The following is a 56,926-nucleotide window of genomic DNA, read 5'->3' as shown; positions in this document are numbered from 1 at the left end:
AGCCGCAGTCGCGGGACACCGAGGTCGACGAGGACGTCCCCGCCGCCCCGCCGGCTCCCGCGGAGGCCCAGGCGTCAGCCGCCACCCAGGGCGTCGACGATCTGCTCGATGAGATTGACGGTGTGCTGGAGTCCAACGCCGAGGAGTTCGTCCGGGCGTTTGTCCAAAAAGGCGGCCAGTAGCGCACCGCCCGGACCGCGGCGGCCCAGGGGGTTTGCGCCGGCACAGGGCCGGAAGTCGTTGATTCACTACGTTGAGGGAGTGCACCAGTGCAGGAAACCACCGCCAACCAGGTAGCAGCCAACGCCACGTCCTCCTTCACCGAACATCTGCAGCGCCAGCGCCCCGATTTACTGCCTTTCGGCCAACTGCCGTTCGGCCATCAGCCGTCCGGCCAGCAGTTCCCGGCGGGGAACGCCGCCACACCCCTGCAGGCGCCGCACGGGACCACCATTGTTGCGCTGACCTACGCCGGAGGGGTGCTGATGGCGGGCGACCGCCGCGCCACGATGGGCAACGTCATCGCCAGCCGGCACATCGAGAAGGTGTTCCCCGCGGACCAGTATTCCGTGCTCGGCATCGCCGGCACCGCCGGGATCGCCCTCGACATCACCCGGCTCTTCCAGGTCGAACTCGAACACTACGAGAAGATCGAAGGGACCCTCCTGAGCCTCGACGGCAAAGCCAACCGGCTCGGGGCGATGGTCCGCAGCAACCTGCCCATGGCGATGCAGGGCCTCGCCGTCGTCCCGCTGTTCGCCGGTTTCGACCGTCCCGCGGGCCTGGGCCGGCTCTTCTCCTATGACGTCACCGGCGGCCGGTACGAGGAGCAGGAACACCACAGCGTCGGTTCCGGCTCGATGTTCGCGCGCGGCGCGCTCAAGAAACTCTGGCGGCCCAACCTTCCCGAGCCGGACGCCGTCTCCGTCGCCGTCGAAGCGCTCTACGACGCCGCCGACGACGACTCCGCCACCGGCGGCCCCGACCCCGTCAGGCAGCTGTGGCCGGTGGTGTACGTCGTCAACCGAACGGGTGCCGTCCGGGTGCCGGATCGCGAGCTCGCGGCAATGGCCGGCGCCATCATCGAGTCCCGGGCCGTGGCCCAGCGGGAGGCCTGAGATGACCCAGCAGTTTTACGTATCGCCCGAACAACTGATGAAGGACCGCGCGGATTTCGCGCGGAAGGGCATCGCCCGCGGGCGCTCCGTGGTGGTCATCAGCTGCCGCGACGGGATTGCCCTCGTGGCCGAAAACCCCTCGCCGTCCCTGCATAAGATCGGCGAGATCTACGACAAGATCGCGTTCGCCGCCGTGGGCAAATACAACGAATTCGAGAGCCTCCGGCAGGCCGGAGTCCGGTACGCGGATGTCCGCGGCTACTCCTACGACCGGGAGGACGTCACGGCCCGGGGCCTGGCCAGCGTCTACGCGCAGAGTCTCGGGGCGGTGTTCACCGCGGAACAAAAACCCTTCGAAGTCGAACTGGCCGTGTCCGAGGTGGGGTCCTCCCCGGAAGAGGACCACCTCTACCGGCTGACCTTTGACGGGTCGATCGCCGACGAGAAGGGCTTCATCGTGATGGGCGGCCAGGCGGACAAGGTCTCCGAGGCCGTCGCAGCGGGCTGGCAGGGCGCACTGGACTTCGCCGGCGCCATCAGGCTTGCGCTGACCGGCCTCGTTTCGGACAAGGAAACCACCACGCTGCCGCCGTCGGCCGTGGAGGTGGCGGTGCTGGACCGCGGCTCGGAAAGCAGCCGCGGCACCCGCAGGGCGTTCCGCCGGCTTGAGGACGCAGATATCACGGCATTGCTGGCTGAGGAGAACTGAGATGGACAAGCGCATTTTCGGCATTGAGACCGAGTTCGGGATTTCCTATTCGAGCCCGGAGTCACGCCCGCTGGCCCCCGAAGAGGTGGCCCGCTACCTGTTCCGCAAGGTGGTCAGCTGGGGGAGGTCCTCCAATGTCTTCCTGACCAACGGCTCCAGGCTCTACCTCGACGTCGGGTCCCATCCGGAGTACGCCACCGCGGAATGCGACGACCTCGCCCAGCTGATCGCGCACGACCGGGCCGGGGAACTCATCCTGGACGACCTCGTGGACGAGGCGCAGGAACGCCTCGCGGCGGAAGGCTTCAACGGCACCGTGTACCTGTTCAAGAACAACACCGACTCCGCCGGGAACTCCTACGGCAGCCACGAAAACTACCTCATCCCGCGGCGCGGGGAATTCTCCCGGCTGGCCGAAATCCTGATTCCGTTCCTCGTGACCCGGCAGCTGATCGCGGGCGCCGGGAAGATCCTCAAGACCCCGCACGGTGCCACGTTCGCGTTCTCCCAGCGGGCCGACCACATCTGGGAGGGCGTCTCCTCCGCCACCACCAGGTCCCGCCCGATCATCAACACCCGCGATGAGCCGCACGCGGACGCCGAGTTCTACCGCCGGCTGCACGTGATCGTGGGCGACTCCAACATGTCCGAAACCACGGCGCTGCTCAAGGTCGGAACCGTGGACCTGATCCTGCGGATGATCGAAGCCGGGGTCATCATGCGGGACATGCGGATGGAGAACCCGATCCGCAGCATCCGGGAAATCTCCCATGACCTCAGCGGCCGCGCGCTGGTCCGGCTTGCCAACGGCCGGCAGCTCACCGCCCTGGAAATCCAGCGCGAATACCTGGGCAAGGTCACGGCCTTCGTCGCGGAACAGGGAGCCCATAACCCCCACGTACCGCTGATCCTGGACCTCTGGGAACGCACCCTCGATGCGATCGAGAGCGGCGACACCAGCAAGATCGACACGGAAGTGGACTGGGCGATCAAGAAGAAGCTCATGGACAGGTACCGCTCACGGCACAACCTGGGCCTGGACGCGCCCCGGATTGCGCAGCTGGACCTGACCTACCACGACATCTCCCGAACCCGCGGACTCTACTACCTGCTCCAGTCCCGCGGTGCCGTGCGCCGCGTGGTCGATGACACCGCGGTCAAGGACGCGGTGGACGCCCCGCCCCAGACCACCCGCGCCAAGCTCCGCGGCGACTTCGTCCGGCGGGCGCAGGAACTGGGCCGCGACTACACCGTGGACTGGGTGCACCTGAAACTCAACGACCGCGCCCACCAGACCCTGTTGTGCAAGGACCCGTTCCGCAGTGTGGACGAGCGGGTGGATGCCCTGCTGAACTCTATGGGCTGACACCCAGCTTTCCACGTTATTCTGGAGGGGTGCCGTTCGCGGCCAACGCTTGCTTTGCCGCTGGCACTTGCCCGGCGAGGCGTCCATCCTGCCCCGACGAAAGTTCTTAAGTGCACCGACTACTAGCAATTCTTCTTCCCGGACTGCTGCTGCTGACCGCCTGCGGCGGCGGCGAACCAGCCGCCCCGGAACCCACCAGCCAGTCCGCCGGCGAGACCGCCAAGCTGGACTCCCTCAAGCTGACGGAGAACGGCGACAAGAAGGCACCAGGTGTTGACTTCACCAAACCCCTTGAGGTCAAGGAACCCACCGTCAAGGTGGTCAAGGAAGGTGACGGCGACCGGGTCAAGGCCAACCAGGTCGCCTCAATCTCCATCGTTGCCCTGAGCGGCAAGGACGGCTCCACCCTGGAGGACACCTTCCCGGGGGAGCCGGAGGAACTCGAACTTACCGACGACCTCAAGACCGAAAGCCCTGTCATCTACAACGCCTTCGTGGGCGCTAAGATCGGCACCCACCTCGCCCTCGCCGTTCCCGGCGCGGCAGCCGCTGAAGGCGCTGAGGCGCAGCCCACCCAGCTCCTCGTCGTCAAGGTGCTCTCCACCAAGGACGCACCCAAGGTCCTGGACAAGCCCGAGGGCGAAACGGTCACCCCGCCGGCCGGCCTGCCGACCGTCAAGGACAATGACAAGGGCATCCCGGAGATCTCCGTCGAAGGCGTCGCCGCCCCGACCGCCCTCGTCTCCCAGGACCTCATCAAGGGCACCGGCCCCGAGGTCAAGGAAACCGACACCCTCACCGTGAACTACGTCGGCGCCAAGCTGACAGACGGAACGGTCTTCGACTCCAGCTTCGACCGCGGCGAGAAGGCCACCTTCCCGCTCACCGGCGTTATCAAGGGCTGGACCCAGGGCCTGTCCGGCAAGACGGTCGGCTCCCGTGTACTCCTGGTCATCCCCAAGGACCTCGCGTACCCCGAGGCCACTGCTGAAAGTGGCCAGCCTGAAGGCGACCTCGTCTTCGTCGTCGACATCCTCGGTGTCAAGTAACCACCACACCCGCACCACCACCCAAGCCACGCTAGAAGGAGCAACCATGTCATTTGGACAGCGCAACATTGACCGCCAGAAGCCGGAAATTGACTTCCCGGAGGGCGCCGTGCCGACCGAACTGGTCATCACCGACCTCATCGAGGGCGACGGCGCCGAAGCCAAGGCCGGCGACACCGTCTCCACCCACTACGTCGGCGTGGCCTGGTCCACCGGCGAAGAGTTCGACGCCTCCTGGGGCCGCGGCGCACCGCTCGACTTCCGCGTCGGCGTCGGCCAGGTCATCCAGGGCTGGGACCAGGGCCTGTTGGGCATGAAGGTCGGCGGCCGCCGCCGGCTCGAAATCCCCTCCGAGCTGGCCTACGGCCCGCGCGGCGCCGGCGGCGCGATCGGCCCGAACGAGGCCCTGATCTTCGTCGTCGACCTCGTCGCCGTCCGCTAGTCCCCACCGGCTCCCTGCCCTCGCAAGCTCGGGCCGGGGCCCTCGCCGGCGTGGGCCCACTCAGCGGAACCACCGGCGGCCGTCCTGACCGGACGCCGACCTGCTTCACGAAGCGCGGTAACAATCGGGAAAGTTCTTCCGGCTGTTGCCGCGCTTTTGTCAGTTTCGGGCGGGGACTTTAGTACCCTTGCGGGGTGTCAGCCTCCCGTACCGAACGCCTCCTGAACCTGCTCATCGCCCTGCTCAACACCACCTACGGCCTGCGCCGCAGTGAACTGCGCGACAAGGTCTACCACGACACCAGCAGCACCGACGTCGCCTTCGGCCGGATGTTCGAACGCGACAAGGGCGAGCTCCGGCGCTTCGGCTTCGACGTCGAGACCGTCACGGACAAGGGCTGGGGTTCGGATGATCCGGCCACCACCCGCTACCGGATCGGCAAGGACTCCAACCGGCTTCCGGACGTCAACCTCACCCCGGCAGAGTGCACCGTGCTCATGCTCGCGGCCCAGCTCTGGGAGCATGCCGCCCTGGGCTCCGCCGCGCTCAACGCGGTGCGCAAGCTGCAGGCCTCCGGCGGCCTGGTCGACGCCGAGCTCCCCGCCGGGGTCCAGCCGCGGATCCGACCCGCGGGACAGGCGTTCGAGGACCTCGTCGCGGCCATGCACGCCCAGCATCCCGTCAGCTTCCGCTACCTCGCCGGCAGCACCGGCAAGGAAGAGGAGCGGCTCGTGGAACCCTGGGGACTCGGCAGCCGCTTCGGCCAGTGGTACCTCGTAGCCCACGACAGGGCCCGGGGGGACAAGCGCTTCTTCCGCCTCTCCCGCGTCACGTCCGCCGTGACCGTCCTGGAGAAGGAAAGTTTCACCCCGCCGGCGGACTTCAACGTGCGCGCCGAACTGGCCGGGCTCGCGGAGCTTCCGGTCCGGACGGCCGAGGTCGATGTCCAGCCCGGCAGGGTGCACGGACTCCGCAAACGCGCCCTCCCCGGCCCCGTGGCCGACACCGGCGCCGGGTTGCCCGCCACGGGCCGGGACCGCCTCAGCATGCCGTTCCGGGACGTCGAGACGTTCGCCGAGGAACTCGCCTCCTACGGGCCCCTGGCGGTCGCGGTGTCCCCGCCCGAACTTGTCAGCTCTGTGCGGCGGCGCCTGGCCGCCGCGGCCGACTTCGCCGCGGCGCCCGTCCCGCCGATCGCTTTCCCGGCGGCCGCTCTCCCGTCAGACTCTTCCCTTGCGGCCGCTTTCGCTCCGGCAAAACCGCGCCACGGCCGCAAACGCACCTCCGAGGACCAACTGACCCGGATGCTCCAGCTGGTGCCGTTCCTGGTGCACAACCAGGGCCTGCACATCAGCGACGTGGCGCAGAAATTCGGGATCACCCGCAAGGAACTGGAAGCGGACCTGCGGATCCTGATCTGCTCCGGCCTGCCCGAGGGCTACCCGGACGACCTGCTGGACATCCAGTGGGACGACGACCACGTGACCATCTCCGAGCACCTCGACCTGAACCGGCCCGTCCGCTTCACCGTGGAGGAGGCCTGCGCCCTGCTGACGGGGCTGGAGACGCTCAACGGCCTGCCGGAGCTGGCCGAGGGCGGCGCCCTGGAATCCGTCACGCTCAAGCTCATGGCAGCGGCGGGGGAGGAAGGCCTCAAAGCGGCCGCCCTGTCCGGCCCGGAAGTGGGGCCCGAGAACTCCGCAGCGCTGGAAACGGCGCGCGAAGCCATCCGGACCGGCGCCCAGCTGCGGCTGCGCTATTTCTCGCCGCTGCGGGACACGGTTTCTGAACGCAACATCGATCCGCTGCGGCTCTACTCGCTGGATAACACCTGGTACCTCGAGGCGTACTGCCATTCCGCGCAGGGGCTGCGCAACTTCCGGCTGGACCGGATCGAAGCCCTGGAAAGCACCGGCCTGCCCGTCTCGGAGACGGCAGCCCCGGGCAGCAGTTTCCCCGTCAAACTCTTCACCCCGAACGACGACGACACGGTGGTGGTGGTTGAACTGACCCGCCGCGGCATCGGCCTGGCCGATGAGTACTACGCGGAGCGGACGGCGGAACTTCCCGGCGGCGGGCTGCTCGCCGAAATCCGCTTCGGCAGCACCGGCTGGTTGCCGATGTTCGTGGCCCAGCACGGCGGGACGGCCCGGATCCTCCAGCCCGAAGATCTGGCGGAGGCGTCCCGGGAGTGGCTGGCCGCCGGCCTGGCCAATTATGAAGACTAACCGGTGCGGCGGCTAGACTACTCAGCATGCCTTGGTGGTCCTGGATCGTAATCTGGATAGCGCTCGTCGCGCTGTCACTGTTGTTCTTTGTTGTGCTCGGCGCCCGGTTGTTCCGGAAGTTCATGGTCACGGCCAAGGAACTCGGCGATGCGGGGGAGCGGTTCTCCACCTTCCCGGCCGCGGCCGCCCCGTCCCTCGACGGTGCCGGCGCCGGCGGCCCGGGCGCGGCCAGCCAAAGCGCGGAACCGCTGATCGAACCCGGATCCGCCGTTTTCGCCTCCCCCATACAGCTGGGGCATGACTACCGGGCGGACAAGATGGCCCGCCAGGAAGCCCGCCGCCGGCGCCGCGTCCAGCGCAGGCGGGACCGCGGGCAGCCCCAGCGGCTGCACGACATCGAATTGACTTAGACGTAGGATGTATTCAAACGAAAGGACTTCCTGTCATGAGGCTTGAAGGCTGGCATCTCATCATCATAATCGTTCTGGCACTGGTGCTTTTCGCTGCGCCCAAGCTGCCCGGCATGGCCCGGAGCCTTGGCCAGTCGATGCGCATCTTCAAGTCGGAAGTCCGGGAGATGAAGAAGGACGGCGCCACGGACACCACAGACGGCTCTGAGCCCGTCGAAGGCCGGGTCGTGAACCACCCGAAGTCCGCCGGCACGGAAACCCGCACCGGAGACGGAACCGACGTTCCGCCGCCGAACCGCGCCTAACACCGCGTGGCAGTAACCATGGGCCGCCGGTCGAACCCCGAGGGGAGGATGGCCCTCCTCGATCACCTGAAAGAACTGCGGAACCGACTCTTCAAGTCCGCGATCGCCGTCGTCCTGGGGACCGTCGTCGGGTTCCTCGTCTACCAGCCCATGCTTGCGGCGCTGATCAAACCGATCGCCGATCTCAATGAACACGAGGGCCGGCAGGCGACGCTGAACTTTGACGGCGTGGCCAGCTCGTTTGACCTCATGATCCAGGTCTCCGTCTTCCTGGGCCTGATCGTCGCGAGCCCGGTCTGGCTGTACCAGCTGTGGGCATTCATCGTCCCCGGCCTGCACAAGAAGGAACGCAGGATGGCGCTGTCCTTCGTGGCGGCCGCCGTACCGCTGTTTGTGGGCGGCGTCCTGCTGGCCTGGCTGGTGCTTCCGAACGCGGTCCGGGTACTGACCGACTTCACCCCCTCCGGCGGCTCCAACTTCATCAGCGCCCAGGTGTACCTGGCGTTTGTGCTGCGGCTCCTGCTCGCCTTCGGCATCGCGTTCCTGCTCCCGGTGGTCCTCGTCGGGCTGAACCTGGCAGGAATCATCAAGGGCAAGCAGCTCGTCAAGAGCTGGCGCATCACCGTGTTCCTGGTCTGCCTCTTCGCCGCCATGGCCGCGCCCGGAGCCGACGCAATGAGCATGTTCTACCTTGCCGGGCCGATGCTGCTCCTGTTCTTCGCTGCCATCGGACTGTGCCTGCTCAACGACCGCCGGCGGGAACGGCGCGCCGTCAAACGGGCTGAGGAGACAGAGGCCACCGCGGACCGGGCGACTCCCAGTTCCGAGCTGGAAAATCTCTAGCCCTTGGCGCACTAGGCTGGAACCATGTCTTCAATACCCGGGCCGGACTCGCCGTCTGAACGCTACCGTGCCAGCGTCGAGCGGGCCGCAGAAGCGAAAACCTATCTGGGTGGCTTCATCCGTTCGCTTGCCTTCGACCTCGACGACTTCCAGCGCGAAGCGTGCCTGTCCCTGCAGGCCGGCCGCGGGGTCCTGGTGGCCGCCCCCACGGGTGCCGGCAAGACGATCGTGGGGGAGTTCGCCATCTACCTGGCGCTCCGGCGCGGGCTCAAGGCCTTCTACACCACCCCGATCAAGGCCCTGTCCAACCAGAAGTACTCGGAGCTGGCGGACAAATACGGTGCCGACCGGGTGGGGCTGCTGACCGGCGACACCAGCATCAACGGCGACGCCCCGGTGGTGGTGATGACCACCGAGGTGCTCCGCAACATGCTCTACGCCGACTCCAGCACCCTGGCCGACCTAGGCTATGTCGTGATGGACGAGGTGCACTACCTCGCGGACCGCTTCCGCGGCGCGGTCTGGGAAGAGGTCATCATCCACCTGCCCAGCGAAGTCCAGGTCGCCTCGCTCAGCGCCACCGTCTCCAACGCCGAGGAGTTCGGGGCCTGGCTGGACACGGTGCGCGGCCAGACCGACGTCATCGTATCCGAGCATCGGCCGGTACCGCTGTGGCAGCACGTGATGGTGGGCCGGAAGATCGTGGACCTCTTCGCCGGCGACACCAGCTTCGATGAGATCGCCCCGGCCGGCGAGGCCGCCGTGTCCGCTGTATCCGCCACCGCGGAAACCGCCGACCTGAGCGCCCGCCCCGGCTTCGAGGTCAACCCCGAGCTGCTTTCCATGGCCCGCGCCGAGAGCCAGATGAACTTCCGCGGACGCTTCGGCCAGGGCGGCCGCAACGTCCGGCGCCAGCGGAACCAGCGTGACGACGCACCGCAGGGCGGCCCGCGCAGCCCGGTCCGGAAGGCCAGCCGCCCCCAGGTCATCGCCAGCCTGGACCGGCAGGACCTGTTGCCGGCCATCACCTTCATCTTTTCCCGCGCAGGCTGCGACGCCGCGGTGGCACAGTGCGTCGCTGCCGGGCTGTGGCTGACCACCGAGCAGGAACAGCTCATCATTGCCCGGCGCGTCGACGAGGCCGCACAGGACATCCCCTCCGACGACCTGGACGTGCTCGGCTTCTGGAGCTGGCGCGACGGGCTGCTCCGCGGCCTCGCGGCCCACCACGCCGGCATGCTGCCCACCTTCAAGGAAGTCGTCGAGAAACTCTTCGTCGACGGGCTCGTCAAGGCCGTGTTCGCGACCGAAACCCTGGCGCTCGGCGTCAACATGCCGGCACGCTCCGTGGTACTGGAGAAGCTCGACAAGTTCAACGGGGAAGCGCACGTCAACATCACGGCGGGGGAGTACACCCAGCTGACCGGGCGCGCCGGCCGCCGCGGGATCGACGTCGAGGGCCACGCCGTCGTGCTGTGGCAGCCCGGCACGGATCCGGCGTCCGTCGCCGGCCTCGCCTCGCGGCGCACCTACCCGCTGAACTCCAGCTTCCGGCCGACGTACAACATGTCGATCAACCTGCTGGCGCAGTTCGGCCGGCCCCGGGCCCGGGAGATCCTCGAGTCCTCCTTCGCCCAGTTCCAGGCAGACCGCTCCGTCGTCGGGCTGGCCAAACAGGTCCGCAGCCGCGAGGAATCCCTGGCCGGCTTCAGCAAGGCGATGAGCTGCCACCTCGGCGACTTCACCGACTACTCCCGGATCCGGCGGGCGCTCTCCGACGCCGAGAAGAACGCCTCCCAGACCAGCTCCCGGGCGAGGAAATCCGTGACCGAGGATTCCCTGAGCAGGCTGCTCCCCGGGGACGTGGTGGACGTGCCCACCGGCCGGGCGCCCGGACTCGCCGTCGTCCTCAGCTCCGACCACCACTCCCGCGAGCCGCGGCCCGCCGTGATGACTCTGGACAACCAGCTGCGGCGGATCGGCACCCAGGACGTGGAAGGGCCGCTGGCTCCCATCACCCGGGTCCGGATCCCGAAATCCTTCAACGCCAAGGTGCCCAAGTCACGGCGAGACCTGGCGTCCTCGGTCCGGAACGCCCTCCGGGAAAACCGGCCCCCCGCGCCGCCGAGCCGGAACGACGACTTTGGCCGCGCCGCCGCCCTTCCGGACCAGGAAAGGAAGATCGCCGAGCTGCGCCGCGAACTCCGCGCACACCCGTGCCATGGCTGCAGCGAACGCGAGGACCACGCGCGCTGGTCCGAGCGCTATTGGAAGCTGCGCCAGGAAACCGACGGGCTGGTGCGCCAGATCCAGGGCCGCACCAACACCATCGCCAAGACCTTCGACCGGGTCTGCGGCGTCCTGTCCAGCTACGGCTACCTGGAAACTTCCGACGCCGGGGTGCTCACCATCAGCGCCGACGGGCAGCGGCTGCGCCGGATCTACGGCGAGAAGGACCTGCTGATTTCGCAGTCCCTGCGGCTGGGCGCCTTCAGCGACCTGGACGCCGCCGAGGTCGCCGCCGTCGCCAGCGTCCTGGTCTACCAGGCCAAGCGTGAGGACCGCGGGCTCCGGCCCAAGATGCCGAGCGTGTCATTGGAATCCGCCGTCGACATTGTGGTGCGTGAATGGTCCGCCCTGGAGGACGTCGAGGAAGCCAGTAAGCTTCCCCTGACCGGTGAACCCGAGCTCGGCCTGGTCTGGCCGATTTTCAAGTGGGCCAAGGGCCGGCACCTGCAGGACGTCCTCAGCGGCACCGACCTGGCCGCGGGCGACTTCGTCCGCTGGGTCAAGCAGGTCATCGACCTGCTGGACCAGATCGCAAAGATCCCGTCGCTGGACCCCAGGGTCTCGCGGCTGTGCGGGGACGCGATCAAACTCATCAAGCGCGGCGTCGTCGCGTATTCCTCCGTGGCCTGACCGCCGCGGCCGGCCCACCGGCCGGAACATCCGCCGTCGAACACGTCCGGCCCGCGCCGGCCACCAGCAACAAGGAGTCCCCGACCCATGACCGATTCACCGGCCGCCCCCGCGCCGCACAAGGTAACGCTGTACCGCAACGGCTCCGTGTACACCGCCGCCGATCCCTTTGCGACGGCGATGCTGGTCGACGGCGACACCGTCGCCTGGGTCGGCTCCGAGCAGGCGGCCACCTCGATTGAGGACGCCTCGATGGAGGTCATCGACCTGCACGGCGCGCTCCTCGCCCCCGGCTTCGTCGATTCCCACATCCATCTCACGGAAACGGGAATCGCCCTGGACTCGCTGCAGCTCGGCGGGGTCCGCTCGGCCCGGGAACTGCTCGACGCCGTTGCCGGCTTCAGCATGTCCGCGGCCGGCGCGGGCGGCACCGTGCTGGGCCATGGCTGGGACGAGACCCAGTGGGCTGACTCCGCCCTGCCCACGCGCGAGGAACTGGAACGCGCTGCCGGCGGGCGGCAGGTCTACCTCTCCCGTGTCGACGTGCACTCGGCGCTCGTGTCCACCTCCCTGGCGGCAGCCGCCGGCCTCACCGGCACCAACGGCTCCGGCACCAACGGCTCCGGTACCAACGGCCCCGGCACGGGCGGCCAGGTCAAGCAGTCCGCGCACACGGCCGCCCGGCTCGCGGCGCGCCAGCTGCCGTCCGCGGCGCTCCGCGGCTATCAGCAGCGTGCCCTCGCCGAGGCAGCAGCCAACGGTTACGTGGCCCTGGCGGAAATGGCTGCCCCGCACATCGGCAGCATCGAGGACCTCCGGCTTGCCGCGGCCTGGAACACCGGCCCGGACGCGGTTCCGGAGATCCTGCCGTACTGGGGCGAGCTGGCCGGCTCCGCGGACCATGCCGGGTCCATCCTGGACAGCCTGGGCGTGCCCGTCCTCGGGCTCGCGGGGGACCTGAACATCGACGGCTCAATCGGTTCGCGGACCGCGGCCCTGCGGCAGGACTACAGCGACGCCGCGGGGGAGCGCGGCAGCCTGTACCTCTCGTCCGCGGAGGCCGCGGCCCACCTGGCAGCGTGCTCGCTGCTCGGGATCCAGGCAGGCTTCCACGTCATCGGCGACGCCGGCCTCGACGCCGCGCTGGACGCGCTGGACCGGGCGGCGGCCGAAGTCGGAGAGCAGAAGGTCCGCGCCGCGGGCCACCGCCTGGAACATGTCGAGCTCGCCGATGCGGATGCCATCCGCCGGCTGGCCAACTACTCCGTGACGGTCAGCGCGCAGCCCGGCTTTGATGCTGCCTGGGGCGCGGAGGACGGCCTTTACCAGCAGCGCCTGGGATCCCGGCGCAGCGGCATGAATCCCTTTGCTTCCCTCTACGCCGCCGGCGTCCCGATCTGCTTCGGCAGTGACAGCCCGGTCACGCCGTTGCGGCCCTGGTCCAGCGTCCGGGCCTGCCTGCAGCACAACAACCCGGCCGAACGGATCTCGGCCCGCGCCGCGTTCCTCGGTCACACCCGCGCCGGCTGGCGGGCCGCCCGGTACCGGAACCCGATGGCCGGCCAGCTGGTACCCGGCGCCCCCGCCAGCTTCGCCGTGTGGGAAGTCGAGGAACTCATGGTCCAGGTGGCCGACGGCCGGGTCCAGTCCTGGAGCACGGACCCCCGCGCGCGGACGCCGCTGCTGCCGGCACTGGACGCCGGTTCCGAGCCGGTGTGCCTGCAGACCGTCAGGGACGGCCGGGAACTGTTCGCCAGCGGCTCGCTGAGGAGCTGACGGCCGGCCCGGAAACGCCGGGCCGGCCCGAAACTTCGCCGGCCACAAGGCGGCCCTGACCTGCGATGACGGACGAAACGGCAGGTCACGGAGCGGTTGACAGATCGGGGCCGCCCCGTAGCATTGAGGGGCACGGAGGGTTGTGTACGCCGCAGACTCCGGACGTCCCCCGGTCAGTTCCAGGTTGCCGCCAGCGCGGCAGCTTCTTCGGGCATGGCCATGGGTACTCCCAGGGGGCGGGTCCACTTCGCAGCAGAAAACGGTTCCGGCGGCGCTTTTCGCGCCCTGCCGCAACTGGCCCGAGGCGGGTGGACCTGCCCGGGACGTGCCCGGGGGACCGGCATCGGCCTCAGCGGCCGCGGCGACTCCCTATAATGGAGAGTTGCGCCTGGTGTCAGCTAAGCCCTGACCGCCCGGCTCTCGACCGCTCCCTTCAAGGAAAGGCCCCGCTGTGCGTGTCCTCACGATCATCCCGACCTACAACGAGCTGGAATCGTTGCCCAAGACCCTCGGGCGGCTGCGCACGGCGGTGCCAGGCTCCGACGTCCTGGTTGTCGACGACAACAGCCCCGACGGCACCGGGCAGCTGGCGGACCGCTTCGCCGCTGAGGACAGCCAGGTCCACGTCCTGCACCGCGCCGGGAAGGCCGGACTCGGAGCGGCCTATATCGCCGGATTCAAATGGGGACTCGACGCCGGCTACGACGTCCTCGTGGAGATGGACGCCGACGGCTCGCACCAGCCGGAGCAACTTCCCCAGCTGCTCGAGGCCGTGGAGCAGGGTGCCGACCTGGCCATGGGTTCCCGCTGGGTGCCCGGCGGCAGTGTCGTCAACTGGCCGCTGTACCGGCAGGCGATCTCCCGCGTGGGCAGCACCTATGCCCGGATCATGCTGGGCATCAGGATCAAGGACGTCACCGGCGGGTTCCGTGCGTTCCGCCGGAGCACGCTGGAGAAACTTGACCTGAACACCGTCGACTCGGTCGGCTACGGCTTCCAGGTGGACCTGGCCTGGCGCGTCGCAAAGCTCGGCCTGGTGATCGTCGAACGCCCCATCACTTTCGTCGAGCGCGAGCTGGGCGACTCGAAGATGAGCGGCAATATCGTGGTCGAAGCCATGATCAATGTCACCAGGTGGGGCCTCACCGCCCGGTGGAACACGCTCGCCGGAAAGCTGGCCGGCAAAATAGCCGTCAAGTAGGGCCACCACAGACAGCCGCGCCCCGGCAGGGAAAAGCAAAGGGCCGGACACGCATCGTCGGTGACGTGCGTGTCCGGCCCTTCCCAAAACAACTCAGGGTCACGTCCAGTCCATCCGATGCCTCCGGATGGGCCGAAGTTGACCCCGCATTGCTTGAAGTGGCTGGTGCGGGTGCTGTCTAAGCCGAGCGCCGTTCGCCGCGGCGTTCACGCAGGATCGTGAGGCGGTCCTCGAGGATCTGCTCGAGTTCGGGCAGCGACCGACGTTCCAGGAGCATGTCCCAGTGCGTGCGGACTGCCTTCTCGTTGAGGTTCACGGGGCGTTCGCCGTCGACGAGCAAGGCTTCCTTGCCGGTCTTCGACACCCATACCGGGGGGATCTCCGCTTCGGAGGAGAAGGTCACGAATACCTGCTCGCCATCCGCGCAGCGGTACTCAACCCGCTGGCGCGGAGCCGGCTCGACACCGGATTCGGTCTCCATGCTCTGTGCGCCAAGGCGCATACCCCGCAGGCTGCGATCGCTCATCTTTTCTCCCTCTATTCGGTTCGTAGGGTCATGCCCTGCGTTAGCCGGGGGCTGTGAGACCGCGCCGGACTACTGTCTGCACTGCGCCGTTTCACTGGACCCAAACCGGATGAATCGTCACTGGATAAAACGCTTTGCGAAGCTTAATTGTTCCGTCGGACTGAACCGGCCGGACAAATATTCAAGTATACGGGAACAAGGCACCCCGGGTAAAGCCTGCTGTGGTGGGGTGGCGGTTCAGCGCAACACAACGGGGAGGCACCCGCCGCGCGGATGCCTCCCCGTTAGTTGAAGGGCCTAGGCCTCCGGATGCCCCGGGACACCGGCGGCCGGCGCAGTCGGGCGGGTAGCAGAGGGTTCCGCCGCGGCGTCGGAATCGGGGCCGAACAGCCCGTCATTGAACTGGCCGTCCTTGCTGCCGCCCAGCGCGTTGCCGATGCCTTTGAGGGCTTCGCCGACTTCGCTCGGGATGATCCAGAGCTTGTTTGCGGACCCTTCGGCGATTTTCGGGAGCGTCTGCAGGTACTGGTAGGCGAGGAGCTTCTGGTCCGGGTTGCCCTTATGGATCGCGTCGAAGACCTTCTGGATGGCCTGGGCCTCGCCGTCGGCCCGAAGGATCGCCGCCTTCGCGTCACCTTCCGCTTTAAGGATCGAGGACTGCCGCTGGCCCTCGGCGGTGAGGATGGCGGACTGCTTGGTGCCTTCAGCCGTCAGGATCGCGGCGCGGCGGTCACGCTCGGCGCGCATCTGCTTCTCCATCGAGTCCTGGATGGAGTGGGGCGGATCGATCGCCTTGAGCTCCACCCGGGAGACCCGGATGCCCCAGCGGCCGGTCGCGTCGTCCAGGACGCCGCGGAGCTGCCCGTTGATCTGGTCGCGCGAGGTCAGGGCCTCTTCGAGGTTCAGGCCGCCGACGACGTTGCGGAGTGTCGTGGTGGTGAGCTGTTCAACCGCCTGGATGTAGTTGGCGATCTCGTAAGTGGCCGCCCGCGCGTCGGTGACCTGGAAGTAGACCACCGTGTCGATTGAGACCACGAGGTTGTCCTCGGTGATCACCGGCTGCGGCGGGAAGGAGACCACCTGTTCACGCAGGTCAAGCAGCGGCAGCAGCCGGTCCACGAACGGGATCAGGATCGTGAGGCCGGGGTTCAGCGTTCGCTGGTACTTGCCCAGCCGTTCGACGACGCCGGCGCGGGCCTGCGGGACAATCCGCACCGCCCGGACGAGCACGATTATTACGAACGCAACGAGAACCAGCAGCACGATTGCGACTGCGATATCCATACATCACCTATTCCCCAGATTGGTCTTGCTATGGTGTGCGGCGGTTTCCCGCTGCCTGCCCGGTGCCGGTGGCGGCCGCCGGAATTCTTGCGGGTGCTACTGGATGGCGGTTTCCGGCTGCGGGGCGACGACGGCCGTGGCGCCGTCGATCGCGCTGACAATCGCGTGCTGTCCGGGTGCCAGGACGCCGGTTTCGGAGCGGGCGCTCCAGACGTCGCCGCCGATTTTCACCAGGCCGCCGGTTGCGGTCACCGGCTCCATAACAAGGGCGGATTCGCCGATCAGCCGTTCGACGTTGCTGCGGCGGTCGGCCGGACCCTTATGCAGGTGTTTGAGCGCGACGGGACGGACGAAGCCGATCATCAGGAGGGAGACCACACAGAAGGCCACGACCTGCAGGCCGACGTCGGCGCCGGCCAGGGCCGCCACCAGTCCGGCGAGGGCTCCGCCGCCAAGCATGATGAAGAACAGGTCGAGGGTGATCATCTCCACCACGGCAAACACCAGGAACACCGTGAGCCACAGCGCCCACCAGTTTTCGGGTAGCCATTCGAACATCTTTTCCCCCTTTGCCCCTGGGGCTGCACGTGCAGACCCTCAGTCACTGTGATTCCATCCTAAGCCGAACGGCAACGCCTGCGGTGGGCCGGGGAAGGCACTTGGCGATAGTGGCCAAGTCGTTACCTGCGGGCACTCCGTGGCACTGGTGGAGCCACTAGCGGAGCGGCACGAAAACGCTGATCCGGAACCGGGCCGACACTGCGGTCAGCGGCGGAAGCCCGGCGGCGAGGGACGCCAGCGCTCCGCGGTCCAGGTGGTGTCCGGCCGGGCCCATGAGCGCCAGCCGGGCGACGTCCGCGGGGGTCAGTTGGAGCGGCACGTCCAGGTTGTCGGCGGGGAGCGCCGAAAAGTGTCCCACTAGCGAGGCCGCGAGCCGCTCGTCTTTAGCCGGTTCGATCCCGAGCATGCCGGCCTGGCCTGCCACCTCCTCGAGGTGGCCCGGCCGGGGAGTGACCACCACCAGCCGGCCGCCCGGGCGGAGCACCCGGGCGAACTCTGCCGCGTTGCGCGGCGCGAAGACCACGGTGACGACGTCGACGGCACCGTCGGCGACCGGCAGCGGCTGCCACACGTCCCCAACAAGGTTGATGGCTTCCGGGTTCAGTTTTGCGGCCCGGCGGAGCGCGAACTTCGAGATGTCCAGGCCGATCGCTCCCGCGGGCCTCCGGTCCAGCGCCGCCCGGTCCAGCAGGGCCCGGAGGTAATGGCCGGTCCCGGTTCCGGCGTCCAGCACCGTCCCTGGCGTTTCAGCGGTTCCGCCGGCGAGGGCCGGGACCGCCCGTTCCGCCACGGCTGCGGCGAGCGGACGGTAATGCCCGGCGGAGAGGAAGTCGAAGCGTGCCGCCACCATGTCGGCCGTGTCCGCTTCGAAAACGGTGCCCTTGCCGACGAGGAAGTTGAAGTACCCCTGTTTCGCCGCGTCAAAGCGGTGGCCGGCCGGACACCCGAGGGTGCGGCCGGCGTCGTCGCTGAATCCGAGGCGGTCCCGGCAGACCGGGCACAGCAGGGCGACAGCGGAGGCGGGGGGCATAGTGTCCATCCTAGGGGTGGGGCGCGCGGCCCCGGCCGGCAGGGCCGCACCTCCCGGCGATCCCGCCCGCCGGGGTGATCCATTTCACAGCCGGGGAAACTGGGGCTAGGCTCTCACACGTGAAATCCGAACATCTGCCGCTCCTGAATTCCGTCTCCGCGCCTGCCCTGCATCCGGACGGCACACGTGCCGTGGTGTCCGTGATCCGGCCCGACTTCGACGCCGACGCCTACGTCGGCCAGCTGTGGACGGTGCCGCTGGACCCGGACCAGCCGCCGCGCCGCCTGACCCGCGGATTCCGCGACACGGCGCCGGACTTCTCCCCGGACGGGCAGGTGCTGGCATTCCTGCGCGCCGCGGCCGGCGGCAAACCCCAGCTCCATATCGTGGAGGCCGCCGGCGGGGAGCCGCAGCCCGTCACCGACGCGCCGCTGGGCGTGTCGGCGTTCGCCTGGTCGCCCGATTCCCGGCAGCTTGTCTACAGTGCCCGGACTCCGGAGGACGGCCGCTACGGCAGTACCGAGGGGGTCTCCGCCGGCGGCGAGGACGCGCGGCTGATCACCGAATATCAGTACCGGATGAACGGCGTCGGATATACCGCTGACAAGCCCGTCCAGCTCTTCCTTGTCGAGGTTCCGGACCCCGGCGCGGAACCCAAGGTGGCGCCCCAGGGCAGGGCGTTGAAGGCCCGTACCGCGGCGCCGTCGGGTCAGCCCGCGCCCGACGCCGGCGGCGCGCCGGCCGGGCTGCTGCCGGCCGCGCGGCAGCTCACCACCGCTGCCACCGACCACACGGGCGCGAGCTTCAGCACCGACGGGCGCACCATCTACTTCACAGCCGCCCTGCATAAGGGCAGCGACAACGATCTCGCCAGTGGCATCTACCGCATCGCGGTGGGGCAGGGCTCCGCAGGAGCGGAAACAGGAGGGGAACCGGAACGGGTCGCCCCGGCCAACACCGGCCGGCAGAGTGTCCATGCCGTCCGCGAGTCATGGGACGGGCAGTGGCTGTTCTTCCTCGCCCAGGATCTTGGCCCGTCGGGTCAGGACTTCGTGGCGCGCAACACCGCGCTCTACGTGGTGCCGGCGGGCGGCGGCGACGCCACCCGCCTGAGCGACGTCGAAACGATGGACCTCGGCTGCAACGGCCGGCTCGAATTGGGCGGTCCCGACTCGGTGCTGCCGCTGAACAACGCCCGGGGAACGGTCGAGCTGCTGGAGTTCCAGGCCGCCGGGAACCATGAGGTACTGGCCCGCGACGGGCGGGTGGTCACGGGTGGCGCCGCCAGCGGCGGTTCGCTGGTGGTCAGTTTCGCCGACGCCTCGACCGCGGGCGACGTCGCCGTGGTCGACGGCGGGCAGCTGCGTGTCCTGACCGATTTCTCCGCACCGCTGCGCTCTGGCGCCGGAATCATCGAACCGCTCGAACTCACCGTACCGTCCCGCGACGGCTACCCGGTCCACGGCTGGCTCGTGAAACCGCCAGGCCAGGGACCGCACCCGGTCCTGCTGAACATCCACGGCGGCCCGTTTGCCCAGTTCACCGGGGCCTTTTTCGACGAGGCGCAGGTCTACGCCGCGGCAGGATACGCCGTCCTGATGTGCAACCCCCGCGGGTCCGCCGGCTACGGCCAGCAGCACGGGCGGGCCATCAAGGAGAAGATGGGCACCCTGGACATGCAGGACGTCCTGGCCTTCCTCGACGGCGCACTCGGCAAGTACGAGGAACTCGATGCCGGGGCGCTCGGCATCATGGGTGGTTCCTACGGCGGCTACCTCACCGCCTGGACCATCAGCCATGACCACCGCTTCAAGGCCGCCATCGTGGAACGCGGATTCCTCGATCCCGTGAGTTTCACCGGTTCCTCCGACATCGGCTGGTTCTTCGGCGGGGAGTACACCGGCCGTTCGGCCGAGCAGATGGCGGCGCAAAGCCCGATGGCCCGGGTGCAGCACGTGCGCACACCGTCCCTGGTCATCCACAGCGAGGAGGACCTCCGCTGCCCGGTGGAGCAGGGCCAGCGGTATTTCACCGCGCTGAAACAGCTCGGGGTGGAGGCTGCGTTCCTGGTCTTCCCCGGCGAGAACCATGAATTGTCACGTGCCGGGACGCCGCACCACCGCAGGCAGCGCTTCGACCAGATCCTCCGCTGGTGGTCCCGCCACCTTCCGACGGCGGCAAATCCCGGCTCTGCGGCCCGGGACTGAGGGGCGGAGCCGGAGCGTCACGGGCCCGGGAGGAACCCGAGTTCCTTTCGGGCGAGGCTGATGTCGGGCTGGGCCCAGCGTGCGGAGTACTCGGCGTTGCTACTGAGGGAGCGCAGCTCGGCCCGGTCCAGGTACAGGATGCCGTGCACGTGGTCGGTTTCGTGCTGGACAATCCGGGCCTGCCAGCCCGTGAATTCGCGCTGCTGCCGGGTTCCGTCCGGTGCCGCGAAATCCAGCCGCACCGACACGGGCCGGTTCACGGCGGCCTGAAGTCCGTTCACTGAGAGGCACCCTTCATAGAACGCCACCGTAGAGCCGTCCGTCGGCTGGTAGGACGGGTTGAGCATCGCGAAGAACGGCAGCGGCTCCCGTCCGCGGACGGTGGCGACCTCAGGGTCGACGTCGAACTGGTCCTCGAGCACGGCGAGCTGCAGCGGTATGCCGAGCTGCGGAGCCGCTAGGCCCACGCCCGGCGCCTTGTGCATCACGCTGCGCATCAGGTCGATCAGCTGGCCCAGTTCGGCGCCACTCACTTGCCCGTCGAAGGGCGTGGCGAGCTGCCGCAGCACCGGGTGTCCGGCCTGGACAATGGCGGGGAGCACTCCGGCAGTCAGAATCTGCTGGACGGCTTCATGGATGCGGGCGGCGCTGAAGTCATTGGGCTTGGCGTCAGGGGACATGGCAACAGACTACTGGCGTCCGCAAGCCGTTGTAATGAAATCGTAGATGCGTCCACGCAGCAGCGCTCCCGCGTCGACTTTCAGGACGCCGTCCCGCCCGCCCGCGGACACCCTCAAGGGCAACAGGGTGCCCACTTTGTCGTCCGCAATGGCGTGCGGATCGCAGCGTGCCGGCCGGATGCCCAGCCGGAACTGCTGGCTGGCGCCGCCGGCATGGACCAAGACGGAGCGCGGCCAGGGAGCGCTTTGGTCCTCTTCGAGCAAGGTGGTCCCGTCGATCCGGTTGATCGTCAGGGTCCCCGTTGAACCGGGATTCGCGGCGCCGGGGGTGCTCCGCGGCGTGACGGCAAGTGTCAGCACGGCGCTTTGCGCGTCCGCGGACACCTCAAGTTCCGGTTCCAGCCGCAGCCCGGCGACCGCAGCGGCCGCCTGGGCCAGGCACATTTCCGCGTTGTTACGCTCCAGCACCCCGTAAGGGTCAGCAGCGGGCACTGTTGTGACCGGGCCGGCTGTGGCAGGGCCGGTTGTGGCCGGGCCGGTTGCACCGGTCGCGGGGCCGGTGCCGCCGAAGGGGGCAAAACGGAGTTCCACCGCCGCGCCATCGCTCGCCGGCGCCGTCCGGAATCCGCACGCCGGGTGCCGCAGTTGTGCCGGCAGGATCTTGGTCTGGCCCGGCGGGAGCTCGATCCCGGCGGGCGCCGGCTGCCACTCGATGGTGCCGGAAAAGAGCGGGCTGGCCACGCCGGCGCTGAGCACAGTCAGCGGGCCGGCGGTGTTGTTCGTCAACTGCACGGCAATGATCTGCTGGCTGTAGTTGTCGCGGAGCTGGTTGATCACCGCGGTGACCGGGGCCGCTGCCGTGGGCGTCGGCGTGCCGGACGGCGCACTGCCGGTGCCGAACGCACCGGCGCCGCAGGAGGCGGTCAGGGCGAGGGCAGCGCCGGCCGCGGCAAGTCTGCCCGCCGGGAAGCGACGGTTTCCGCCGGCCGGGCGTCGCAGGAGCGGGGGGAAGCGGCCCATGGGGCCAGTGTATTCCGGGCCCACGCCCGTGTGACCGGGGCGGGCCGGTGCGTTCGGATAGTCTCGTTCGATGACTACACGGGCCCCTCTGGATTGCGTCCTCGCGCTGCTGCGCGCCATCGAGGGCGGCGGCGGTGCGGCGGAGATCGCCCCGTTCCTGGCCGGGGACTACACCCTGAGCGAGGCGCCGCATCTGCTGGCTCCGGCCGGTGCAACCCGGAACCGGGACGAGGCCCTGGCCGGGGCGGGGGCAGCCCAGGATGTCGTCTCCGGGCAGCGGTTCGTGGTGCGGCGCACGACGTGTGAGGGCGACCGTGTGGTGGTGGAGGCCGAGTGGAGCGCCACCCTGCTGATGGACCTGCCGCACTGGGACACCGGTGACGTCATCCGGGCCAGGGTCGCGTCCGTCTTTGAGGTCCGGGACGGCCTGGTGGTCAGCCAGGACAGCTACGACTGCTACTTCACGCCCCCGCCCGGCTGAGCCTGTCTGGCGTTCGAGCGGTGCAACCGATCGAACCGTGCGCGGCGGTCCGTGGCCGTCGGTTACTGCATGGTGAACCGGCGGGCCACGAATCCGTTGACGGCGGGCACGGAGGCGGCCGCCGCAACGGCGCGGTTCCGCACGGCCCACGGCCCGGCGGTCAGGGGCCGGCCGAGCGCCATGTTGATTTCTGACTGGCGTGCGGCCCGGGCGGCCGCGGCCGTGCGGCGGGTCTCGAAGTTCCGAAGTGCCGCCCCCACGTCCGCGCCGTGCAGCGACGCGAGCACCAGGGGAGCCAGGGCGGCGGCGTCCAGCCAGCCCAGGTTCATGCCCTGCCCGCCGATCGGGCTGATCTCGTGGGCGGCGTCGCCGATCAGCACCGTCCGGCCCGTCACCATCCTGCGTACCAGTCGGGTCCGGACGCCAAACCGGCTCAGCATGCTGTTGCTCGCGGGATCGACGTCGATTCCGGTGCGTTCCCTGATCGTTTGGACGAGCCAGCCGGCGTCCCCGCCGTCCCCGGGATCCGCGAGGCGCACCACCCAGCGCCGCAACGCCCCCGGCAGCGGGAAGGACTCCACGATCCCCGCGGATTCCAGGAACAGGGCCGCGTCCGGACCGAACCCGGTTGTGTCCGCGAAGTCGCCCATCAGGTAGCTGTCCCGGTAATCCTTCGCCCGGACGGCCGTGCCGAGCAGCGGCCGGACCGTGGACCGGACACCGTCGGCGGCGATGGCAAGGGCCGCCGTGTAGTGCACCGCCGAGCCCTCCGCGGTGGCGTCCGCGGTGACCTGGCCGCCGTCGTCGTGCAGCCTCGTGACCCGGACGCCGCGGTGCACGGCGTCCGGGTCGAGTTGCCGGACGCGCCGCTCCAGGACCGCTTCGGTGCGGGACTGCGGCAGGGCAAGGACGAACGGGAAGCCCTCTGAGACCCCGGCAAAGGACATCCGGGCGAGTGTCCGGCCGCCGCCGACGGCGATGCCGCGCCGGATCGGGACCCCTTCGGCCACCATGGCCGGCGTCACTCCGATGCCCTGCAGCGCGTCCAGCGACGGAGGATGGATGCCAATGGCCCGGGAGCGCGGTTCGGCGCCAGTCCGCTGTTCGAGGATGCGCACGCTCACGCCGTGCTGCAGCAGCAGCGCGGCCATGAACAGCCCGACCGGGCCGCCGCCGATTACCAGGACGTCAACCATGAGCCCTGTCCTTGTCGAGGATCAGCAGGTTGCGGAACGGGGTGCGGCGGACGACGGTCCAGCCCGGGGGAGCGCTGGCCTGGAGTTCGGTGGCGGTGTAGCTGCGGCGGATCGAGGTGAGGCCATCCTGCCTGATGTAGGAGCCCGTGAAGGGCCAGGAGCCGGCGAAGAAGAGGGCATAGGCGGCCGGGCTGCGCCGGAGGTCGTTGTGGATGACCCGGCCGTGGCAGAGTCCGGCGGACTCGGCCAGGAACCCCGGCAGTTCGTCCTCGGGCAGATGGTGCAGCACGTGGTTGGAGACCACCAGGTCGAAGCTGCGGCCTTCTTCGGCGAGTTGGGCTGCCGTGGACTGGCGGAACGTCACGGGTGCGGCCCGGTGCCGTTCGGCGGCGTAGCGGCTGGCGCGCGGATCCGGATCGATTGCCGTGATCTCCAGCCGGAGCCCGTCCCGGGCGGCCCAGCGGGAGAGCATCACCGGCACGTCGCCGCCGCCGCAGCCGATGTCCAGTAAGGTGGCGGGACCCTTCCGGAGGCGTGGCCTGAGCTGGCTCCGGTAGATGCCGCGCCAGCCGGAGACGGCCCGGTTCACGAGCGCGAACTGGGCATAGGTGCGGTCCAGCCGGACCGGATCACAGCCGGGCAGGTCCATCTCCTCAACGGCGTCCGCCGCACGTTCCCGCAGCAGGTGCACAGGGTTCAGGCCAGGGCCGATTCAGGCTGGGCGGTTTCGGCCTGGGCCGCATCCCCGCTCAGCGTTGTCGGGTCGTCACGGCGCGGGCTGCTGAGCTTGGTGAACAGCGCAGTTTCCACCGTCAGCCCCGGTCCGAACGCCATGGAACAGATCCGTTCCGCGCCGTCGTCGGCACCCTCTGCCGGCGGCAGATCAAGGATGTGCCGGAGCACGAAGAGCACGGTGGCGCTGCTCATGTTCCCGTAGTTGCGCAGGGTCTCGCGGGCCGGGACCAGCTGCTCGTCGCTCAGCTCCAGCCGGGACTGGACCTTGTCCAGGATGCTGCGGCCGCCGGGGTGGATGGCCCAGTGCCGGATGTCGCGGTAGGGAAGTCCCCGCAGGGCACCGTCCCGGGAGAGGAGCGGTTCCAGGGCACCGATGATGTGGTCATCGATGATGTGCGGGACGTAGTTCCCCAGGACCATCTCAAAGCCTTCATCGCCGATATTCCACGCCATGGATTCCTCGCCGACCGGGGTCAGGACGGTCTCGAAGTGGTCCAGTTGCAGGAGCGCCGGTTCGTCCGGGCGCTCCTGGGCGGTGACGATGGCAGCGGCCGCGCCGTCGGCGAACAATGCCGAACCCATGATGGTGTCCGGGTCGTTCGAGGTCCGGACGTGCAGCGAGCAAAGCTCCGCGCAGACGACCAGGACAACGGCGTCGGGATCGGCCTCGCAGAAGGATTTGGCCGCCCGCAGGGCAGGAAACGCGGCGTAACAGCCCATGAAGCCGAGGTGGTAGCGCTGCACGGCGGGAGCCAGGCCGAGGGCCCGGACGATTTTGTAGTCCGGGCCGGGGTTGAAGAACCCGGTACAGGACACCGTGACGAGGTGGGTTATGTCCAGGGACGTGATCCCGGGACAGGCGTCCAGGGCTTTTTGTGCTGCCTCAATGAAGAGTTTGGTGGCTTCGGTGGCGAAAATGTCGTTGCGGACCTTGGTGCTGGGGCTCAGCAGCAGCCCCGTGGCGGCGTTGAAAAACCGCGGGTTCTCCGCCTGGTGATCATTGGTCAGTTCCTCGACGGCCGTATGGCGGGTGTCGATGGCGGCGGAATCAAAGCAGGTGCTGACCAGACGCGTGCCCAGCCTGGTCAGTCCCGGCTGGGCCGCGAAAACGTCCCGGGCTTCCGTTTGGATCAGGACAGTGGGCGGGACAGCAGTTTCGAGGGACCTCAGGTAGACCGTCATGGTTCATTCTCAGCGAGGTCGGCGCATAAGACAATGGATTCGCCCGCGGATGCGGGCGCGAAGCTGGTTAGATAGAGCCAGACGACGCCGGTGTGGACTGCGGATGCGGCCCCTGCCCGAGAGATGGAGACACGATGAGCATGGCCACGACGTCGAATACGCAGACGGATGCGCAGCCGGACACGCAGCCGGGTGCGCTGCACCTTGCCGACAGCCACGATCTGATCCGTGTGCAGGGCGCCCGCGAGAACAACCTCAAGGACATCAGCATCGAGATTCCGAAACGCCGGCTGACGGTGTTCACGGGTGTCTCCGGCTCGGGCAAGAGCTCGCTCGTGTTCGCCACCATCGCCGCTGAGTCGCAGCGGATGATCAACGAGACCTACAGCGCCTTTGTGCAGGGATTCATGCCCAACCTGGCGCGGCCGGACGTGGACCACCTCGAGGGGCTGACGACGGCGATCATCGTCGACCAGGAGCGGATGGGCGCGAACCCACGCTCCACGGTGGGCACCGCCACCGACGCGAACGCCATGCTCCGGATCCTCTTCAGTCGGCTGGGATCGCCGCATGTGGGACCCCCGACGGCGTTCTCCTTCAACGTCCCGACGCGGAAGGCCAGCGGGGTGATGAGCACCGAAAAGGGCGGCCGGGTCGAGAAGAGCGTGGTGCACGATGCGGTCTACCTGGGCGGGATGTGTCCGCGTTGCGAGGGCATGGGCTCGGTCTCCGACTTCGACCTCACCGCGCTGTACGACGACAGCAAGTCGCTCGCCGGGGGTGCGCTGACGATTCCCGGCTACAGCATGGACGGCTGGTACGGCCGCATCTTCAGCGGCGCCGGCTTCGACATGGACAAGCCGATCGCGAAGTTCACCAAGAAGGAGATGCACGACCTCCTCTACAAGGAACCGACCAAGATCAAGGTCGAGGGCATCAACCTGACCTACGAGGGCCTGATCCCGAAGATCCAGAAATCGATGCTCTCCAAGGACATCGACGCGATGCAGCCGCACATCCGGGCCTTCGTGGAGCGCGCCATCACGTTCCAGGCCTGCCCGGAGTGCGACGGCACACGGCTCAGCCCGGAGGCCAGGTCCGCGAAGATCCAGGGCAAGAACATCGCTGAGCTGTGCGAGCTGCAGATCAGCGACCTGGCCGGGTGGGTCCGCGGGCTCGACGAGCCTTCGGTCGCGCCGCTGCTCAAAGGCTTGCAGCACCTGCTGGACTCGTTCGCCGAAATCGGGCTGGGCTACCTCTCGCTGGACCGGCCGGCGGGCACGCTGTCCGGGGGAGAGGCCCAGCGCACCAAGATGATCCGGCACCTCGGCTCGTCCCTGACGGACATCACCTACGTCTTCGACGAGCCGACGATCGGCCTGCACCCGCATGACATCGAGCGGATGAACCGGCTCCTGCTGCAGCTGCGGGACAAAGGCAACACGGTGCTCGTCGTCGAGCACAAGCCGGAGACCATCGCGATCGCCGACCACGTCGTTGACCTCGGGCCCGGCGCCGGCACCGAGGGCGGCCGCGTCTGCTTTGAGGGCAGCGTGGAGGGCCTGCGGGGGAGTGACACCATCACCGGGCGCCACCTCGATGACCGGGCCAGGGTGAAGGAATCGGTGCGCGCACCGGCCGGGACGCTCGCGGTGCGCGGCGCCTCGACACACAACCTCAAGGACGTCGACGTCGATATTCCGCTCGGGATGCTGTGCGTGCTCACCGGCGTGGCCGGGTCGGGCAAGAGCTCGCTGATCCAGGGTTCGGTCGCCGGCCGGGACGGCGTGGTGCTGATCGACCAGGGGGCAATCAAGGGGTCCCGGCGCAGCAACCCCGCCACGTACACGGGCCTTCTCGAGCCGATCCGCAAGGCGTTCGCCAAGGCCAACGGCGTGAAGCCGGCACTGTTCAGCTCCAACTCGGAAGGCGCCTGCCCCACCTGCAACGGCGCGGGCGTCATCTTCACCGAACTGGGCGTGATGGCCACCGTCGAGTCCACCTGCGAGGAGTGCGAGGGCCGGAGGTTCCAGGCGTCCGTCCTGGAATACAAGCTTGGCGGGCGCAACATCGCCGAAGTGCTGGCAATGTCGATGACCGAGGCCGAGGCGTTCTTTGGTGCCGGCGAGGCCAAGACGCCGGCGGCGCACAAGATCCTCGACCGGCTCGTGGACGTCGGGCTGGGCTACCTGACCCTCGGACAGCCGCTCACTACCCTGTCCGGCGGCGAGCGGCAGCGGGTCAAGCTGGCCACCCAGATGGCCGAGAAGGGTGACGTTTACGTCCTCGACGAGCCCACCACCGGCCTGCACCTAGCCGACGTCCAGAACCTGCTGGGCCTCCTTGACCGCCTCGTGGACTCCGGCAAATCGGTCATCGTCATCGAGCACCACCAGGCCGTCATGGCGCACGCCGACTGGATCATCGACCTCGGCCCGGGCGCCGGCCACGACGGCGGCCGGATCGTCTTCGAGGGGACGCCTGCCGAGCTTGTCGCTGCCCGCAGCACCCTCACCGGCGAGCACCTGGCGGCCTACGTCGCCCGGTGACCGAGCGTCTGTGAGCTCGGCCTCGCCGCCTCCTGCCAGAACTCATCCACGCGCGCATTCCAATCGTCCGGGATCTCCTGGAAGGGCTGGTGAGATTCCTGTGGCATCACCTCGAAATATGCGCCCGGTATGCGACGGGCCACGGACTCACCCAGTTCCGGTCTGCTCATCGGATCCACTCCGCCGGCAAGGACAAGGGTGGGCGCGTTGATCTGGCCCAACCGGCTTCCCGTCTCGTGGACCATGAACGCGTCCAGGAACTTCAGAAAATCCTCGGTGGACTGCTGATGCGGGAATGCGAGGGCGTCCGCAATGATCTGGCTGACCATTCCGCTGTTGTGTGCCCGCGGGGCATAGACAAGCAGGAAGAAGAACTCCAGGAATGCGCGTTCGTCCGGTGCCAGCTCGGCCTGCCAGTGGATGGAGCGGGCGAGCGTTTTCATGTACCCGTCCATTGCGGGCCAGGTGCTCTGTAGCACCAGGCTTCGTACCAGCTTCGGGTGCCGGAGGGTAAGCTCCTGGGCGATGATGCTGCCGCCGGAGAACCCTGCGACATGCGCTGAGGAGATGTTGAGACCCCGCAGCACTGCAGCCGCGTCGTCCGCCATCGCCTCGACGGTCGGTTGCCCCTCCGGCATGGCCGTGCGGCCCGCACCCCGGTTATCAAACGCCGTCATCCGGTAGCGGTCCGCCAGCCCGTCCAGCTGGAACTGCCAGGACTCGACAGTATCCCCAAGCCCGCCGATCAGCAGTACATCCGGCCCCTCGCCGACCTGCTCCGTCCAGATTTCCAGTTCCCCGGCTTTCACATACCGGCCCATTCCGGCCCTCCTGTCTGTTCGGCCGCCGGCTGAACGGTCCTGCCGGTGCCGGCGCCAGCCCGCGCCCGGCAACCCGCCGGGCAGTCAATTCGTAATCTACGCTCCTGTGCGGGGGGTGCCTAGCGTGCGGCCATCTGTGGTCCGTTGTCCGGCGCCGCAGGCGAATCTATACTGTGGACACCGCGAACTGTTCCAGTGCCTTCGCGGCTGGAAGCATCGCCCTTCAGCGCCGACCCCGGCGGGATCAATTCCATTGTTGGACCTGGGGGACCACCCCCATGGCACGGAGGCAGACCGATGAGCACAATGCATCAGGGGGAGCAGGCCGGCGAAGAGGACCGCGCTGTGCAGGAGTTGCGCGGGCACCTGGCGGGGTCGGTGATCGAACCGCAGGATCCGTTGTACGACGAGGCTCGGGCGGTATGGAACGGCATGATCGACGTTCGCCCACGGGCCGTCATCCGGGCGGGAGCCGTCGGAGACATTGATCCCGTCCTCCGCACGGCCCGGCGCACCGGGCTGCCGCTTGCCGTTCGCGGGGGCGGGCACAACATTGCCGGCCACGGCACTGTCGAAGGCGGCCTCGTGCTGGATCTAGGCCAGCTGCGCGGCGTGGAGGTCGATGTGAAAACCCGGCTCGTGACCGTCGAACCCGGGGCGACCTTGGCAGACGTGGACCGGGCCACGGCCGCGCACGGACTAGCCGTGCCGCTTGGCGTGATCAGCGCCACAGGGGTCGCCGGGCTGACCCTCGGCGGAGGGGTGGGCTGGCTGACCCGGTCCAACGGGCTGAGCCTGGACAACCTGGCCTCCGCCGATGTCATCACTGCCACCGGAGAGCACCTGCGCGCCAGCGAACTCGAGAACGCCGAGCTGTTCTGGGGGTTGCGCGGCGGGGGCGGAAACTTCGGGGTGGTCTCCTCCTTCACGTTCCGCGCCCGGCCGCTGCCGGCTGCCGTACTGGGTGGAAACTTCTTCTACCGCCCGACCCGCTGGAAGAGCGCGCTGGGCGCGTTCGGCCGGTGGACGCAGGATCTACCCGAGGAAATGAACCCGATCATCTCCTTCCTGGTGCTCCCGCCCGACTTAGAGATGGGGGAGGAGCCGTGGATGATCATCGGTTTTGCCTGGTCTTCGGAGAACCACCAGCCCGGGCTCGAGCTGATCGAGCAGCTGCGCGCCGCCGCGCCCCCCGACGAGGAGGAAGTCGCGCCGACCGCCTGGCTGGAGTGGCAGTCTGCCATGGACAGCCTGTTTCCCAAGGGCTCCCGGGGGTACTGGAAAAACTTGTCGTTCTCCCGAATGGACGATGACGCCGTCGACGTTCTGGTCGGATTCGCCTCTGAAGTGACCTGGTTCGGGACCGGGATAGATATTCACCACATGGAAGGGGCCTTCGGGCGAGTGCCGGAGGAGACCACTGCATTTCCCAACCGCTCGGCGAAGTACTGGCTGAACGTCTACGGCTTCTGGAACGACCCGGCGGAGGACGAGCGGCTGAGCGCATTCGCCCGGAAGGCCTACACACTAATGCAGCCGTTCGGCGAGCACGGCCAGTACGTCAACTTCCTCGGCGCAGAAACCGGACAGGACATCGTTGAGGCCGCACGTGAGGTTTACGGGCCCGATGCATATGACCGGCTGGTGGCACTGAAGAACCGTTTCGACCCGCACAACCTTTTCCGTCTCAACCACAACATTGTGCCGACCTCGGCCTGAGACAGCGACCGCAGGCGCATACCGGGACAGTCGGAACAGCGGGCTGCTTTCCCCCTCTTTTCCGGAGCTTTCTAACGCCGATAATCAACATTATGTAAAGCTGGTCGTCTGAGGCAACTTTTTGTCTCCCGGGAGGACTGCCCCAAGTTCCGGGGCGCGGGAAAAATCCAACGCCATCAGACGTGTTGCGCGGGTCACATTTAGTCTATTGTTGTCCGGGCGCCACAGCGTCGTGGCACCCGACTTAGTGCGGGAGAATTTTCGTGACAGATAAGCTTCGAGTGCTGGTCCGGGTGGACCTCGACTGCATGACGTGATGAAGCGCGCCAACTCGCTCAGCCACTGGAAGAGCAGTACGACCCGACTCCCCAGCTCCCTCGGAATTGGGCCGCGTTGGAGACCCCTCCCCCAAGCCGGCATCGCGACACCGCCGACTCGGAACGGATAACTCCAGCAGGTCCTTCGCCAGCAGGTCCTTCGGAGGCCGCCATTAAGGACAACAGACAACACGCGGGGCGAATATCGCCGATTGCCGCCGTTGCTCCAGTCCCAGCTTTCCTTCCCGCGCGAGAAGGTCAGCCCGTGGAACCTCGCACTACTAGCCAGCTGTCAAGTGTCACGTGCGGTTCCGCGAGCTCGGATCCTTCCATGAGCCCGCGGAGTTGCTGGCCCGCCTTGCGCCCGAGCGGTATGGCCGGCAGATGCACACTCGTCAGTCCGGGGTTGCTGGTTGCCGAATAGGGCAAGTCGTCGAAGCCGGCAACGGCCAGTTCCTGCGGAATGCGGACACCCGCCACGCGCGCTTCCTGCAATACGCCGTACGCGTGTGTGTCAGTACCGCAGACGATGGCGGTGACTCCGGAGCCCTGCCACTGCGGCCAGGCGCGGGCGAATGCCTCGGCGGCTGCCCCGACATCGATTGTGGTGGTGATGATGCGGTCGGGCGACACCGAGATCCCGCGCGCCCCGGCTTCGTCGAGGAATGCGTTGCGCCGCACATCGAAGGTGGCCGTGCCGGTCACGCTGTCGATGTAGGCAGCATGCGTGTGCCCCAGACCGGCAAGGTGCGCTGCCAGCTCACGTGCGCCGCGCGCGACATCCAGGTTTACCGAGGGGGCATATGCCTCCAGGCCGGGTGCATCAAGCAGCACCAGAGGCCCGGCTGCGGATAGCTCTTCGAGGAAGCCTGCGTTGGGGGCATCTACCAGGAGGCCGGCGGGTCGGAGCGCCAGGAGCTTCCGGACGTCCTCGGCCTGCGGGAACTCGCCGGGGTCGGTGACGGACAGCAGCAGCTGGTAGTCGGCGCCAAGGGACTCCCTGACTCCGGCTATCACCTTGGCGAAAAACGGATTGGAGATGTCTGGGGCCACCAGGAGGACGATCGAGCTCACGCCCTTGGCCAGGGAGCTTCCGATGCCGTCCACCACGTAGCCCAGAGCGGAGATAGCCTCCCGCACGCGCAAAATGTTGTCCTCGGACACCCGTCCCCTGGTTTTCCCGTTGGCCACCAAGGACACCGTGGCGGTGGAAACGCCGGCGCGCTCGGCCACCATCGCCGCCGTGACGCGGGGCGCGCGGGCGTTGCGCCGATCGAGGGTGTCCATGTATCGATCGTAGCCAACATTTCAAGCTTTCAGGCATCTCATGGCATCAAGCGCTTGACGCAATCCACGTTAAGCGTTTGACGTAACGCGGCGAACGATGCCAGAATTCTTGTGAATGCTTAGCGCCCTGCACGGGCAAGGCACCCAAACTCCAGCGGCAAGCACACAGAATGTGCGGCATCCAGCGGGTGCGGTTGCCGGCACGGGCAGGACCCCCCCAATGACGTGGAGACAACAATGGAAACCCAGCCCCTGACACCGGCACCCAAGAAGATCATTCTGGACTGCGACCCCGGACATGATGACGCAGTGGCATTGCTGCTGGCTCACGGCAACCCGGATATCGACCTGCTCGCCGTCACGACCGTCGTGGGCAACCAGACCCTGGAAAAGGTCACCCGCAACGCACTCTCAGTAGCCACGATTGCGGGCATCACAGGCGTCCCGTTCGCGGCAGGCAGCGACCGCCCGCTGGTCCGCACCATCGAAACCGCCCCCAGCATTCACGGCGAGACCGGCATGGACGGTCCCGACCAGCCCGAGTCCACCATCGAGCTGGACTCACGCCACGCCGTTGACCTGATCATCGAAACCGTGATGGCGCATGAGCCGGGCACGGTCACTCTGGTCCCCACCGCCGGACTGACCAACATCGCTATGGCGGTCCGCAAGGAACCACGCATCGTGGAACGCGTCAAGGAAGTCGTCCTCATGGGTGGCGGCTACCACGTGGGCAACTGGAGCCCGGTTGCCGAATTCAATATCATCATCGACCCCGAGGCCGCACACATCGTGTTCAACGAAAAGTGGCCGGTGGTGATGGTTGGCCTCGACCTCACGCACCAGGCATTGGCCACTCCGGAAATTGTTGACCGGATCGCGGCCATCGGCACCAAGCCGGCCACGTTCTTCATGGAACTGATGGAGTTCTTTACCAAGACCTACAAGGACGCGCAGGGCTTCGACTACCCTCCGGTCCACGATCCGTGCGCGGTTGCCTACGTCATCGACCCGACAGTGATGACCACCCGCAAGGTCCCGGTGGACATTGAGCTGCAGGGCACACTGACGCTCGGCATGACCGTGGCCGACTTCCGCACGCCGGCCCCGGACGACTGCCACACGTCCGTGGCAGTGGACCTTGACCATAAGAAGTTCTGGGATCTCGTCACAGATGCGATCATTCGGATCGGAGAGCCCGACGGCGGCGCTCCCGCCGCCACCGCAGCAGCCGTCCCCGCCATGGCCGGGGCCGTTGCAGGAGGGGGAAAGTAAATGACCACCCTAATCTCCGACACCAAGACCACCCGCACCAACGTCACCGCGCTCGTGGTCGCACTGCTGGCCGCCTGTGTGGCCTTCCAGCTCAATGCCTCCATGCTCAGCCCGGCCTTGGTCACCATGGCCAACGAGCTTCATACGGACCAGGCCGTCATCGGCCTCTCCCAAACCTGGTTCTTCACTGCCGCGGCCTTATTCTCGCTCTTCCTGCCGCGCCTGAGTGACATCGTGGGGCGCAAGAAAATCCTTCTCGGCATGATGCTGCTGATGGCCGTCGGCTCGATCATCGCCGCCCTCGCGCCCGATGTCACGTGGCTCTTCGTGGGCCGCATCATCCAGGGCGTCAGTGGCCCGACCGTCCCCCTTTGCCTCATCATGCTCCGCTCTGCGGTCAGCAACCCGCGTAAATACGGTGCACTCATGGGCCTCATCACGGCGGTCAATGGCGGTGTGGCCGGCGTTGACTCGTTTGTGGGCGGCTACTTTGCCGAGCACTTCGGTTTCCGCAGCATCTTCTGGCTCATGGTTGCCCTGGCTGTCGCAGCCGCTGTCCTGGTTGCCGTTCTGGCCCGGGAGAGCAAGCCGGCTGCAGGAACCTCCATGGACTGGCTGGGCGTCTTCTTCATCGTGATCGCGGTGGGAGCGCTCCTGACCGCACTGAACGAAGCCTCCAAGCTCGCCGCGGACTTCTCTGCTGGCTCGTTGCTGCTCGCCATCGGCCTGGTTGTGGTGGCCGGCGCCGCGTTCTTCGCGTTCTGGACGGTGGAGAAACGTGCCAAGGGGCCCATGGTGGAAACCGTGCACCTTCGCCAGCGCTCCACCTGGGCACCACTGCTCACCACCACGCTCACCATGACCGGCATCTTCGCCGTCATCAACGGCATCGTCCCGGCGTACGTTCAGGCAGCCGACCCGGGCTTCGGCGTCGGCCCCACCGAAATGTCCCTTCTCATCCTCACGCCGTACGCCCTTCTGGGTTGGATCGTCGGTCCGATCAGCGGCCGTCTGGCCCCAGTCCTGGGCTACACAAAGGTCCTGCGCATCGGCCTGTCGGGCAGCCTCGCGGCCTTGGCGATCATCGCGTTCCTCGGCCTGAACAACCTGCCGATGATGATGATCGGCACGGCCCTGCTGGGGATCATGTACGCCGGTACGGTCAATATCATGCTGAACGGGCTTGGTGTGGTTCTCTCCCCGCACGGCAACCCCGGATTCCTGCCTGGCATGAACGCCGGCGCTTTCAACCTCGGCGCTGGGCTGAGCTTCCTGGTTCTACCGACGGTCCTCGTCGCGACGTCGTCCATGGGGGACGCCAAAATGTCCTACCTGACCGTCGTGGTCGTGGGCCTCGTCATCACCACGGCAGCCCTCGCCTCGTCCCTCCTGATCCCCAAGCCCGTCGACGCCGAGGTAACCGAATGAGCACCGAAACCAGCACTCCGGTATCGAGAATCGTCGTCGTTGGTTCCCTCAACGCCGACCTAACCATCTACTGCGACCAGCTGCCCCAGCCGGGCGAGACGGTCCACGGCAACGGCTTCGCCGTCAATCCGGGCGGCAAGAGCGCCAACCAGGCCGTAGCTGCCAGCAAACTAGGCGGCCACGTCAGCCTTTTGGGCGCCGTCGGTGACGACCCCAACGGCGCACTGCTCCTCGAATCTACCGCCCGCGCCGGCGTGGACGTCTCGCGCGTACGCCGCGCTGCCGATGCCGCCACCGGCGTCGCTATCATTTCCGTCGATGCCGCCGGCGAGAACAGCATCATCATCTCCGCCGGCGCCAACGGGACCCTGACCCCGGCCGACGTCGATGCCGCAGCCGACCTTTTCCACGACGCCGCAGTGGTCTGTCTATGCCTGGAAGTCGGGCTCGACACGGTTGCAGCCGCCGCCCAAGCAGCCCGCGACGCCGGCGCAACGGTCCTGCTGAACCTCTCGCCCTACGCCGAGATACCGCAGGCACTAGCCCGGTTGAGCGATGTGTTGCTGGTTAACGCGCATGAGGCTTCGCTGTTCCTAGGGAAGAAGAGCATCCCCGGTGCCGACATGGACGCCTCCGAATGGGAGCCGGTGCGCAAGCAGTTTGCTGAGCGCGGCTTGCAACGGGTGCTGGTGACGCTGGGTGCCCACGGTTCCGTCGTGTTGGATTCCCAAGCCGCCCATGCACAACAAATCACCCGCATTTCACCCACCAAAGTATTAGCCGTGGACACCACCGGTGCCGGCGATGCCTTCACAGGCGCCGTGGCTGCGCAGCTGGCCACCGGGGGATCCTTGGCAGAGGCCGCCGCGTTCGCGTCCGTGGCCGCAGCCTTGGCTGCCACGAAAAAGGGAACCCAGACCGCATATCCCGATACCGCCGAGGTGAGACTCCTGCGCAGCAACCATTCTCGCAGGAGCTGATACTCCGAGCAGGAATGGGCCCCTGGCCACGCGCGGCCGAGGCTGTTGTGGTCGGACCGCGTTAGCGGCGCGAGCAGGAGATACATGCCGCGCTCCCCCGTCGGGAAACCAAGATAAGGCTCGTCCCGGCGCCCTGTGCTCGGGAACTGGAACCGCAGCCGGCCTGGGACTGAGGCCGCGGGATGTAGGTGGAAGTGAGAACGCGGTCCGCCGGTTCGTGGGATCACAGCGGGCATTTCACTGGGACTGGACCGTCGGCCATGCCGATGAGTTCTTCGACCATGAACGCGCCATCCTGCCTGAAACCTGGCGGTCGCTACAATCCGCGGCTGCCGGACCCCTCCGAAGGTGTCTTGCGGTTTCCGGACCGTTCCGGTCTATGAGTGGGCGGATCTGCATTCAGGGTTCGGCCCCTCCCCCGCCCAGATCATCACCGAATTCAACCGGCCTGCATTTCAGGACCGGCCTTCAAGCGCCATGGAGTAGATGGCGTACAGACACGCCGCGGCGGTGACCACCAAAGCGATGGTCCCTGGGATTCTCCCTTGCTTCCCAGTGATGGAGAGGAACCCCAGGAAGGCCGCGAACAGAGTCAGAGGAATGTAAAAAACACGAAGAGGCGCCCAAGGCGAGCCCTTGCGGGCCGCTTCCTACTGCGATGGAAGCGAGGGTCGTTACGACTGCGTTCACAATGACGATGATCAGGGCAAGCAAACCGACAGTGAACATCCCTTTTCTCCGCGGCGCAGGCCGGATGCGGTCGCGGTCTTCCGGTCGCGTTTCCATAAGGGTGACGGTACCCCACGCCCCCAGGGACAGCATGTTGGGGAAGGGCATCGGTCTCGGAAGCTTGGTCTGGTTGGTTCCGCCCGTCCGTTTGACCTGGGTTACGCGTCCTGGATTCCGTGCCGCATGTCGCCTCTGCTTCGTTGTCAGCGTCGCAGATCCCCGCCCAATGCCCGGGGTTTGCGAGACATGGCGCCGCCACTGCCACCCTCTGAGACTTCAGAAACACTCCGGCCGCTGTCCCTGCACGTGGGCTGCGATTGATCAGATGTGGGACGGGGGCACGGAGTGCGGGGGGCTTGGAGGCTTAGGTCCCGTCTGGTCCGGGCGGTCCTCGGCGCCCGAGGCGCGCTGGGGCTGCACGGATGGTTCGGGCCGACGATTCGCGCGCCAAAAAGCGAACCCGCCCAACGCAGCCGCCACCGCGACGCCGGCAACCCACCAGGCTTTCCGGCCGTGCTTGCTGGTGGACGCCTTTGAGGCCAGCGGGGTGCCCTCGGGAATGATCCGCGCGATGCGCTCATGGAGCCGGGGTGTGACTGTCTCAACTCCCCCGGCCAATTCTTCGGCAATAGCCTTCAAACTGGCTTGCAGTCGCGGCGAGGCCACGTCAATTCCGCCGTCAACCCCCGCGAGAGCGCGGCGGAGGGCGGATTCGACGGCGGGCGTGGCCCATTCCCTGCCTTTCTCCAGACGCTCAAGGAGAGCCTCTTGCAAGTGACGGGCTTGAGCCGTCGTGGCGGTTCTATCTGACAGATGCACAGGAGCCTCCAAGGGTCGAGGAACGTGGGCCCAGCTTAGGGTTTGTTCCCCGCAAAATACAGCCTTGATTGTCCGGGAATTAACGGCAGAGGCGCTGTGGAGGGTTCCGGCTCTGCTTCAGGCAGGCGCGGTGTTCGTCAGCGGCAAGAATCTTAGGCCCCAACCCTGCGTGGCATCCTTGGGATGAGCCGCATCCGCAAGAGTCCCGCGATCCCCCTGCGGCAAATTGTCGACCGGTGGCGCTACTCGGCGGACGGCCGCTGCCGTTGCCGCTTCGTCGCAGACCGCTGTTCCTTTGCGGCGAGACGCCGTCGGTTCGAGCCCCGGGTAGGTTTGGTCGCACGGCGTCGGGCAGGTTCGGGAGCGAGACCGTCTGCCACGAGGCCGGCGAGCTTGGCCAGAGCGACCTCACGATTTCGCAGTTGAGAGCGCCGCTCGGAGGCGGCCACCGTAATCACCCCGGCCACGAGACGTCCTCCGAGGCGCGTGACAAGCAGCAGCCGTTGGTCTTCCGATAGCACCGCAGAGTCGCCGACGTTCCACGAGAGTTCAACGCGGCTGTCCGAAGTGTTGACGTGTTGACCGCCGGGCCCGGACGAACGCGAGAACCGCCAGCCGAGTTCCGACGAGGGAATCGTTAGCGCGGGCGACACCTCCAGATCCATACAACCAGCGTTGCACACTATGGGCGTCCGCCGTCGCTTCGGCCCACGCCGGGCGGATGAAAACCCCCGCCTCTCCTCTGGCCTGAACGTCCCCCAGCAGATATAGTAAGCATACTGACGATTAGTTGGTCTCTCGTCAGTTCCCGAAATCCAGTCAAAGGAGACATCGTGAGCACCAAGGTTGAAAAGCGGATCCTGGTCAACGTTCCGGTGAGCGTGGCCTATAACCAGTGGACCCAGTTCGAGGAGTTTCCCCACTTTATGGGCGGCGTGAAGAGCGTCAAGCAGCTCAGCGACGACCGGCTTGAGTGGGTGGCGGAAATCGCCGGGGTGCGCCGGCAGTGGCAGGCCAGAATCCTGGAGCAGATACCGGACCGGAGAGTGTCGTGGGCCGCGACCGAGGGCGCCACCAACGCAGGGTCGGTGTCTTTTGAAGACCTCGGCGGCGGACAGACCTCGGTCCAGCTCTCACTCGAATATGAGCCCGAAGGCATGGTCGAAAAGGTCGGCGATAAGCTCAACGTCGTGGACAAGCAGGCCGAGAACGACCTCAACCGGTTCAAGGCCTTCATCGAAGATGAGGGCTACGCGACGGGCGCCTGGCGCGGAACTGTCAACGAAGGGGCCCCCGCCGGCACGCCAGGCGTTGACGCGGCGGCCGGCTCCCGGGGCGACAGCGGCAAAGCCGGCGTCTCAGGCAAAGTAGTTGCCGGCGTCGGACTCGCTGCCGCGGCCGCCGCCGGAGTAGCGGCCGCAACACGCCACCAGGAACCCGCCGGCGAGCCGGCACCCGGTACCGTTCACAACACGCCGCCAGCAAGCATGCCTCCCACCGGCACCACGGGTAGCGTCTTCCCCGGCGAGGGACTTCCCCAGGGCACGGCCCGTCCCGCGGACGGAACCGTCGGCCGGCCCGACGCGAAGCCGTTCGACCAGACCAACGGCCTCGTTGATACGGCGGGCGAATCCGACGGGACAGCCCTGAGTGACACCGAACGCGAACGCGAACGCGAACGCGAACGGGGCCTGGCGGACCGCCCCGGCCCTGTCCCCCCGGCCGGAGGAAGCCTCGGTCAGCACTGACCCGTTCGGACCCGATGTCCGGCCCGGCCGTTCCGACGAACCGCCGGGCCGGACGCACGACTGGGCCGCACGACCACTCGAAGGGACTGCGGGAGGTTGAACGCGGTCCATCGCCCGGTTGCTTGGCAGTAGCGACGTCTTTTTTTCATACCCCGAAGGCGCCAATGTTGGGTCAGGAACATTAGGGACCAGGGAGCGAGCATTGGGCGGCCACGTCCGATCTTTAGCGGTCCGGATCGTAGTGGCTGCGCTGTACACTCTTGCCCTGGTCGGTTGCGGTCCCGGCCCGGCCCAGCCGCTGCCGGGCTCCCCGTCAGCGACCAGCGGCGCGCCAGGTTCCGCTCCCACGGACTCCCCCACGCCCGCGCTGGCGGCGGCAAGTGCCTTGCCTGCACTCGAATCCGAGGGTTTCGCGGGTTCGGGCGACGCTGACAACAAGTCGCCGTCCGGCGGGGGTATCGGGGTCTTCGATATGACCGGCCGGTTGATCCACTTCCGGCCGGACGGAATGATTGGCAACGTTGACCTCAGGACCGGCTTCCCGTCGTCGGTGTCGTCGTTCGCCCTGGTCGGCGGCAACAACCGGTCGAGCAACACGCTGGCCTTATGGTCCCTGGACACCGCCGCCAGAACGTTGTCCCCGGTCGCAGCCCGGAACATCGAGACCGAGACACCCAACTACGGTTATGTACCGCAGCGGGACCAGCGGAAAATTCTACGCCTTTGTGACTCCCCACGGACCCGGGTTGGTCCAGCAATTCGAGTTAGTCGACGACGGGGCAGGCAAAGTCGACGCCGCCCTCGTCCGGACGCTGCCGGTCAGCAGTGCCACCGAGAGCTGCGTCGTTGACGATGAGCTCGGCCATCTGTACATCGGACAGGAGGGCAACTCCACCATCGCCGTCTACGGCCGTCCTCAGTCCTTCGCGGCGCGGGCTGCGGCAGCGGGAACCGGTTCGTGCCGCAGGTAGCTCCGCCCGAATCGGCCGCTTCCCGACGTCAGGGCGCGCAGCTCGATCGTGTAGCGCAAGAGCTCCTGGTCCGGCACTTCGGCCGAGATCTCCGTCAGGCCTCCCCCGGTCGACGTCGTTCCGGTCAACCGGGCCCGGCGCGATGACAGGTCACTCATAACCGCGCCCACATGCTCATCCGACACGCTGATGGTAACGGCCGAGACGGGTTCCAGCAGTTGGATGCTCCCGGCGGCCGCGGCCTCCCGCAAGGCCAATGCCCCGGCCGCCTGAAAGGCGGCGTCGGAAGAATCCACGCTGTGGGCCTTGCCGCCGAGCAGGGTCACCCTGATATCCACCACCGGAAAGCCGGCCGAGACGCCCTTCCGCATCTGTGCCCGTACGCCCTTCTCCACCGAGGCGATGAAGGTTCCCGGAATGACCCCTCCCACGGTTTTGTCGATGAATTCAAAGCCGGCGCCCCGTTCCACGGGTTCCACCTCGATGTCACACACGGCGTACTGGCCGTGGCCGCCTGACTGCTTGACGTGCCGGCCGTGGCCCGCCGCAGGCCCGGCGAACGTCTCCCGCAGCGGGGTGACCACGTCGACCGTCTGCAGGTTCACGCCCTGCTCGCGCAGTCGGCCCAGGACGACGTCCGCGTGGGCCTCGCCCATGCACCAGAGGATGAGCTGGTGCGTCTCGGCGTTCCGTTCCACGCGGAGCGCCGGGTCCCCGGCCGCGACCTTTCCCAGGCTCCGGGCGAGGGCGTCCTCGTCGCCGTGGGAGGCCGCCTCTACGGCAACAGGCAGCAGCGGGTCCGGCATCTCCCACGGCTGGATCAGCAGCGGGGAGTCTTTGGCCGATACCGTGTCGCCGGTCTCGGCCGGTCCCAGTTTCGTGAGGGCGCAGATGTCCCCCGCGACGCTGTAGGGCACCGGCCGCAGGCTGGATCCCAGCGGCGAATACACGTGGGAGACACGCTCGTCACTATCGTGGTCGGCGTGGCCCCGGTCCGCCAGCCCGTGCCCGGCCACATGGACCGCCGTGTCCTCGCGCAGCGTGCCGGAAAAGAGGCGGACCAGGCAGACGCGGCCCAGGAAAGGGTCGATGCTGGTGCGCACGACTTCACCGAGCAGCGGCCCCGCGGCGTTGCAGTCCGGGGTGGCGGCCGGTGTGCCATCAAGGTGGGACACCACCGGACCACCATGTTCGGTTGGCGGTGGGAAGGCCTGTGCCACGACGTCCAGCAGTTCCGCCAGGCCGACGCCGGTCTCGGCGGACGTGGCGATCACGGGGTGGAAGGAACCCTGGGCCACTGCCGTCTCCAGGTCGCCGATAAGGACCTCAGGAGGGATGTCCTCGCCGCCGAGGTACCGCTCCATCAACGACTCATCCTCACTTTCGGCGATGATCCCTTCGATGAGCGCGCCCCGCGCCGCCGCAGCGGCGGCGCGTTCGCCGTCGTCGGCTCTCCGGGACACCGGCAACGCACCCTCCGCCGGCCGTGCCGTCACAGTGCCCGAGAGCAGGCCCAGCAATCCGGTGACCTCCGCCCCGTTGCGCACCGGCAGGTAGAGCGGCAGCACGGTGTCGCCGAACGCCCGCTGGCACTTCTCGAGTGCCGCGTCGAAGTCCGCCCGGGGATGGTCTAGCCGGCTGATCACCACCGCCCGCGGTACCCCGACGCGCTGGCATTCTCCCCACAGGGCCGTGGTGGCAGCATCGATATCGTCAACCGCCGAGACGACAAACAGCGCCGCGTCCGCCGCGCGCAGCCCGGCGCGCAGTTCGCCGACGAAGTCCGGGTAGCCCGGCGTATCGAGCAGGTTCACCTTGACATCGCCAACCAGGACGGGCACCACGGAGAGCGCGACGGAGCGCTGCTGGTGGACCGCGGCAGGCTCGGAGTCACTCACCGTGGTGCCTTCGGTGATGGAGCCCTTCCTCGAAATCACACCTGTTTCAGCCAGCAGCGCCTCGGCCAGCATCGTCTTCCCGGCGCCCGAGTGGCCAACCAGCGCCACATTCCGGATCAACTCCGGCCGTTGGGGCGGCCGGACATCGGAGGCGTCGGCCCGCCGGAGTTCGGACGTGCCCCGGCTGGCAGCCTTCGCCGGAACCTTAGCGTCTTTCGGGGCCATGGGAACCTCCTGGATTGCATCCATCGGGGGCCGAACCGCCGGCCTCCGTGCAGCGTACGGCTGTCTATATGGATTGGACACCCTGGGAGGAACTGACGGCAAGACGCAATGGCTGGCTCCGGCGCAGCGCCAGTGCTGTGAACGTCAGCTGGCCGTGCCTAGCTGCCGTCGTAAGCCTTCTGCAGCGCCGCGATATCAAGCTTCTGCATTCCCAGCATGGCCTGCATGGCGCGCTGGGACCCCTCCGGGTCCGGGCCCCCGATCAGACCGCCCAGCGCGGAGGGGACCACCTGCCACGAGACCCCGTACCGGTCCTTGAGCCAGCCACACTGGCTTTCTGTACCGCCCGCTCCCAGGGCATCCCAGTAGCGGTCGACTTCCTCCTGGGTGGAGCAATCGATGACGAAGGAGATCGACTCGTTGAAGGTGAAGGCAGGCCCGCCGTTCAAGGCCGTGAAGGTCCGGCCGTCGATTTCGAACCGGACGGTGATCGCCTGGCCCGCCGGGCCGGGACCGCCCTCGCCGTAGCGGGAGACATCCAGCACCTTCCCGCCGTCGAAGACGGATGCGTAGAACCCGGCGGCTTCCTCCGCCTGGTTGTCGAACCACAGGCAGGTGGTGATCTTCTCGGACACGGTCAGTCCTCTTTCCGTTCGGCCCGTGCCGCAAGGCGGAGTCCGGCGGCAATAGCGGGGTTGTCAGCCCGAGCCTAGTCCCGCAGGATAACCGGCACAACGAAGGCGTCGCCCCGACCGGCCTCGCAGGCAGGAACGCAACAACGAAAGCCCGTTCTGCGGCCCTCCCGCCCGCCCGGCTAGGCTTGGACCATGCCTTCCGCAACGCCTTCGCATCCCCGCCCTGCCGCCACCCCCTCCGCGCGAGGAACGGCGGCACGTCGAACGGCAGTGCTGGCGGCCTGCGCTGATGCCGCAGTGATTCTCGTCTTCGCAGCCATCGGCCGGGACGCCCATCAGCGCGGGGACATCATCATCGGCGTATTTTCCACGGCCTGGCCGTTCCTCGTCGGCGCGGCGCTCTCCTGGCTGGTCCTGCGCGTGTGGCGCGCGCCCCTGGCCCTCTGGCCGGCCGGCGTCGGCGTCTGGCTCGGCACGGTCACTATCGGGATGCTCCTGCGGGCCGTCACCGGGCAGACGGTGGTCCTGCCGTTCATCATCGTGGCGCTGCTCAGCCTGGGCGTTCTGCTGCTCGGATACCGTCTCCTGGCCGCCGTCGTCCGGCGGCTCAAAACCCGCCGCCGCGGGGCGTGATGGACTAGGCTTGCAGGGATATGGCCGAGGCCCGGAAAGTACCGTCCCGGGCTCACTTGGCCGGCAACGGCGCAACAGATCCGGAAAGGTTCACACGTGGTCACCGCTTTCGTCCTGATTAAGACAGACGCTTCCCGCATCCCGGAGACCGCGGAAGAAATCTCCGCCATCCAGGGCATCAGCGAGGTCTACTCCGTGACCGGCGAATGGGATCTCATCGCAATCGCCCGGGTTCCGAAGCACGACGATCTGGCCGATGTCATCGCGGACAAACTCTCCAAGGTGGCCGGCGTTGTCCACACGACCACCCAGATCGCGTTCCGGGCCTATTCCCAGCACGACCTCGACGCGGCGTTCGCCCTCGGCTTCGAACAGTAGGGTTCAGCGCGCCGGGCCCGGCACGGGGGCACCAGAACAGGAGGCGTTCGCCGGACTGTTCAGCTGCGCGAGAGTGCCACCCAACGGTCCAGCACGGCCGCCGCTGCACCCGACTCGATGGACTCGTCCGCGCGCTTCAACGCGGCGGCCATCCGTTCGCTGAAGGGTCCGGCGGCATCCAGATCAAAGGCCACGAGGCCGGCAGCGGCGTTCAGCAGGGCGGCATCGCGCGCCGGACCGGCGCCGCCGGCAAGTACGGACCGTACGACGGCGGCATTGGCCGCGGCGTCCCCGCCGCGCAGTTCCTCAAGGGTTGCCTGGCGGATGCCAAGATCCCGCGGGTCGAACATTTCCTCACTCACGGCCCCGCTCCGGATTTCCCACACCCGGGACGGCCCGGTGGTGGTGAGCTCGTCGAGTCCGTCATTCCCGCGGAACACCAGCCCGCGGCTGCCTCGTTTGGCCAGGACTCCGGCCACCAGCGGAGCCATGCGCTCATTGGCCACACCCACGGCCGAGGCTTGGACGTGGGCCGGGTTGATCATGGGGCCCAGGAAGTTAAAGGCGGTCGGCACGCCAAGTTCCCGGCGGGCGACGGCGGCGTGGCGCATTGAAGGGTGGAACACCTGGGCGAAGCAGAACGTGATGCCGGCCTCTTCGGCGTTGAGAGCCACCCGCGGGATCGGCAGGTCCAGCCGGACCCCCAGGGCTTCGAGGACGTCCGCGGACCCGGAGGTCGAGGACGCTGCACGGTTGCCGTGCTTAACCACCTTGGCGCCGGCGCCGGCCGCGATCAGCGCGGCCATGGTGGAAATGTTGACCGTGTTCTGCTGGTCACCACCGGTTCCGACGATGTCCAGCTTCTGCCCTGCTATCTCAATGGGGCTCGCGTTCGCGATCATCGCGTCGACCAGGCCGACCAGTTCATCCACGGTCTCGCCCTTGGAGCGCAGGGCAACGAGGAAACCGGCAACCTGGGCTGGCGTGGCCTCCCCGGACATGATCGAGTTCATCGCCCACTCCGTGTTGCCGGTGGTGAGATCCGTCCCGTCAATGAGAGCGTTGATGAGCCGCGGCCACGTGTTGACTGCCGCCTGTGCAGATGCCTGAGAAGTCACGTTCTGATGCTATCGAGGTGCGCACGGCAAAGACCAATGTGAACCGGCCCGGGAACTTTTCCCCGCGAATTCGCGTCTTTGTAGAAAAAGTCCTCCCAAAACGCGGTTTGCGTTGGGCAGGAGGGAGTTTTATAGACATAATGTCTATGTGACATCTGCGACCCATGCCCCCAGTACCCCGGCGCACCCGACGCTGAATCGCCCGAACATGGTTTCTGTTGGAACCGTAGTCTGGCTCTCCAGTGAGTTGATGTTCTTCGCCGGTCTCTTTGCCATGTACTTCACACTCCGTTCGACTTCCGGACTGATGTGGGCCGAGGAGACAGCCAAGCTCAACTTCCCCTTTGCGCTCATCAACACGATCGTCCTCGTGGCAAGTTCCTTTACTTGCCAGATGGGCGTCTTCGCCGCTGAGCGGCTTCAGCCGCGTCGAAGCGGCGGCCCCCTCAGCTTCACCCGCTGGGGAATGAACGAATGGTTCACCCTGACATTTATCATGGGTGCCTTCTTCGTGGCCGGCCAGGCGACTGAGTACGCCATGCTCGTTTCCGAGCATGTCTCGCTCTCCTCCAACGCCTACGGTTCGGCGTTCTACATCACCACAGGCTTCCACGGCCTGCACGTTATCGGCGGCCTGGTTGCCTTCCTCCTCATCATGGGCCGCTCCTTCGCAGCGAAAAAGTTCGGCCATTTCGAAGCAACCTCCGCGATTGTCACCTCGTACTACTGGCACTTCGTTGACGTCGTCTGGATCGGCCTCTTCCTGGTCATCTACGTCCTCAAGTAGCAAGACTTGACTCTTTTTCTACAAGAGGCAGAATTTCAAGAAGTGGCTCCCGGAGCCAACGCAGGATCGAAAAAAGGAACCACCACGTGAAGGCACTCTCGCAGAAGCGACGTCACCCACTAGCAGCGATTGCACTGCTGCTGATGGGCCTCCTGGTCACTGGTGGGCTGTACGCCGTAGCCACCACCGTCAACCAGGCCAAGGCCACCACCAGCTTCAGCGCAAATGACGCAGAGGAAGGCGGCAAGCTCTTTGCCGCCAACTGCGCCACCTGCCACGGCATGGGCGCCAGCGGGTCCAAAGACGGCCCCTCCCTGGTTGGCGTCGGCGCTGCCGCCGTTGACTTCCAGGTCGGCACCGGCCGCATGCCCATGCAGATGAACGGCCCGCAGGCCTACAAGAAGCCCGCTCAGTTCAACGAGGAGCAGACGCACCAGCTATCCGCTTACGTTGCTTCGCTCGGGGCCGGCCCGTCCATCCCCGAGGCACATGTCCTTGATGAGAAGGGCGACGCCGCTAACGGCGGCGAGCTGTTCCGTGTGAACTGCGCCATGTGCCACAACGCTGCCGCTGCCGGCGGCGCGTTGACCCGGGGCAAGTTCGCCCCGGCACTGGCGGACGTGTCCGGCAAGCACATCTACGAAGCAATGGTCACCGGCCCGCAGAACATGCCGGTCTTCAGCGACGCCAACATCGGTCCCGAAGGCAAGCGCGACATCATCACGTTCCTTAAGCAGATCGAAGCCAACGGTTCACCCGGCGGCGCTGATCTGGGGGCTTTGGGTCCGGTGTCCGAGGGCCTGTTCGTCTGGATCGCCGGCCTCGGCGTCATCATTGCCTTCACTATCTGGCTAACGTCCCGGACGTCCTAAGCCCACCTGTTGCACCTGTAAGAATTTTCTGCTGACCCGTCAGCAGTTCGAATTGAAAGCTAACTCGGCACCTGCCGAGACGAGAGAGGGATGAGGCGAATTATGGGCAACCATAGTGACGGCAGTCCGAACCACTCGGGCACCGTAGCTAGGGCTGGTCAGAACGAGGTGGAGAAGTTCCAGGATCCTGGACTTCCTCCGCATCGTTTGCGCCTGGCTGACACGGACCCGAAGGCCGCCAAGCGAGCAGAACGGCAGGTAGCCCTTCTGTTCGGGACTTCGGTCGTTGGCACCCTGATATTCCTGGTGGCGTATTTCGCCATCGATCTGGGAGATGACACCGGGATCGCGACAATCCGGCTGCAGAACATGCTGCTGGGCCTCGGCACCGCCTTTGCCATGCTTGGCATCGGCACCGGTATCGTGCACTGGGCCAAAGCCCTCATGCCGGACCATGAAGTCTCGGAAGAGCGCCATGCCATCCGCACCGAGGACGACCGCCAGGCCGCTGTCCGGATCGTCGACGACATCGTCGAGGAAACCGGCATCAAGCGCCGTCCGCTGATCCGCAACACCCTTCTGGGCGCCGTGGCCCTGGCTCCCCTGCCGGCCCTCGCCGTTTTCGGCGACCTGGGTCCGCGTCCCGACAACACCCTGGCGCACACCTTGTGGGCACCGGCCCCGGACGGCAGGCTCAAGCGACTGGCCCGCGACCCCGATGGCACCCCCATCAAGGCCGCCGACGTCACCCTCGGTTCGGCGTTCCACGTCATCCCGGAGGGCTTGAACGAACTGCACGAGGGAAAGCTGAACGAAAAGGCCAAATCCGTTGTTCTGCTGATGCGTCTGAACCCCGAGTTGCTGAATCCGTCCCCGGGACGCGAGGACTGGGCCTACAACGGGATCGTCGCCTACTCCAAGATCTGCACCCACGTCGGTTGCCCTGTTGCCCTGTACGAGCAGCAGACGCACCACCTGCTGTGCCCGTGCCACCAGTCAACCTTCGACCTGACTCAACAGTGCAAGGTTATCTTCGGCCCCGCCAGCCGCCCTCTTCCCCAGCTGCCTATCGCAGTCGACGCCGAGGGCTACCTGGTCGCCACGAGCGACTTCCATGAACCCGTCGGACCGAGCTACTGGGAGCGTGAGCAGCATGTCCTCATCCCTAACGCCTGATGCCCCCGTCTTCGTCGCCAAGACTTCGGGCGGCCGCATCACCAACTTCGTCGACGAACGGGTCGGCGGATCCGGGATCCTCCGTGAATTCGGCCGCAAGGTCTTCCCGGACCACTGGTCGTTCATGTTCGGTGAGGTGGCGCTGTACTCTTTCGTCATCCTGCTGCTCTCGGGAACGTTCCTGACCTTCTTTTTCGATCCGTCGATGGCGGAAACGCACTATCAGGGCTCCTACACGCCGCTGAAGAACGTCGAAATGTCGGTGGCCTACAGCTCCTCGCTGGACATCTCCTTCGATGTCCGGGGCGGTCTGTTCATGCGCCAGGTCCACCACTGGTCCGCGCTGCTGTTCGTCGCATCGGTCTCCGTGCACATGCTCCGCGTGTTCTTCACCGGCGCGTTCCGCAAGCCCCGTGAAATGAACTGGGTGGTGGGCAGCGTGCTGCTCATCCTCTCGATGGCTGCAGGCTTCACCGGCTACTCTCTCCCCGATGACCTGCTCTCCGGCAACGGCCTGCGCATCATCGACGGCGTGATCAAGTCCATCCCGGTGATCGGAACGTACACCTCGTTCTTCCTCTTCGGCGGAGAATTCCCCGGCACCATGGTTATCGGCCGCCTGTACATGCTCCACATCCTCCTGGTTCCGGCGCTCATCCTCCTGATGATCGTGCTGCACCTCTTTATGGTGGTCGTGCACAAGCACACCCAGTACCCCGGCCCGGGACGCAACGACGGCAACGTCGTCGGCTACCCGCTTGGTCCGGTGTACGCGGCCAAGGCCGGCGGCTTCTTCTTCATCGTGTTCGGTGTCGTCGCCCTGATGGCAGGGTTCTTCACCATCAACCCGATCTGGAACTACGGCCCCTACGACCCCTCCCCCGTCTCGGCCGGTACCCAGCCTGACTGGTACATCGGGTTCGTTGACGGTGCACTCCGCCTCATGCCGGGCACCATCGGCAACTGGAGCGTCGAACAGGTCTGGTTCGGCCAGGTCTTCAGCTTCAACGTGCTGCTCCCGGCCCTGGTTCCGGCGGGCATCCTCTTCACCGTGATGTTCATGTACCCGTGGATCGAACGATGGATCACCAAGGACAACCGCGAGCACCACGTCCTGGACCGTCCGCGCAACGCCCCGACGCGTACCGCCATCGGCATGGCCGGCTTCGTCTGGTACTGCGTTATGTGGGCAGCTGCCGGCTCGGACCTCATCGCCACGCACTTCCACGTGTCGCTGAACGATGTGACCTACTGGCTGCGGGCACTGTTCTTCATCGGCCCGGTCATCGCCTTCATTGTCACGAAGCGCGTTGCCCTGGCCCTGCAGCGCAAGGACCGCGAGATCGCCCTGCACGGCCGCGAAACCGGCCGTATCGTGCGCCTGCCGCACGGCGAGTTCATTGAGGTCCACGCCCCCCTGGACGAGTACAAGCGCTACAAGCTCGTCGGCTTCGAGTCGCCGTCTCCGCTTCCGGCGGAGCCGAACGCCAATGGCGTCGTTGACAAGAAGGAGAAGCGCCGCGCGAAGCTGTCGCAGTGGTTCTTCGAGGACCGGGTTGCCCCGGCCACGCCCGCTGAGCTCGAGGCGGCCCATGGCCACCACGGCGCCCACGAGGCAATCGAGTCCGGCGACACCCAGAAGACGCTCAGCCACTAACCAGCTGCAGTGAACACCAGAAAGGCCCGGTCCACCAGGACCGGGCCTTTCTGCATCTCCCGGAGAACAGTAAGAACCGCGGCGTCACCTCGCGCCCATCCCTCAGGAGCGGATGGGCGCGAGGTGACCCCGCGCTGCGATTAGGGGCGGTACCCCGAGGCGTAGTTGCGGGTCGGGCGGACGCCGGGGCGCTGCAGCGGCACCCAGAGCTTGTAGCGGTCGGCCCGGTAGTAGGACACCGAGTAGTCCACCATGGCCCGGGCGACGAAGGCGTGGCGCTGGATCTTCAGCAGCGGCGAACCGACCTCGACGTCGAGCAGGCGGGCCGTGGACGGCGAGGCGGCCGTGGCCTCGATCATGTCCTCGCCCCACTCCATCACCAGCCCGTAGCGTTCGCTGAGGACGTTGTAGAGCGAGGTGGGCGGCTCGCCGTCGAGCAGTCCGGGGACGCGGTGGGCGGGGATGAAGTTCTCGTCCACGCTCATGGGCTCGCTGTCCGCCAGCAGCAGGCGGCGGAACCGCACCAGGGGCGTCCCCTCCTCAAGCTGGAGTTCCCGGGCTAGGAAGGCACTGGCGCCGATCTGCTCGAAGCTGAGGACCTTGGCCGCCGGGACCATGCCGCGTCGCTGCATTTCCTCGCTGTAGGAGGTCAGCTTGACCTGCAGATCCAGCTTCGGTTTCCGGACAAAAGTACCCAGGCCCACCACCCGCTCGATGACTTCCTCGCCGACGAGGGCATCGATGGCCTGGCGCACGGTCATCCTGGCCAGGCCAAAGCGATCGGCGAGGTCCCGTTCGGAGGGCAGCGCCGACCCGGGGGGGCAGGCGCTGACAATGTGTGACCTGAGGATTTCCCGCAGCTGGACGTAGATGGGCGTACCGTTGTTCCGGTCGATTTCGCCGACCATTCGCGCCGCGTCAGAGGGCGCCACTGCGCAGCCTTCCGGAAAGAGTCATACCTCAAGGTTAGGCCACCCCGGGCGCAGGTCTAGACCACCGGGATGTCGTGGTTAGCCCGGGAACGCTGCCCCGGCTAGGCTTTAATGCGCCGGCTCCCCGCCGACACCAACCACCGCCACACTCTGAAACAAGGGAGCCCCGTTGCCAGTACGAAACGCAGTCGTCCAGGCCGACGTCGGACTGCATGCAAGGCCTGCGGCGCTATTCGTCCGCGCTGTCCTTGACACCGGGCTGCCGGTCACCATCAGCAGGGACGGCAGGCCGGCAGTGGACGCCCGCTCGCTGCTGGAGGTCATGACGGAGGACTTCCGGTACGGCTGTGAGGTGCAACTGGCTGTAGCCTCCAGCGCTATTCCGGACCGCTGCAGCGCCAGGGACGTCGAGGCGGCCCTGGACGGCCTCCGGGCACTATTGGAGTCTTCCGGGTCCCGCTGAGCGGCACAGCCGCCCTGTACGGGCTCCCCAGCAACAACGACGGCGGGCCCCACCAGATGGTGGGGCCCGCCGTCGTCTTGATCAGATATCTATCCCTGCGGACGTTAGTGCGCGTGGTCTCCGCGGCTGTATTCGTAGACCCAGCCTACGAGACCGACCAGTGCAAGACCGGCCGCGATGTAGACGATCCAGAATCCCATGGCCAGACCGAGGAATCCCGCGGCCGAGGCCGCGCCGAGGACCAGCGGCCACCAGCTCCAGGGGCTGAAGTGACCCTGTTCACCGGCGCCCTCGTGGATCTCCGCATCACTGCGGTCCTCGGGACGCATCCCGACGCGCTTCGCGGTGAAGGCCAGGTAGGCGCCGATCATAATGGAGAGGCCGCCGAGCAGCAGGATACCGAGGATGCCGACCCACTCTGTCCACTCGGTCAGGAATCCGTAGACGATCGAAACCGGGATGAAGAAGAAGGCTCCGAATCCAAAGAGCCGTGATTCGATTTTCACTGAGCTTGATCCTTCTGGTCGGCGTTACCGAGCGCTGCTGCTGCCGGGGCAGGAGAATCGACGGTGTATGACTGGGAGAGTTCCGGGTGGTGAAGGTCCAGGGCGGGACGCTCCGAACGGATCCGCGGCAGCGAGGTGAAGTTGTGGCGCGGCGGCGGGCACGAGGTCGCCCATTCGAGCGAGGCGCCGAAGCCCCACGGGTCATCCACTTCGACCCGCTCGTTGCTGCGCCAGGTGATGTAGACGTTCCAGAAGAACGGGATCAGCGAGGCGCCCAGCAGGAAGGAGGCGTAGGTGGAGAACTGGTTCATCCAGGTGAAGTTGTCCTGCGGCATGTAGTCCGCGTAGCGGCGGGGCATGCCCTCGACGCCCAGCCAGTGCTGGATGAGGAAGGTGCCGTGGAAACCGAGGAACAGCATCCAGAAGTGGATCTTGCCAAGGCGCTCGTTGAGCATCTTGCCGGTCCATTTCGGCCACCAGAAGTAGAAGCCGGCGAACATGGCGAAGACGACGGTTCCGAAGACGACGTAGTGGAAGTGTGCCACCACGAAGTAGGAGTCGGAGACGTGGAAGTCCAGCGGCGGGGAGGCCAGGATGATGCCGGTCAGTCCGCCGAAGAGGAACGTCGCCAGGAAGCCGATGCTCCACAGCATGGGAGTTTCGAAGGTAATCGACCCCCGCCACATGGTGCCGATCCAGTTGAAGAACTTCACGCCGGTTGGCACGGCGATGAGCATCGTCATGAAGGAGAAGAACGGGAGCAGGACCGAGCCGGTGACGTACATGTGGTGGGCCCACACGGTCACGGACAGCGCGGCGATGGAGATGGTTGCGTAAACCAGGCCCTTGTAACCGAAGATCGGTTTCCGGCTGAAGACCGGGAAGATCTCCGAGACGATGCCGAAGAACGGCAGGGCGATGATGTAGACCTCAGGGTGACCGAAGAACCAGAACAGGTGCTGCCAGAGAACGGCGCCGCCGTTCTCCGGGTCGAAGATATGAGCTCCAAAGCGGCGGTCCGCGCCGAGGGCGAAGAGGGCTGCGGCCAGCGGGGGGAAGGCCATCAGGACCAGGATGGACGTAACGAGGATGTTCCAGGTGAAGATCGGCATCCGCCACATCGTCATGCCCGGAGCGCGCATGCAGATGATCGTGGTGATGAAGTTGACCGCGCCGAGGATGGTACCGAAACCGGTCAGCGCCAGGCCGAAGACCCAGAGGTCACCGCCCACACCCGGGCTGAACGTCGTGTTGGACAGCGGCGCATACGCGAACCAGCCAAACGATGCCGCACCCTGCGGGGTGATGAAGCCGGATACGGCGATGGTGGAACCGAAGAGGAAGAACCAGAAGGCCAGTGCGTTCAGCCGCGGGAAGGCGACGTCGGGGGCGCCGATCTGGAGCGGCATCATGACGTTGGCGAAGCCGGCGAACAGCGGGGTCGCGAACATCAGCAGCATCACGGTGCCGTGCATGGTGAACAGCTGGTTGTACTGCTCTTTGGTCTGCAGGATCTGCATGCCGGGCTCGAACAGTTCGGCGCGGATCAGCAGCGCCATGACTCCGCCGAAGCAGAAGAACGCGAACGACGCGATCAGGTACATGTACCCGATGGTCTTGTGGTCGGTCGTTGTGATCCAGTTGACGACGATGCGTCCCTTGGACTTCGGTACTACGGGAGCCTCAAGGATCCCGGTGGGCTGTGAATAGGTAGTTGCCACGTCGCTCCCCTTACTTGGTTTCGGTCGGGGCCGGGTTGCGGTCGTACTCTTCGCCGAGGAGGCCCGTGTTGCCGTCCTGGCGCAGCTTCTCCAGGTGCGCCTGGAATTCGGCGTCGGAAACGACCTTCACGCGGAACAGCATTTCGGAGTGGTACTCGCCACAGAGTTCGGCGCACTTGCCGTCGTAGGTTCCCTCTTTGGTGGGGGTGAACCTGATGTAGTTGGTCTTTCCGGGGATCATGTCGCGCTTCTGCAGGAAGGCGGGGACCCAGAAGGAGTGGATGACGTCGCGGGAGTTCAGCTCCAGGTCAACCGACTTGTCGACCGGGAGGTACAGGGTGGGCAGCTTTTCCTTGTCCACGTCCTCGCCGGTGAGGTGCGCCTGGACGCCGGCTTCGTGGACATCCTCGCGGATGACGTCGCCCTTTATGTAGTTGAAGTCCCACGCCCACTGCTTGCCGCGGACGTCAACGACGACGTCGGCCGGCTCGCCGCGGTTGTCGATCGCCTGCTGGTCGCGGTCGGTGAAGTAGAAGAACACCAGGACCATGAACAGCGGGATCGTGAGGTAGAAGACCTCGAGGGGCAGGTTGAAGCTGTTCTGCCGCGGGAACCCGACGGTGCCCTTGCGGCGCCGGTAGGCGACGATGCACCAGATCATCAGGCCCCAGGTAATGACGCCCACGATCAGGGCGGCAATCCATGAGTTGACCCAGAGGTCCATGATGCGGTCAGTGTGGTTGGTGGTGCCACGCTCAGTGGGCAGCCACCCTTTCTGTACCTCTGGTGAACATCCAGTCAAAGCCAACGCGCCGGCGAGTGCCAAGCCAGTGATCGTAGTGATCTGTTTGCGTCGGCTGCCGGTTCGGTTCTGCGAACTCACAGACGGCCCTTCCTACTTGTTGCTGTCGCCCGGGCCGCAAAGTGACGGTCAGGGCACACGAAAAGTTTTACTACTCGGTGTAGAGCTTACCGCTCCCCGCGAGTTTTCGCCCACATGTCCGCGCCGTGCGTCGGGACCTTTTTGCTGGGTCCGCTCGTTGTGAATCCTGCGGCACTAAGGCCGGGCAGATCGCCCGGCCTTAGTGGAAGGAATCACCGCAGGCGCAGGAGCCGCCGGCGTTGGGATTGTCGATCGTGAAGCCCTGCTTGGAGATGGTGTCCTCGAAGTCGATGCTGGCGCCGCTGAGGTACGGGACACTCATCTTGTCGACGACAACTTCGACGCCGTCGTAGTCGCGGACGGCGTCTCCGTCGAGAAGCCGCTCGTCGAAGTAGAGCTGGTAGATCAGGCCAGAGCAACCGCCGGGCTGCACGGCCACGCGGAGGCGCAGGTCGGTGCGGCCTTCCTGCTCGAGCAGGCTGCGGACCTTGCCGGCCGCGACGTCGGTCAGTTTGACCTCGTGCGTTGCCAGTTCCTCGCCCGCCGTGGCGGTGGTGTCGGCGCTGTTTTCATTGGTTGTAGTGCTCATGGCCTACCTTCTGACGACGGTGGTGGCGGCGCCGCTCCCGCGGCACCCGCCCCTACTTGAACGGTACGGGCTATAGCTACATGCTACGTCGATCAGCGCTGTAGCTCTAACTCCTGACGTAACCGTCCCAGCCGGCCGGATGTTCCCTTGGAACCCTGCCGGCCGGTCCGCTCAGGCCAGTCCTTCCTCATTCAGGCGGGCCAGCATGAGGGCTTCCGCCACGATGGCGTTCCGGAAGTCCGCGAGGTGGAGGGATTCGTTCGCGCTGTGCGCCCGGGAATCGGGATCCTCGACACCCGTGACGAGGATCTGCACGTCCGGGTACAGCTCGGTCAGATCGGCAATGAACGGAATCGAGCCGCCGATGCCGGTTTCCACGGCCGGAACACCCCACGCCTCGCCGAGCGCCCACATCGCAATGCTGGCAGCCTTGGAGGAGGTGTCCGTGAGGAAGGCGTTGCCGCTCTCCCCCGGCGTGAAGATGACGTGGGCGCCGAACGGCGCGTTGGCTTCCACATGCCGGCGGACGGCGTCCATCGCCTCGGCGGGATCCTGGCCGGGTGCGAGCCGGAGGCTGAACTTGGCGCGCGCCCGGGGCAGGAGGGTGTTGGAGGCGACGTCCACGGCGGGGGCGTCGAAGCCGATGATCGACAGTGCCGGTTTGGTCCACATCCGCGAGGCGATCGTCCCGGTGCCGGCGAGCCGGACGCCGTCGAGCACCGAGGCATCGGCGCGGTACTGCTCTTCGGAGAGGTCAACGGCGACGTCGTCCCGGCTGGCCAGGCCGGCGATCGCCACGTTGCCCGCATCGTCGTGCAGGGTGGCGATCAGGCGGCAGAGCAGGGTCGGTGCGTCCAGCACGGGGCCGCCAAACATGCCCGAGTGGACGGCGTGGTCCAGGACCTTGACCTCGATGGTGCCGTCGACCAGGCCGCGGAGGCTCGTGGTCAGCGCGGGGATGCCGACCTTCCAGTTGCTGGAGTCGGCCACGACGATCACATCGGCGCGCAGCAGTTCCCGGTGGGTTTCGAGGAAGGTCCGGAAGGTCGGCGAGCCGGCCTCCTCCTCCCCCTCGAAGAAGAAGGTCACGCCGAGGCCCAGGTCGTCGCCCAGCACTCGCGTCACGGCCGAGTAGGCCGCGATGTGCGCGAGGATCCCGGCCTTGTCGTCGGCAGCGCCGCGCCCATATAGCCGCCCGTCGCGCTCGACGGCGGTGAACGGCTCCGTCTCCCACAGCGCCAGGTCCCCGGTGGGCTGCACATCGTGGTGCGCATACAGCAGGATCGTCGGCTTGCCCGCGGCGGCCGGACGGCGGGCGACGACGGCGGGGCCGCCCGGCGTCCCGTCTTCCTTGTCGCAGCGCAGGATCAGGACCTCATCGAAGCCGCTGGCACGGACCAGTTCGGCGACGGCGTCGGCACTGGCGTTCAGCGGGGCGGGGTCGAAGCTGGGCCAGGCGATGCCCGGGATGGCGACGAGCTCCGTCAGTTGGGCGATCGTGGTGTCGAACGATTCGGTAACGGCCTGGCGGAGGGCCTCGGTGTCGGCGTATCCGACCCGGGCGGCAGCGGTTTGCGGGTTCCCCGCAGGTAATGGAGTCATGGCCAGAACACTACCGGTGTGACGGATCACGCCAAACCTTCAATATTGACGCAGCGCGTCACTTGCCGTGTGGGCCGGGTCTCGTGCGTGCCGCACCGGGGTATTCTGTAGGAGTGTTTGGACGTAAAAAAGAAGCGCCATCGGCGCAGGACATAGTTGACCAGCAGGCGGCCGGGGCAGCAGCCCGGGACACCGCCCTCGGCAAGGGCGCGCCCACGCCGAAGCGCAGCGCACAGGTGGCGGCCCGCAAGCGGCCGCTCGTGCCCGAGGACCGCAAGGCTTCGAAGGCCGCCGAGCGTGCAGCGGTCCAGGAGCAGCGGCTCAAGATGCGGCAGGCCATGGACACCGGCGACGAGAGGTTCCTGCCGCTGCGGGACAAGGGCCCGCAGAAGCGCTTCGCCCGTGACTACGTGGATGCCCGCTTCAGCCTCGGCGAATATTTGATGTTCGGCGCGCTCATCTTCGTGATCGTCTCACTCCTCGTCCCGGCCTCCAGCGAACAGATGATCTACGTCCTGGGCGGGTTCTGGGTGATGTTCCTGGCGGTCTTCGTCGACGTCTTCATCCTGTCCCGGAAGCTTAAGAAGCGCCTGGAGCAGAAGTTCGGGGACGTGGAGCGCGGCACCGTCTGGTACGGCTCCATGCGTTCCCTGCAGTTCCGCCGCTTGCGCCTTCCCAAGCCGCTCGTCAAGCGCGGCGAATACCCCGCCTGATTCACGCAATCAATATGAAGCCCCCGGCAGTCTGAACTGGTCCCCGAAAGTTGGACTGGCCAAGTAAGAGCCTAGGCTGCGAGGGCCTGAGCACGGTATTGCACCGGGCTCAGGCCCTTTAGCTTTGTCGAGATTCTTTCGTTGTTGTACCAGTGGATGTATTCCTTCAGCTGCGCTGCCAGAGCGTCAGTGTTGATGAATCGGACATGGTGGAAGAGCTCTTCCTT

At 66.9% G+C, this 56,926-nt stretch carries 52 protein-coding genes and 1 pseudogene (1 of these 53 cut by a window edge); 31 read left to right on the top strand and 22 right to left on the bottom strand.

The features are described 5' to 3' along the window. The 13 genes from ACZYZ5_RS12060 to ACZYZ5_RS12000 form a co-directional block, all read left to right on the top strand. A protein-coding gene (locus ACZYZ5_RS12060) for a ubiquitin-like protein Pup (RefSeq protein WP_211881074.1) crosses the window boundary here: on the top strand, positions 1–182 show its 3' portion. Its footprint begins 22 nt before the window's first position; the window shows 182 of its 204 coding nt (coding positions 23–204); its start codon lies beyond the left edge, outside the window; it ends in the stop codon at positions 180–182. Between the two features lie 87 nt (positions 183–269). Next, positions 270–1,118 carry a proteasome subunit beta gene (gene prcB / locus ACZYZ5_RS12055; protein WP_463901963.1) on the top strand — a complete coding sequence of 283 codons (849 nt, stop codon included), beginning with the start codon at positions 270–272 and terminating at the stop codon, positions 1,116–1,118. A 1-nt stretch (position 1,119) separates the two neighbouring features. Further along, on the top strand, positions 1,120–1,827 hold the full coding sequence (gene prcA, locus ACZYZ5_RS12050) for a proteasome subunit alpha (RefSeq protein WP_463901962.1): 708 nt from the start codon (positions 1,120–1,122) through the stop codon (positions 1,825–1,827). Position 1,828: 1 nt separating this feature from the next. Beyond that, complete coding sequence (gene pafA / locus ACZYZ5_RS12045; RefSeq protein WP_463901961.1) at positions 1,829–3,193, top strand: Pup--protein ligase; 1,365 nt, start codon at positions 1,829–1,831, stop codon at positions 3,191–3,193. Between the two features lie 110 nt (positions 3,194–3,303). Continuing rightward, a complete protein-coding gene (locus tag ACZYZ5_RS12040) occupies positions 3,304–4,242 on the top strand; it encodes an FKBP-type peptidyl-prolyl cis-trans isomerase (RefSeq protein WP_463901960.1) in 939 nt (312 codons plus the stop codon). 46 nt (positions 4,243–4,288) lie between these two features. Then, positions 4,289–4,684, top strand: coding sequence for an FKBP-type peptidyl-prolyl cis-trans isomerase (locus ACZYZ5_RS12035; protein ID WP_354170650.1), 396 nt, complete (start codon positions 4,289–4,291; stop codon positions 4,682–4,684). 194 nt (positions 4,685–4,878) lie between these two features. Then, positions 4,879–6,912 carry a helix-turn-helix transcriptional regulator gene (locus ACZYZ5_RS12030; protein WP_463901959.1) on the top strand — a complete coding sequence of 678 codons (2,034 nt, stop codon included), beginning with the start codon at positions 4,879–4,881 and terminating at the stop codon, positions 6,910–6,912. Positions 6,913–6,938: 26 nt separating this feature from the next. Continuing rightward, on the top strand, positions 6,939–7,322 hold the full coding sequence (locus tag ACZYZ5_RS12025) for a hypothetical protein (protein WP_463901957.1): 384 nt from the start codon (positions 6,939–6,941) through the stop codon (positions 7,320–7,322). Positions 7,323–7,357: 35 nt separating this feature from the next. Next, positions 7,358–7,627 carry a Sec-independent protein translocase subunit TatA gene (gene tatA, locus ACZYZ5_RS12020; protein ID WP_463901955.1) on the top strand — a complete coding sequence of 90 codons (270 nt, stop codon included), beginning with the start codon at positions 7,358–7,360 and terminating at the stop codon, positions 7,625–7,627. A 48-nt stretch (positions 7,628–7,675) separates the two neighbouring features. Continuing rightward, complete coding sequence (gene tatC / locus ACZYZ5_RS12015; RefSeq protein ID WP_463901954.1) at positions 7,676–8,470, top strand: twin-arginine translocase subunit TatC; 795 nt, start codon at positions 7,676–7,678, stop codon at positions 8,468–8,470. Between the two features lie 24 nt (positions 8,471–8,494). Continuing rightward, a complete protein-coding gene (locus ACZYZ5_RS12010) occupies positions 8,495–11,389 on the top strand; it encodes a DEAD/DEAH box helicase (protein WP_463901953.1) in 2,895 nt (964 codons plus the stop codon). An 87-nt stretch (positions 11,390–11,476) separates the two neighbouring features. Further along, positions 11,477–13,165, top strand: coding sequence for an amidohydrolase (locus ACZYZ5_RS12005; RefSeq protein WP_463901952.1), 1,689 nt, complete (start codon positions 11,477–11,479; stop codon positions 13,163–13,165). A gap of 451 nt (positions 13,166–13,616) precedes the next feature. Further along, the gene (locus tag ACZYZ5_RS12000) at positions 13,617–14,366 is read left to right on the top strand and encodes a polyprenol monophosphomannose synthase (RefSeq protein ID WP_463901951.1); all 750 of its coding nucleotides are present in this window, start codon (positions 13,617–13,619) and stop codon (positions 14,364–14,366) included. A gap of 178 nt (positions 14,367–14,544) precedes the next feature. Here the strand turns inward: ACZYZ5_RS12000 and ACZYZ5_RS11995 are convergent, their stop codons facing one another. From ACZYZ5_RS11995 to ACZYZ5_RS11980, 4 genes are all read right to left on the bottom strand, one after another. Continuing rightward, positions 14,545–14,892, bottom strand: a complete 348-nt coding sequence (locus tag ACZYZ5_RS11995; RefSeq protein ID WP_024367218.1) for an RNA polymerase-binding protein RbpA — start codon at positions 14,890–14,892, stop codon at positions 14,545–14,547. 297 nt (positions 14,893–15,189) lie between these two features. After that, positions 15,190–16,176 (bottom strand): SPFH domain-containing protein, encoded by a 987-nt coding sequence (locus ACZYZ5_RS11990; RefSeq protein ID WP_463901950.1) that lies wholly within the window; start codon positions 16,174–16,176, stop codon positions 15,190–15,192. 96 nt (positions 16,177–16,272) lie between these two features. Beyond that, complete coding sequence (locus tag ACZYZ5_RS11985; protein WP_463901949.1) at positions 16,273–16,734, bottom strand: NfeD family protein; 462 nt, start codon at positions 16,732–16,734, stop codon at positions 16,273–16,275. Between the two features lie 157 nt (positions 16,735–16,891). Further along, the gene (locus ACZYZ5_RS11980) at positions 16,892–17,767 is read right to left on the bottom strand and encodes a methyltransferase domain-containing protein (RefSeq protein WP_463901948.1); all 876 of its coding nucleotides are present in this window, start codon (positions 17,765–17,767) and stop codon (positions 16,892–16,894) included. Positions 17,768–17,886: 119 nt separating this feature from the next. Here ACZYZ5_RS11980 and ACZYZ5_RS11975 point away from each other — a divergent pair, with 119 nt between their 5' ends. After that, positions 17,887–19,974: a S9 family peptidase gene (locus ACZYZ5_RS11975; protein ID WP_463901947.1), complete on the top strand. Its 2,088-nt coding sequence runs from the start codon at positions 17,887–17,889 to the stop codon at positions 19,972–19,974. 17 nt (positions 19,975–19,991) lie between these two features. On the opposite strand, the gene ACZYZ5_RS11970 is transcribed toward ACZYZ5_RS11975, so the two are convergent. Together ACZYZ5_RS11970 and ACZYZ5_RS11965 are read right to left on the bottom strand one after the other, a co-directional pair. Then, positions 19,992–20,654, bottom strand: a complete 663-nt coding sequence (locus tag ACZYZ5_RS11970; RefSeq protein WP_463901946.1) for a peptide deformylase — start codon at positions 20,652–20,654, stop codon at positions 19,992–19,994. A 9-nt stretch (positions 20,655–20,663) separates the two neighbouring features. Beyond that, the gene (locus ACZYZ5_RS11965) at positions 20,664–21,674 is read right to left on the bottom strand and encodes a hypothetical protein (RefSeq protein ID WP_463901945.1); all 1,011 of its coding nucleotides are present in this window, start codon (positions 21,672–21,674) and stop codon (positions 20,664–20,666) included. A 70-nt stretch (positions 21,675–21,744) separates the two neighbouring features. On the opposite strand from ACZYZ5_RS11965, the gene ACZYZ5_RS11960 reads away from it, so the two are divergent. Beyond that, positions 21,745–22,155: a nuclear transport factor 2 family protein gene (locus tag ACZYZ5_RS11960; protein WP_463901944.1), complete on the top strand. Its 411-nt coding sequence runs from the start codon at positions 21,745–21,747 to the stop codon at positions 22,153–22,155. Positions 22,156–22,217: 62 nt separating this feature from the next. On the opposite strand, the gene ACZYZ5_RS11955 is transcribed toward ACZYZ5_RS11960, so the two are convergent. Genes ACZYZ5_RS11955 through ACZYZ5_RS11945 form a run of 3 tightly spaced genes read right to left on the bottom strand, consistent with a single transcriptional unit; the run spans position 22,218 to position 25,268 of the window. After that, positions 22,218–23,351 (bottom strand): FAD-dependent oxidoreductase, encoded by a 1,134-nt coding sequence (locus tag ACZYZ5_RS11955; protein ID WP_463901943.1) that lies wholly within the window; start codon positions 23,349–23,351, stop codon positions 22,218–22,220. Continuing rightward, positions 23,344–24,000 (bottom strand): class I SAM-dependent methyltransferase, encoded by a 657-nt coding sequence (locus tag ACZYZ5_RS11950; RefSeq protein WP_463902026.1) that lies wholly within the window; start codon positions 23,998–24,000, stop codon positions 23,344–23,346. The genes ACZYZ5_RS11955 and ACZYZ5_RS11950 overlap by 8 nt, the downstream gene beginning before the upstream one ends. A 47-nt stretch (positions 24,001–24,047) precedes the next feature. Beyond that, a complete protein-coding gene (locus ACZYZ5_RS11945) occupies positions 24,048–25,268 on the bottom strand; it encodes a type III polyketide synthase (RefSeq protein ID WP_463901942.1) in 1,221 nt (406 codons plus the stop codon). Positions 25,269–25,408: 140 nt separating this feature from the next. On the opposite strand from ACZYZ5_RS11945, the gene ACZYZ5_RS11940 reads away from it, so the two are divergent. Beyond that, positions 25,409–27,817, top strand: a complete 2,409-nt coding sequence (locus tag ACZYZ5_RS11940; RefSeq protein ID WP_463902025.1) for an ATP-binding cassette domain-containing protein — start codon at positions 25,409–25,411, stop codon at positions 27,815–27,817. Here ACZYZ5_RS11940 and ACZYZ5_RS11935 read toward each other — a convergent pair. Then, the gene (locus ACZYZ5_RS11935; RefSeq protein ID WP_463901941.1) at positions 27,802–28,638 is read right to left on the bottom strand and encodes an alpha/beta fold hydrolase; all 837 of its coding nucleotides are present in this window, start codon (positions 28,636–28,638) and stop codon (positions 27,802–27,804) included. The two genes, ACZYZ5_RS11940 and ACZYZ5_RS11935, sit on opposite strands and share 16 nt — an antisense overlap. A gap of 297 nt (positions 28,639–28,935) precedes the next feature. On the opposite strand from ACZYZ5_RS11935, the gene ACZYZ5_RS11930 reads away from it, so the two are divergent. Then, complete coding sequence (locus ACZYZ5_RS11930; RefSeq protein WP_463901940.1) at positions 28,936–30,357, top strand: FAD-binding oxidoreductase; 1,422 nt, start codon at positions 28,936–28,938, stop codon at positions 30,355–30,357. Positions 30,358–30,932: 575 nt separating this feature from the next. Here the strand turns inward: ACZYZ5_RS11930 and ACZYZ5_RS11925 are convergent. Further along, positions 30,933–31,961 carry a LacI family DNA-binding transcriptional regulator gene (locus ACZYZ5_RS11925; RefSeq protein WP_463901939.1) on the bottom strand — a complete coding sequence of 343 codons (1,029 nt, stop codon included), beginning with the start codon at positions 31,959–31,961 and terminating at the stop codon, positions 30,933–30,935. Positions 31,962–32,198: 237 nt separating this feature from the next. Here ACZYZ5_RS11925 and uriH point away from each other — a divergent pair, with 237 nt between their 5' ends. Genes uriH through ACZYZ5_RS11910 form a run of 3 tightly spaced genes read left to right on the top strand, consistent with a single transcriptional unit; the run spans position 32,199 to position 35,644 of the window. Further along, the gene (gene uriH, locus ACZYZ5_RS11920) at positions 32,199–33,236 is read left to right on the top strand and encodes a uridine-preferring nucleoside hydrolase UriH (RefSeq protein ID WP_463901938.1); all 1,038 of its coding nucleotides are present in this window, start codon (positions 32,199–32,201) and stop codon (positions 33,234–33,236) included. Continuing rightward, entirely contained in the window at positions 33,237–34,664 is a 1,428-nt protein-coding gene (gene uriT / locus ACZYZ5_RS11915) for a uridine transporter UriT (protein WP_463901937.1), read from the top strand. It abuts the gene before it with no gap. Further along, on the top strand, positions 34,661–35,644 hold the full coding sequence (locus ACZYZ5_RS11910) for a ribokinase (RefSeq protein ID WP_463901935.1): 984 nt from the start codon (positions 34,661–34,663) through the stop codon (positions 35,642–35,644). Before uriT ends, ACZYZ5_RS11910 begins: the two co-directional genes overlap by 4 nt. Before the next feature lie 1,790 nt (positions 35,645–37,434). Here the strand turns inward: ACZYZ5_RS11910 and arfB are convergent. After that, positions 37,435–37,857: an alternative ribosome rescue aminoacyl-tRNA hydrolase ArfB gene (arfB, locus tag ACZYZ5_RS11905; RefSeq protein ID WP_463901934.1), complete on the bottom strand. Its 423-nt coding sequence runs from the start codon at positions 37,855–37,857 to the stop codon at positions 37,435–37,437. Between the two features lie 168 nt (positions 37,858–38,025). Between arfB and ACZYZ5_RS11900 the strand changes: the two genes are divergently transcribed. The 3 genes and pseudogenes from ACZYZ5_RS11900 to ACZYZ5_RS11890 all read left to right on the top strand — a co-directional run bounded on the left by ACZYZ5_RS11900 (position 38,026) and on the right by ACZYZ5_RS11890 (position 39,911). Further along, positions 38,026–38,940 (top strand): SRPBCC family protein, encoded by a 915-nt coding sequence (locus tag ACZYZ5_RS11900; protein WP_463901933.1) that lies wholly within the window; start codon positions 38,026–38,028, stop codon positions 38,938–38,940. A 241-nt stretch (positions 38,941–39,181) separates the two neighbouring features. Beyond that, a pseudogene (locus ACZYZ5_RS11895) lies at positions 39,182–39,595 on the top strand (phytase); the annotation flags it as partial. A gap of 31 nt (positions 39,596–39,626) precedes the next feature. Further along, positions 39,627–39,911: a phytase gene (locus ACZYZ5_RS11890; protein ID WP_463901932.1), complete on the top strand. Its 285-nt coding sequence runs from the start codon at positions 39,627–39,629 to the stop codon at positions 39,909–39,911. On the opposite strand, the gene ACZYZ5_RS11885 is transcribed toward ACZYZ5_RS11890, so the two are convergent. Next, complete coding sequence (locus ACZYZ5_RS11885; RefSeq protein WP_463901931.1) at positions 39,857–42,034, bottom strand: elongation factor G-like protein EF-G2; 2,178 nt, start codon at positions 42,032–42,034, stop codon at positions 39,857–39,859. The two genes, ACZYZ5_RS11890 and ACZYZ5_RS11885, sit on opposite strands and share 55 nt — an antisense overlap. Positions 42,035–42,192: 158 nt before the next feature. After that, positions 42,193–42,669, bottom strand: a complete 477-nt coding sequence (locus ACZYZ5_RS11880; protein WP_463901930.1) for a VOC family protein — start codon at positions 42,667–42,669, stop codon at positions 42,193–42,195. Between the two features lie 192 nt (positions 42,670–42,861). Between ACZYZ5_RS11880 and ACZYZ5_RS11875 the strand changes: the two genes are divergently transcribed. Next, the gene (locus tag ACZYZ5_RS11875; protein ID WP_463901929.1) at positions 42,862–43,302 is read left to right on the top strand and encodes a DUF3054 domain-containing protein; all 441 of its coding nucleotides are present in this window, start codon (positions 42,862–42,864) and stop codon (positions 43,300–43,302) included. 96 nt (positions 43,303–43,398) lie between these two features. Continuing rightward, positions 43,399–43,680, top strand: a complete 282-nt coding sequence (locus tag ACZYZ5_RS11870; protein ID WP_282379365.1) for an Lrp/AsnC family transcriptional regulator — start codon at positions 43,399–43,401, stop codon at positions 43,678–43,680. 59 nt (positions 43,681–43,739) lie between these two features. Here the strand turns inward: ACZYZ5_RS11870 and trpD are convergent, their stop codons facing one another. Beyond that, positions 43,740–44,798: an anthranilate phosphoribosyltransferase gene (trpD, locus tag ACZYZ5_RS11865; protein ID WP_463901928.1), complete on the bottom strand. Its 1,059-nt coding sequence runs from the start codon at positions 44,796–44,798 to the stop codon at positions 43,740–43,742. 112 nt (positions 44,799–44,910) lie between these two features. Here trpD and ctaE point away from each other — a divergent pair, with 112 nt between their 5' ends. The 4 genes from ctaE to qcrB all read left to right on the top strand — a co-directional run bounded on the left by ctaE (position 44,911) and on the right by qcrB (position 49,290). Beyond that, positions 44,911–45,585 (top strand): aa3-type cytochrome oxidase subunit III, encoded by a 675-nt coding sequence (ctaE, locus tag ACZYZ5_RS11860; protein WP_463901927.1) that lies wholly within the window; start codon positions 44,911–44,913, stop codon positions 45,583–45,585. Positions 45,586–45,671: 86 nt separating this feature from the next. Beyond that, positions 45,672–46,457 carry a cytochrome bc1 complex diheme cytochrome c subunit gene (qcrC, locus tag ACZYZ5_RS11855; RefSeq protein WP_463901926.1) on the top strand — a complete coding sequence of 262 codons (786 nt, stop codon included), beginning with the start codon at positions 45,672–45,674 and terminating at the stop codon, positions 46,455–46,457. A gap of 102 nt (positions 46,458–46,559) precedes the next feature. Continuing rightward, a complete protein-coding gene (gene qcrA, locus ACZYZ5_RS11850) occupies positions 46,560–47,633 on the top strand; it encodes a cytochrome bc1 complex Rieske iron-sulfur subunit (protein WP_463901925.1) in 1,074 nt (357 codons plus the stop codon). Further along, positions 47,611–49,290, top strand: coding sequence for a cytochrome bc1 complex cytochrome b subunit (qcrB, locus tag ACZYZ5_RS11845; protein ID WP_463901924.1), 1,680 nt, complete (start codon positions 47,611–47,613; stop codon positions 49,288–49,290). The genes qcrA and qcrB overlap by 23 nt, the downstream gene beginning before the upstream one ends. A gap of 140 nt (positions 49,291–49,430) precedes the next feature. Here qcrB and ACZYZ5_RS11840 read toward each other — a convergent pair whose 3' ends face one another. After that, the gene (locus tag ACZYZ5_RS11840) at positions 49,431–50,198 is read right to left on the bottom strand and encodes a GntR family transcriptional regulator (protein WP_463902024.1); all 768 of its coding nucleotides are present in this window, start codon (positions 50,196–50,198) and stop codon (positions 49,431–49,433) included. A 193-nt stretch (positions 50,199–50,391) separates the two neighbouring features. Between ACZYZ5_RS11840 and ACZYZ5_RS11835 the strand changes: the two genes are divergently transcribed. Beyond that, complete coding sequence (locus tag ACZYZ5_RS11835; protein ID WP_463901923.1) at positions 50,392–50,685, top strand: HPr family phosphocarrier protein; 294 nt, start codon at positions 50,392–50,394, stop codon at positions 50,683–50,685. Between the two features lie 104 nt (positions 50,686–50,789). Here the strand turns inward: ACZYZ5_RS11835 and ACZYZ5_RS11830 are convergent, their stop codons facing one another. From ACZYZ5_RS11830 to ACZYZ5_RS11810, 5 genes are all read right to left on the bottom strand, one after another. After that, positions 50,790–51,191 (bottom strand): cytochrome c oxidase subunit 4, encoded by a 402-nt coding sequence (locus ACZYZ5_RS11830; protein WP_463901922.1) that lies wholly within the window; start codon positions 51,189–51,191, stop codon positions 50,790–50,792. Beyond that, positions 51,188–52,912 carry an aa3-type cytochrome oxidase subunit I gene (ctaD, locus tag ACZYZ5_RS11825; protein WP_463901921.1) on the bottom strand — a complete coding sequence of 575 codons (1,725 nt, stop codon included), beginning with the start codon at positions 52,910–52,912 and terminating at the stop codon, positions 51,188–51,190. Before ctaD ends, ACZYZ5_RS11830 begins: the two co-directional genes overlap by 4 nt. Before the next feature lie 10 nt (positions 52,913–52,922). Next, complete coding sequence (gene ctaC, locus ACZYZ5_RS11820) at positions 52,923–53,795, bottom strand: aa3-type cytochrome oxidase subunit II (RefSeq protein ID WP_463901920.1); 873 nt, start codon at positions 53,793–53,795, stop codon at positions 52,923–52,925. A 199-nt stretch (positions 53,796–53,994) separates the two neighbouring features. Next, positions 53,995–54,384 (bottom strand): HesB/IscA family protein, encoded by a 390-nt coding sequence (locus tag ACZYZ5_RS11815; protein WP_024368088.1) that lies wholly within the window; start codon positions 54,382–54,384, stop codon positions 53,995–53,997. 171 nt (positions 54,385–54,555) lie between these two features. Continuing rightward, complete coding sequence (locus ACZYZ5_RS11810; protein WP_463901919.1) at positions 54,556–55,986, bottom strand: dipeptidase; 1,431 nt, start codon at positions 55,984–55,986, stop codon at positions 54,556–54,558. Positions 55,987–56,099: 113 nt separating this feature from the next. Here ACZYZ5_RS11810 and ACZYZ5_RS11805 point away from each other — a divergent pair, with 113 nt between their 5' ends. Then, the gene (locus tag ACZYZ5_RS11805; protein WP_463901917.1) at positions 56,100–56,699 is read left to right on the top strand and encodes a DUF3043 domain-containing protein; all 600 of its coding nucleotides are present in this window, start codon (positions 56,100–56,102) and stop codon (positions 56,697–56,699) included. A gap of 71 nt (positions 56,700–56,770) precedes the next feature. Here the strand turns inward: ACZYZ5_RS11805 and ACZYZ5_RS11800 are convergent. Continuing rightward, positions 56,771–56,926: IS3 family transposase (locus ACZYZ5_RS11800; RefSeq protein WP_463902023.1), on the bottom strand; the 156-nt coding region annotated here is incomplete at its 5' end.

The organism is Pseudarthrobacter ribosi (genome assembly GCF_055412865.1).
Note: the sequence above shows the minus strand (reverse complement) of the source record. Positions and strands in the feature narration are given on the sequence as shown.

Excerpts from the sequence above, each read along its gene's own strand:
- ACZYZ5_RS11965 (WP_463901945.1), bottom strand. The coding sequence starts at position 21,674 with ATGGGCCGCTTCCCCCCGCTCCTGCGACGCCCGGCCGGCGGAAACCGT.
- uriT (WP_463901937.1), top strand. The coding sequence starts at position 33,237 with ATGACCACCCTAATCTCCGACACCAAGACCACCCGCACCAACGTCACC.
- ACZYZ5_RS12025 (WP_463901957.1), top strand. The coding sequence starts at position 6,939 with ATGCCTTGGTGGTCCTGGATCGTAATCTGGATAGCGCTCGTCGCGCTG.
- prcA (WP_463901962.1), top strand. The coding sequence starts at position 1,120 with ATGACCCAGCAGTTTTACGTATCGCCCGAACAACTGATGAAGGACCGC.
- ACZYZ5_RS11930 (WP_463901940.1), top strand. The coding sequence starts at position 28,936 with ATGAGCACAATGCATCAGGGGGAGCAGGCCGGCGAAGAGGACCGCGCT.
- ACZYZ5_RS11935 (WP_463901941.1), bottom strand. The coding sequence starts at position 28,638 with ATGGGCCGGTATGTGAAAGCCGGGGAACTGGAAATCTGGACGGAGCAG.
- ACZYZ5_RS11875 (WP_463901929.1), top strand. The coding sequence starts at position 42,862 with ATGCCTTCCGCAACGCCTTCGCATCCCCGCCCTGCCGCCACCCCCTCC.
- pafA (WP_463901961.1), top strand. The coding sequence starts at position 1,829 with ATGGACAAGCGCATTTTCGGCATTGAGACCGAGTTCGGGATTTCCTAT.
- ACZYZ5_RS11970 (WP_463901946.1), bottom strand. The coding sequence starts at position 20,654 with ATGTCCCCTGACGCCAAGCCCAATGACTTCAGCGCCGCCCGCATCCAT.
- ACZYZ5_RS11885 (WP_463901931.1), bottom strand. The coding sequence starts at position 42,034 with ATGGCCCCGAAAGACGCTAAGGTTCCGGCGAAGGCTGCCAGCCGGGGC.
- ACZYZ5_RS11980 (WP_463901948.1), bottom strand. The coding sequence starts at position 17,767 with ATGCCCCCCGCCTCCGCTGTCGCCCTGCTGTGCCCGGTCTGCCGGGAC.
- qcrB (WP_463901924.1), top strand. The coding sequence starts at position 47,611 with ATGTCCTCATCCCTAACGCCTGATGCCCCCGTCTTCGTCGCCAAGACT.
- ACZYZ5_RS11925 (WP_463901939.1), bottom strand. The coding sequence starts at position 31,961 with ATGGACACCCTCGATCGGCGCAACGCCCGCGCGCCCCGCGTCACGGCG.
- ACZYZ5_RS11940 (WP_463902025.1), top strand. The coding sequence starts at position 25,409 with ATGGCCACGACGTCGAATACGCAGACGGATGCGCAGCCGGACACGCAG.
- ACZYZ5_RS11955 (WP_463901943.1), bottom strand. The coding sequence starts at position 23,351 with ATGGTTGACGTCCTGGTAATCGGCGGCGGCCCGGTCGGGCTGTTCATG.
- tatC (WP_463901954.1), top strand. The coding sequence starts at position 7,676 with ATGGCCCTCCTCGATCACCTGAAAGAACTGCGGAACCGACTCTTCAAG.
- ACZYZ5_RS11910 (WP_463901935.1), top strand. The coding sequence starts at position 34,661 with ATGAGCACCGAAACCAGCACTCCGGTATCGAGAATCGTCGTCGTTGGT.
- ACZYZ5_RS11945 (WP_463901942.1), bottom strand. The coding sequence starts at position 25,268 with ATGACGGTCTACCTGAGGTCCCTCGAAACTGCTGTCCCGCCCACTGTC.
- ACZYZ5_RS11815 (WP_024368088.1), bottom strand. The coding sequence starts at position 54,384 with ATGAGCACTACAACCAATGAAAACAGCGCCGACACCACCGCCACGGCG.
- ACZYZ5_RS12010 (WP_463901953.1), top strand. The coding sequence starts at position 8,495 with ATGTCTTCAATACCCGGGCCGGACTCGCCGTCTGAACGCTACCGTGCC.
- ACZYZ5_RS11810 (WP_463901919.1), bottom strand. The coding sequence starts at position 55,986 with ATGACTCCATTACCTGCGGGGAACCCGCAAACCGCTGCCGCCCGGGTC.
- ACZYZ5_RS11840 (WP_463902024.1), bottom strand. The coding sequence starts at position 50,198 with ATGGTCGGCGAAATCGACCGGAACAACGGTACGCCCATCTACGTCCAG.
- ACZYZ5_RS12005 (WP_463901952.1), top strand. The coding sequence starts at position 11,477 with ATGACCGATTCACCGGCCGCCCCCGCGCCGCACAAGGTAACGCTGTAC.
- ACZYZ5_RS12035 (WP_354170650.1), top strand. The coding sequence starts at position 4,289 with ATGTCATTTGGACAGCGCAACATTGACCGCCAGAAGCCGGAAATTGAC.
- arfB (WP_463901934.1), bottom strand. The coding sequence starts at position 37,857 with ATGGATCTGGAGGTGTCGCCCGCGCTAACGATTCCCTCGTCGGAACTC.
- qcrA (WP_463901925.1), top strand. The coding sequence starts at position 46,560 with ATGGGCAACCATAGTGACGGCAGTCCGAACCACTCGGGCACCGTAGCT.
- ACZYZ5_RS11995 (WP_024367218.1), bottom strand. The coding sequence starts at position 14,892 with ATGAGCGATCGCAGCCTGCGGGGTATGCGCCTTGGCGCACAGAGCATG.
- tatA (WP_463901955.1), top strand. The coding sequence starts at position 7,358 with ATGAGGCTTGAAGGCTGGCATCTCATCATCATAATCGTTCTGGCACTG.
- ACZYZ5_RS11960 (WP_463901944.1), top strand. The coding sequence starts at position 21,745 with ATGACTACACGGGCCCCTCTGGATTGCGTCCTCGCGCTGCTGCGCGCC.
- uriH (WP_463901938.1), top strand. The coding sequence starts at position 32,199 with ATGGAAACCCAGCCCCTGACACCGGCACCCAAGAAGATCATTCTGGAC.
- ACZYZ5_RS11985 (WP_463901949.1), bottom strand. The coding sequence starts at position 16,734 with ATGTTCGAATGGCTACCCGAAAACTGGTGGGCGCTGTGGCTCACGGTG.
- ACZYZ5_RS11950 (WP_463902026.1), bottom strand. The coding sequence starts at position 24,000 with ATGGACCTGCCCGGCTGTGATCCGGTCCGGCTGGACCGCACCTATGCC.
- ACZYZ5_RS11890 (WP_463901932.1), top strand. The coding sequence starts at position 39,627 with ATGTACCGCAGCGGGACCAGCGGAAAATTCTACGCCTTTGTGACTCCC.
- ACZYZ5_RS11990 (WP_463901950.1), bottom strand. The coding sequence starts at position 16,176 with ATGGATATCGCAGTCGCAATCGTGCTGCTGGTTCTCGTTGCGTTCGTA.